Here is a 57671-nt window from a genome sequence, read left to right on the forward strand (position 1 = left end):
GGGCGATGGGTCCCGGCCATGGCCTCCCGCATTCCATCCGGTTTCGTAGACAAGGGACCGGCCGTGGAAGACCCACCTGTGATCATCGCGGGGGCCGGGATTGCCGGCCTGACCTGCGCGATCATCCTTGCCCGGGCGGGCCGGCAGGTAATCGTCCGGGAGTGGCACAATTCTGTCGGCCATCGCTTCCACGGGGACTTCCAGGGGCTCGAAAACTGGAGTCGCAGCGAGGACGCGATCGACTGGTTCGCGCAGACAGGGATTGAACGGAATTTCAGCACCCACGCTGTTCATGAAGGTGTAGCATTCGACGCCCAGGCAACGGCCTATCCCATTCGAAGCGCCCGCCCGCTTTACTATCTGGTTCGGCGCGGAAGCGAGCCGGGCTGTCTTGATCATGGACTGTTGCAACAGGCCCTGATGGCGGGTGTGGATGTCCGGTTTGGCGACCGGGTCACGGATGCCGGCGGCCAGGACGTGCTTGCGATCGGACCGCGGCGCGCCGATGTCATCGCTGCCGGCTATGTTTTCGAAACCGATTGCCCGGATGGCAACTATCTAGCGCTCAACAATTCCCTCGCACCCGGCGGATACGCCTATCTCCTGATACGTCAGGGTCGCGGCACGCTCGCCAGTTGCATGTTTAGCGGGTTCAAGCAGCAGGCTGAATATGTTGCGCGAACGGCAGCGTTCTTTGCCGAAGCCACCGGCCTTGATATGCGCAATGCCCGCCCGTTTGGCGGGTTCGGCAATATAAGGGTTCCGCGCACCGCGATGCAGGGCAAACGCCCCGTTATTGGCGAGCAAGCCGGATTCCAGGACGCGTTGGCCGGATTCGGCATGGGATATGCGCTTCGCTCCGGACAACTCGCCGCTCAAAGCATCCTCACCGGGGCTGCTTATCGGACGCTCTGGCGCCGCGACCTTCGGCCCATGCTGCGAACAGGTATCTCCAATCGCTGCCTGTACGAACTGGCAAACGAGCGCCTGCGCCGCTGGGCCCTGAACCGGCTCAGCAGGACAGACGCCGGGCGCAAACTCGGATCGCTCTACAGGCCCTCCCTCCTGACACAGCTTGTCTATCCCGTCGCAAGATGGCGGCTCGGCAAAGCGCTGAACGATCCGAGCTGCGATCACGAGAACTGCACTTGTGTCTGGTGCCAGCATGGGCTGGGTTAGCGTTCCGGCAGATTGCAGGCTGGCCAATTGAACGCACCGCCCGGCGGTCGGCGACGCGAGTACAGCGATCCCTGTCGCGATGACGCAGCAGACCAGGTTTCATTCAGCTCCCCCTGGGGGCTGACTTAATGTCTGCGCCGTAAAATGTGATCGTGCGCCTCGGCTGCGTTGAGCTCCCGCGTTGAATTACCCAGACGGACGAAATATTTCGATGTATCCGACAGAAGCAGGAAGACCGGCGTGTCCGAACGCTCAACCAGAACCCAGCAGATCGTCTTTCCGTCGATCGTCAGAAACCTGCTGCGCACGAGTGGACAGACAGCGCTGCCGAGATAGGTCCTGACGATCCCGATCAGGGCACGTTCGAATTCATCCGCCGTAGGGTTCCGAAGTGTATTCAGATCCGGATCAATCCCGAGAAGTTCGCCGTCATCCGCAACACCTATGAGCAAGCGTCCGCCTTCATGATTCATGAAGCCCGCAATGGTTTTGGCGATCACCTGCTCGAGGCTTCTGTTCGTTCGCGATTCCCGGATATCCCAGCGCAAGGTCGACTTGAATTCCGTCCGTTCGTTCTCGCCTCCGGCAATCACGCCGGGCAGAGCCATCTGAAGGTCTTCCAGCAAGGCTTCGGTCGTGCGCGCCTGCCGTGAAAGTGCAAGGGTCAGCACCGAAAATACGAGCCCCATAATTGCGCCCAGGGCAGCAAAAATGACATTCATGGCCATGAGGTGGAGCAAGGGCGCGGCGCTGACACGTTCCCAGGCGAACTGGCCGAACCCGGAATACCTGCCTGAAAACAGGGAAGCATACTCCATCCAGACCACGAGCGAGTTTACCGGATGCAGCACCAGAACACCGATGATCCCGCCAAGGGCGGCATAGATCACCAGGTGACGGATTTGCCGGGCTTTCTGGCTCATCCTCTCGTCCTTGAGTGATAGCGGTTCATGCGTCCTCCTTGCCGGAACAGGGATGAGGTTCCTGCAGCATGAAACTGCCGCCTGTGTGCTCCCGGAGCCGGGCGCACAACCGTCTCAATCGGAGCATGCGAGGATGGCAGGCTGGCTGTGTTTTCCATGTCCATCCCCGGCTTCCAGGTGAATGTCTGGCGCTGCCTGCTGATACGGCCCTGACCGCGCGCGCCCTCAATAGAAACTCCAAGCCGGTGAATTTCATGCAGGCGTGTAACGTCTCGGCATCATTCCCGTCTGTTGACCTGGCACGTACCGGGGCGACCAGGCCTGGCCTTGCCGAAAGGGTCATCGAGCAATGAGGGAACAGATGAACGAACGTCCGGATCGCACGCCCGCCCCCGCGCATAATACACCGGAAGGCCGCAAGGGGCCTCCCGCGCCCTTCTTCGGGATATTGTCCACAGTCGCCGCATTCGGGCTCGGCGTGGGTGTCGCCAGCTATCTCAGGGACATTGCGCTCCTGGTCGTCCTGCTCGCCCTGACCGCGACCGTCATCGCTCTGGCGAGAATCACTCGCAGGAGCTCTCCGCGGCCCTTGTGGATGGACGGGATCTACTGGACCAGCTGGCTCATACTGGCGGGCCTCGTCATTCTGATCGCAAGAAGTATCCTGACCTGATCCATTCGCGGCGCACTACCGGGCCAGCCGGTCGAGCCTCTGTCCCGGATTATCGATCACGACGGCCGGGTCGACCGCAGCGACGGTCTTGTCCGTCTCCGGACAGTCGATGGACCGGATAATATGTCCGAGGACGTTCAGCCTTGCTGCACGCTTGTCATCTGTACGGACCACATACCATGGCGCATGCTCGAAATCCGTCTTCAGGAACATCTCGTCGCGCGCGTTCGTATAATCATCCCATTTTTGCAGGGCCACTGCATCGATCGGACTCTTCTTCCATTGTTTGAGCGGGTCCCGGTCGCGGTCTTCCAGCCGGGTCTCCTGCTCGGTCCGGCTTATGTCGAGATAGTATTTGAGGATTTGCATCCCATCATGGACGAGCATCTGCTCGAACGCGCCGACCGTCTCCAGAAACGCAGCCACCTCGGCCTTCCGCGCGAATTTCATCACGCGTTCCACACCCGCTCTGTTGTACCAGGAGCGGTTGAACAAGGCGATCTCTCCATCGGCCGGCAGATGCGGCACATAGCGTTGGAAATACCAGCTCCTCGTGTCCCGGTCGGAGGGCTTGCCAAGGGCAACAACCCGCGTATCCCGCGGGCTGAGATGCTCTGAAATCCGCTTGATGACGCCATCCTTGCCGGCTGCATCGCGCCCTTCGAAAAGAATGAGGATACGATGCCCGTGCCGGATCGCCCGCCTCTGGATCTTGACCAGCTCTACTTGCAACGCCCGGAGATCATGCTTGTAGGCTTTTTTTGATACGCCCCTGGCGTCCTGTTCGTCATCGGACATTCTGGTGGCGCCTTTCCTCATTCAGGCAGGATTTCGTACGCTTTGAAACAGGTATCGGATCTGGCTGATACAGGTAATCCCGCGTCAGCGGAACCGCCTCCTGCCGCTTGCCGAGCTGGAGCTGGAACACATTGTGGACACCGTGCCGGAATGAAAGCTCGCTGCATACCAGGTAGAATTCCCACATCCGTACAAAGCGCGCATCGTGCAAGGCTTCGGCCTCAGCAGCGCGCGCCAGAAAGCGCGCCCGCCAGGCTTTCAGCGTTTCGGCATAGTGAAGGCGGAGGACTTCGATGTCGAGCACCGTCAGACCCGCTTGCTCGATTGCCGGCAGGATCTCCGACAGGGCCGGAATGTAACCGCCCGGAAAGATGTGCCTTGCGATCCAGGGATTGGTTGCACCCGGCCTGCCCGCTCGGCCGATCGTATGGACAAGGGCAACCCCGTCCGGGCTCAGGCGCGCTGCAATCTGTCTGAAATATTCCTGATAGTGGGGCACTCCGACATGCTCGAACATTCCCACCGAGACGATCTTGTCATACTCATCCGTAAGAGACCGGTAATCCTCGATCCGGAACGTGGCCTGGTCGCCGAGCCCTTGATCCGCTGCACGCTTGCGAGCTAACTCGTATTGCTCGCAGGAAAGCGTCACGCCTTCCACGCGAACGTCCTCCGACCGGCAAAGATGCAGGGCCAGGCCGCCCCAGCCGCAACCGATGTCCAGCACCCGGTCGCCAGGTCTGAGGCAAAGCTTGCGGGCGATATGTTCTTTCTTGAGTTCCTGGGCCTGCTCCAGCGTGACCTCAGCATCCGGGAAATAGGCGCAGGAATATTGCATGTCCTCATCCAGGAAGAGGCGATAGAGATCATTCCCGATGTCATAGTGATGAGCTACATTGCGCGCGGATCGCTCTTGCGGATTGAATTGCGCAATCAATCGGGCGCTCTTCCTGAACAGCGCCGGCAACCGTGCTGCCGGAAGTCCGTCTGCCAGGAAGTTCACCCAGAAGAGATCCAGCAGGTCGTAAAGGTCGCCGAATTCAATGGTCAGGCCGCCTGCCATGTAAGCCTCGCCGACCTGCAGTTCCGGATCCAGAAGGATCCGCCGAAGCCAGGCATTCGAGGCGATAGCGATCCGGACCGGCCGGACGCGATAGGATCCGTATCTCGCTGTTTTTCCATCCGGAAACCTGACCTCGAGGCATCCCTTGCGGATCGCCCGTTCCAGCCTGTTTCTTGCGATCGCGCCTATGAGTGCCATGCCAGATCTCCGTTGGAGTCCACCTGCCGGTCGCCAGGCGGAACTTATTGACTGATACGGAGAAGACGCCCCGCTCCCTCAACCGTTACAGTCGGGCGGGCGCCACGGACGCCCGATAAGGGGCATGCCGGCCGGATGCGTATGAATATGCAGACTGCCCGCCGATCCCGCGAAAGGAACCAAGGGATGACATCTGACAAGGCGCCATCAAGGCAGCGCAGGCGGGCCGTTGAAGCCGCTCTGACCGAGTCGCACCAGGACCTTTACCGCTTCCTGAAACGGAAGATCGGCAATGACGCGGATGCCAGGGACGTGTTGCAGGACTTCTACGTGAAAGCCCTGACGCGCTTTTCCGACCTGAAGGATGAAGACCGCTTGCGCGGCTGGCTCTCTCAGGTTCTGCGCTCGACAATCGCGGACCATTTCCGTGACAGGAAACGTACCAGCGATTTGCTGGCCAGCTATGCTGCCAATGCGGAGCTTCTCTTCGGCGAAGAGGAACTGGACTTCGTGATCTGTGCCTGTCTCTATAAGATGCTTCCGACGCTCAGTCCCGGCTATGCAGACCTAATCTGGCGGGCAGATCTCATCGGAGAAGAAAGATCCGCCATCGCTGAAGACCTCGGCCTCAGCGAAGCCGCCCTTCGGGTGAAGCTGCACCGGGCCCGCCGGGCTATGCGCGAACGCCTTGAACAGACCTGCCATACCTGCCTCGAACACGGATACTTCCAGTGCGCCTGTCAGGGATCCGGCAGCAAGGTGCACAGGTAGGGCCTCGACGCCTGGACCGATCATGCGCCTCCCGGTGCTGGCAACCGCCCACAAGTCCGGGCAATCGGCTTTTGAGGGGTCAGCATCGCCGACACGTATTTCTGAAAAGCAATCCGGCAACCGCCCTGCACGGGGAAACAAAGCGCATGCAGCGAAGGAAGACCATGATCATTGATCCTGAGATGTCCACACGCACCAAGCCAGGATGCAGGATTGCAACCCGCGCCTGCCGACCCTGTCCCATTACGGAAAAATAGTCAGAATCATGGACCACTCGACCCACACGCATCAGGCAGCCGCCTCTCCCGAAACGGCTAATCCTCACAGCCATCACGCTCACAATGGCGCAGGGCATGCCCATGAGGGTCACAATCACGAGGGCATGATCGCCGATTACCGCCGCAGGTTCTGGATCGTCCTGATCCTGACCGTGCCGATACTGGCTCTGGCTCCGATGATACAGACCTGGCTCGGTCTTCAGGACAGTTTACGCTTTTCCGGTGACCGGATCCTTCTCGCCGCGCTCTCAAGCCTTGTCTTCTTCATCGGCGGCTGGCCCTTCCTGAAAGGATTCTGGCAGGAAATAACCGGGCGCGGGATCGGAATGATGACCCTGATTTCGGTCGCGATCACCACCGCTTATGCCTATTCAGTCGGCATGGTCGCGATCGGCAGCGACGAGACCTTTTTCTGGGAACTTGCCACGCTGATCGCTGTCATGCTGCTGGGGCACTGGATCGAAATGAAATCGGTTCTCGGTGCCGGGCGCGCGCTCGAGAAGCTCGCCAGCCTCATGCCAGATGAAGCCCACCTCCTCGCCGACGACGGCTCTGTCAGGGACGTGTCCGTGTCGACACTGCGCGGCGGCGAACAGCTGCTGATCAAGCCTGGCGAAAAGGTTCCGGCGGACGGCATCATCGTTCATGGCGACTCTTCGCTGAACGAATCCATGCTGACGGGCGAATCGAAGCCTGTATCCAAGAGCATTGATGACCGGGTGATTGGCGGGTCCATCAATGGAGAAGGCTCGCTGACCATCCGGGTCGACAAGACCGGAGACGAGACATTCCTGTCGAGCGTGATCAAGCTCGTCAAGGAAGCCCAGGCCAGCAAGTCCCGGACACAGGACCTCGCCAACTCGGCAGCGAAATGGCTCACCTTCATCGCACTCGGCGGAGGCCTGTCGACCTTCCTGTTCTGGACATTTTTTACCGGACAGGGTTTCGGGTTCGCCATGGCCCGCGCTGTCACGGTCATGGTGATTGCCTGTCCGCACGCGCTCGGCCTTGCTGTGCCGCTGGTCGTTGCGCGCTCGACGGCCATCGCCGCAGGCAATGGGCTGCTCATCCGTGACCGGACGGCGTTCGAGGAGGCCCGCAACATAGATGCCATCATATTCGACAAGACAGGCACACTGACCCGGGGCGAGTTCGGAATCACCGATACGCTCGTCTTCGATACCACCCATTCCGAAGAAGAAATCGTCGCCTATGCCGCTTCGATCGAGGCGCATTCCGAGCACCCGATCGCCCAGGGGATTGTCCGCGACTCAAAACAGGCCTGGCCGGTCGAAAAATTCCGGGCGATCCCCGGCAAGGGGGCCTCCGGCGAGGTGAAAGGACACGAGGTAAAAGTCGTCAGTCCCGGCTACCTGCGTGACCAGGGCATCGGCATGGAAGACCCGCGCTTTGAGGAACTGAGCCGGCAGGGAAAGACCGTCGTCTTTGTCCTGATTGACGACCGGCTCGCCGGGGCCATCGCGCTGGCCGATATCGTTCGTGAGGAATCCCGCGAGGCCATCCGGCACCTTCGGGACATGGGCATCAGATGTATCATGCTGACAGGGGACAACCGGCAGGTGGCTGAATGGGTTGGCCGCGAGATCGGGCTGGACGAAGTCATTGCCGAAGTCCTGCCGGAAGAAAAAGCCGCAAAGGTCCGGGAAGTTCAGTCGCGTGGCCTGATCGTGGCCATGACGGGTGATGGGGTCAACGACGCCCCTGCCCTCGCTCAGGCAAATGTCGGCATTGCAATCGGCGCCGGAACAGACGTTGCCATCGAGACGGCAGACATCATTCTCGTGCGTTCAAGTCCTGCAGACGTCGTCGCCATCATCGAACTTGCACGGGCGACCTACAGGAAAATGATGCAGAACCTCGCCTGGGCAACCGGATACAATACGTTCGCCATTCCGGCAGCCGCAGGCCTTTTCTTCCCGTGGGGCGTGATCCTGACCCCGGCAATCGGCGCCGTGTTCATGTCCGCCAGCACGGTAATCTGCGCCGTCAATGCCCAGCTCCTCAAGCTGAACCGGCAGCGGGCAGGCACATGACCCAATTATTCCAGGCGATATCGCGTCGAACCGGCCGCACGCCGTCCAGTGCGCAGTCCTGATGGCAGAGGAGAAACGCCATGCAGAAGGATAATAGATCATTTCGGAACCATCACCCCCGGGGCGGACGCCTCTGGTTGCCGATTATCGCCTTTGGCGGCCTGATCGCCGTCTTCCTGCTCTATGAACACCGGGCGCACATCCCGGCCAACGCGGTCTTCTTTCTGGGGTTCCTGCTCTTCTGCGGCGTGATGCACATGTTCATGCATGGCGGACACGCCGGGCACGGAGCCGGCCATGGCCGGCATGAAGATCGTTTCCTGCCCCCATCAGACAACCAGGAAGGACCCGGCCAATGAACCCGTCCATGGCACAGTCCGAATACGGGCTCTGGTTTCTCGCCGTCCTGAACTCTTTGGTCTTCATTATCTTCGCTTTCAGTTTCGCCAAACCGTCGAGATCCAGGGACTGGACCTCTTTCGGCGCCTTCAGTGCATTCATCATCGCGCTGTTTACGGAAATGTACGGCTTCCCGCTTTCGATCTACTTTCTTGCGCCCTGGCTTGAATCGAAATTTCCCGACATCAACTGGTTCGCCCACGAGTCCGGACATTTCTGGGAAATGATATTTGGCTGGAAGAGCAATCCGCACTTCGGCCCATTCCACTGGGCGAGCCTCGGTCTCATATTTCTGGGCTTTAGCGTCCTGTCTGCCGCATGGCCTGTCCTGCACGGCGCGCTGCGCTCTGGCACACTCGCGCAAACAGGTATCTATGCCCGTATGCGGCACCCGCAATATGCAGGCTTCGTGCTGATCATGTTCGGTTTCCTCCTGCAGTGGCCAACCGTCCTGACCCTGATCATGTTCCCCATTCTCGTATTCATGTATGTCCGCCTGGCATTGAGGGAAGAACGCGATGCCGAAGCGCAATTCGGAGAAGCGTACCGCGCCTATGCGGCTGTTACACCCCGCTTCTGGCCACGCTGGGGACACCTGCAGGACATCGAGCGTGCCCGGCACGAATAAGTGTTGATCACGGCAGGCGCGAATTCATGCTTTTCGCGAAGGGACGGCGTATCAAATGGAAATCGTGACGATATTGCCGTTTTGATAGATATATTCCGGAACGGGAAGGTTGAGAGGCGCCGGTCCCTTCCGGATCCGGCCGGACGTATCATAATGTGACCCATGACAGGGACAATACCATCCGCCATAGTCTCCGACATTTCCCTGATTGGGACCAAGCGGAACGCAGCCAAGATGTGTGCAGACGCCAGAAGTTATCAGAATGGCGGGATTGAGGCCCCCATCCTGATTGGGACGCAGGCGCTCTTCGTCGGTCTCCGGGTCGCGAAGCCGCGAAATATTGACCGCACGGGCTTCGGCGATTTCAACTTCCGTCCTGTGCCGGACGAAAAATGGCTTGCCGCCGATCAGGACCCTCAGCTCGCTACCGACCCTTATCTTTGAAATATCGACATCCAGGGAACTGGAGGCTCGCGTATCCCCGGCGGGGTTCATCTGGTCGACCAGCGGCCAGGCCGCCATCGCGGCCCCACCAAACGCGACAGCGCCGGTCGTGACAAAAATGAAGTTCCGTCGCTCGTCGCTTGCAGGCATCTCGTCGATCATTCGGAGCACTCCCTTATCCGGCCCGCAGACCCCTCCGCGGTGGCAGGCTTCAGGTCTTCACGATCCCGATCATGGTTCTGCTGTGCCCCGGGGGGCGGTCCTGCAATGCGCCGGGATCGTGGGGGGGAAGGACGCACGGGAGCATTGCAGGACCTGACGGCAATGTGTGGGACCATTGCCGCTGTCTCTGTTTTTGCGCCAAACGGTGCCTCATCTCTTGAGGACGAGGTCCGGAGCGGACGCAAGATTGCGGTCTGTTGGCCGGGGCCTATTGAGCCTCGTCACCGGCCTCCTGATCCTCAGTCTTCGGACAGTGATCGGCGGGATCATGTCCCTTTGCTTCATGCTTGGCATCGCAATCACCGGCGCCCATCTGGTCCATCTTCATGCCATCCTGGCCCATCATCATGCCATCGCCGTCCATTTTCATGCCGTCATGGTCCATCATCATGCCGTCGCCCATTTTCATGCCGTCATGATCCATCATGTTGCCGCCCTGCGTCATCATCTGGCCCTCCATGCCGGCCTTGCAATCAGGCATGCCTTCTTTGCCCGCCATGCAGGAAGTTCCGCCAGCAGCGCCGGATTCGGCGGCGGGCTTGTCGCCATGATCGTGGGAATCGTGACCGCCCTGAGCCAGTGCCACGGGCGATAGGGCGAGCATTGCAGCCGCTATCCAGACAGGTTTCATGAGTAAACTCCTTTTCAAACCTCGGGAACGCAAGGGGATGTGCGCTCCTGGAACGTATTACGTCGCATGTGCGTGCGCCCCTCAGGCAGACAGCTTTGCGCACTGCAAATATGTTTCCTGACCGACCAAGGGGTTCCATGACCGGCCCGCACGCGCTTGCCATCCTCGTTATGCTCCTCTGGGCCGGTTGCTATCCGTTTATCGCAATGGGCCTGCCTGATGCGCCGCATCTGACCTTCGCCGCCTTGCGCGCCCTGCTTGCAGGGGGCGGCCTTCTTACGATTGCCGGTGCACGGAAATGCCGCCTTCCTTCCAGCGCGGCGGAATGGGGGTGGATCTGCCTGACGGGGCTCAGCATGACCAGTCTTGGCTATTTCGGCATGTTCCACGCCTCCGAATTCGTGTCTCCGGGGCTGGCCACCATGATCGAAAGCCTGCAGCCCATGATGACGGCTATACTCGCCTTCCTGTTTCTCGGGGAGCGCCCCCGCCTCGTGAACTGGACGGGCCTCGTTCTGGGGGCTGTCGGCGTTTCCCTGGTCGCTGCCCCGAAAATCCTTGCTGCAGGGGGTGACCAGGCCCTGAACGGCATGGGCTTCGTCATGATTGCCACAGGCGGTGTGGCGGCAGGCAATATCGCGATCAAGAATGTGTCCGCCAGCGTCGATGCATCCATGGCCATGGGATTGCAGCTCGTGATTGGCGCCGTGCCTCTGGCCCTGCTTGCAGCATTCGGCCCGGACCCGCTCGCCATCACCTGGTCCGCACGCTTTGCGCTCTCCCTGACAGTCCTGGCACTTCCCGGTACCGCACTGGCCTACTGGCTCTGGCACAAGGTCCTGCAATCGCTGGACGTCTCAGAAGCGGCCAGTTTCAGCTTCCTGGTACCGCTGATCGGCGTCAGCGCCGGCGCAGCCTTCTTCGGGGAAACCATCGGAGGAAATGTCGCGCTTGGTGCGATGCTGGCCGCGCTTGGACTATATCTCGCGTCCAGCCGGAATCCCCGGACGTCACCCTTACCTGGGCGGCGCGATCACTGATCGGCGGACTCGACCTGCGCCTGGAGGATTTTTCTTGCCCGGTAGACGCGCGTCTCGACGGTTTTGACCGATACGCCGAGAATATCTGCGACCTCGATCTGCGGCAGGTCCTGCAGGACCTGCAGCGTGAACGCCACCCTCAGCTTCTCCGGCAATTCGTCGATCATGGCGGACACGCGTCTCAGCTCATCGTGAATTTCAAAACCGCCCGGGATGTCCGCCCCGTGGTCCGCGATATCCGGACGGTCCGGAACGTCGAGCGGCGCGGCCTGGAAGAAGAAACTCCTTACCGCACGTTTCCTTCCGTGATCGCGCACCTTGTTGAGGGCGATATGATAGATCCATGTCGAAAACTTGCGTGACGGATCATAGCGGTCGATTGACCGCCAGGCGGCCGTGAATGCGTCCTGGAGCACGTCATACGCGTCCTCATCCCCGCGCATGGACCGGTGAATGTAGCGATAGAGCGGCTCCTTGTAGCGGCGCATAAGCTCGGTGAAGGCGCGCTCCTCGCCTCCCGCCGCCGCAACGGCAAGTTCCGCGTCTGTTCGCTCATTATGGGCCACGCGACTATGTCTATTGCTCCTTCAGTGCCCGAACGATTTCCTTGTCGAACGCCTTAGCCTGCTCCTCATCCAGTATCTCGCGCATCTCGAACACATGCTCGATGGTGAGCTTCTGCAGCTCCCCCATGGCCTCGTGAAAATCATCAATCGCCGCCTGGACAGCGGGGGAATTCGCCTTGTCGGTCTCGATCGCGTCGGCGAGCGCGAGATTGGCCGCTCGCAACCTTGTTTCAAGCGCCTTCTTGCGCGCCGCGAACTTGCGTTCAACGACTTCAAGGCGCTGCTCCTGTGCGTCGGAGAGCTCAAGGTCCTTGTGGATCAGGTCATGTAGCCCCGAAGCCCGCTGGACCTCCGGCGCCGGGGACCAGTTTCCGGCAAGAAAAACGCCGGTCATGCCTGCGCACAGCGCAACAAAGGCAACGATGATCCAGTGTTCAAGCCGCATAAGCTTTCCTAGCGCAATAATCCGGAAGGTCCGTACGACGCCTCAACCGAAAACACCGAAAGCTCGTTCGGTCCGGAAGTTCTGGGAACAGAGATGACCCCGACGAAGAGACCGACCGCAAGCGCAACGGCAATGCTGCGGGAGAGCACAGGCATGGCGGAAACCTGGCCATTGGTTGCAACGCCGAAAAGGCCTCCCCTTTGTGTTCCCGTGGCCCGTGCATCGACCCGGGCCCAGACTTCGGGCTCGATATGGCTGAGGTCGCGATCGGCCGGCAGGGCCTTGATCCCCGCGATGAGGGCGTCGAGATCCTTGTTCATGGCGCTCTCCTTTCAGATAGCAAGATTAGGGAGGATTACGTATTGCCCTGTACGCGGCAGTTTCAACACCCCCTCATGAATCTACTGCTAATAATTGGTATGCATCGACAAGCGTCCTTGCAATCAGCTGACTGCACGGGCTGTACCGAACCGCCAGATTGCCTGTTTGCAGGAATTTCGTCGCTTGGCGAGAGGGAGACATGACGCAAATGAGGAAAAAAATCACAGAACTCGACCCGGCCCGCAGGCCACTGCGATTTGCCCTCTCCTATGTCCTCGTCCTGACTGTCGTCAATCTCGTCTGGGAAATCGCGCAATTGCCGCTTTATACAATCTGGACCGAAGCCTCGTTGGCCGAAAAGACTTTCGCGATCCTTCATTGCACGATCGGGGACGGGCTGATCGGATCAGCAACGCTTGCCCTGGCTCGGCTTGCCTTCGGCGGGCGGCACTGGCCCGCGGAGTACTACTGGCGCGTTGCGCTAGCAGCGACGCTTCTGGGGATTGCCTATCTCATTTTCAGTGAGTGGCTGAATGTCAGCCTGCGCGGCAGCTGGGCCTATCGGGACTCTATGCCGACGGTCGGTCCCCTGGCCACAGGCCTTGCCCCGATCCTGCAATGGGTCATCCTGCCACCATTGGTTTTCCTGCTGACGCGCAAGGCGCGGCTTTTCTGAACGACTGACGGTCTGCACAAGCGGCTGTTGCCTGGGAATTGCCCTGTTTTGGTCCGGTACGGGCGGGATCTGGTCCGGAAACCTTTTGCTACCCGGCATGAGGGGAAGAGGGAGGCACGGCGTATGTGTGATTGTTGGCGGCGCATGAGGCGCACAAGGCAATTGGAACCCGGTAAATCATGACAGCACATTGGCAGGACGGATATGGCGTGATCGTCCACACGGAAGAAACCCGTCTGCGCCTTGAAGACATTCTGCATTCGGCCCGGCGCGGCGAGCTGGCCCTGACCGAGCCGCAGGCAGAAAGCGTGCTGGCAGCAACTGACCGCCTGGCAAATGCGGCGATGTGGCTCGTCGCGCACATGACTTACGCCTGCCGGGTCGATCTGTCCGGAACCCCTCTTTCTGCCGAGGACTTCAAGCCGTCTCCCGAAGGCCACACCGGCGGCTCCCTGAACATGGCGATCGCCTTTGCGGGCTACCTTGCAGCCAACGCCCTGAGCGGACACACACGTGCCTGGACACTTGGCCAGGGCCATTGCGTGGCCGCGATCGAAGCGGTCAACACACTCACGGGCGATGTATCCGCTTCGCAGCGCGGCCGGTATGACCGCAGCGAAGCCGGACTGACCCGGCTCGTCCGCGATTTTTACAGCTATGCCATGACGTCCGATGGAAAGCCGGCCGTTCCCCTTGGAAGCCACGTTAATCCAAATACGGCCGGCGGCCTCTCGGAAGGCGGGTACCTCGGCTTTGCAAGCCTGCAATATATCCATATGCCGTTGCCTGGGGAACGCCTGGTGGCCTTTCTGAGCGATGGCGCGTTCGAGGAGCAGCGCGGATCCGACTGGGCACCGAGATGGTGGCGCGCCTCCGACAGCGGCTTTGCCGTTCCGGCGATGGTCCTCAATGGGAGGCGGATCGAACAACGAACGGAAATCTCCCAGGAAGGCGGTCTCGACTGGCTGGTTCGCCACCTTGAACTGGGCGGGTTTGACCCGATCATCCTGGATGGTCACGATCCCCTGTCCTATGCCTGGGGCATCCTTGAAGCCGAAAAGCGGCTGGTCGGACTCTCAGAGGCTGACGGCCCCTATCCGGCAAGGCTCCCCTATCTCATTGCGCCGTGCTTAAAGGGCTACGGTTTCCCGGGCGCTGGGACCAACCGGGCCCATAACCTCCCTCTCGCCGGCAACCCCCATACCGACCCCGCAGCGCGAGCGGCCTTCAATGAAGGGGCAAGGGCACTCTTCACACCACATGACGTTCTGGATAACGCAATCCGTTCACTGAGCACCCACAAGGCGCAAGGGCGAGTGCTGGAAAGCCGGAACGCCTGCGCCGTTCGGAATGTACCGGGCCCGCACCTTCCTCCACACGCGGCGGCAGGGTCTGGAAGCGAGCCCCCGGCCTGCGCCATGGACGGCATCGACCGGTGTTTCGCCGGCATTGCGGGCGCCAATCCGCACCTGCGCATCCGGGTTGCGAACCCCGACGAGCTTCGCTCGAATCACATGCCGCTCACGCTGGAACTGCTGAAGCACCGGGTCAACGTCCCCGAACCCGGCACGCCGGAAGACATCAATGGCTCGATCATTACCGCGTTGAACGAAGAAGCCGTCATCTCGGCTGTGCTCGGCAACAAGGCCGGACTGAACCTGGCGGTCAGTTATGAAGCCTTCGCCATGAAAATGCTGGGCGCCCTGCGGCAGGAAATCATCTTTGCGCGCCGCCAGAAGGAACTCGGCCAGCCCCCCGGCTGGATCAGTGTCCCCCTGATCGCGACATCCCACACCTGGGAGAACGCCAAGAACGAGCAATCTCATCAGGATCCGACCCTGCCCGAAGCCCTGCTCGGCGAGATGTCCGATACGGCGCGTGTCATCTTTCCGGTCGACGCAAACAGCGCCGCGGAAGCCCTCCACAGTGTCTATCGCGGACGTGGCGAAATCGCCTGTCTTGTTATTCCCAAACGACAGGTCGGCGAGCTCCTAACCCAGGAAGAGGCCGCCGATGCGCTCAGGACCGGCGCCATCCGGATTGCCGGAGACCTCGAATCCGCACGCGTCCAGTTCGTCGCCATCGGAGCCTACCAGGCGGTCGAGGCGCTTGCGGCCCATGACCGGCTGGCCGGGCGCGGCGTGGCCTCCTGCGTCACCCTGGTTCTTGAACCCGGTCGGTTCCGTTCCGGCCGGGACCCGATCGAAACGGCCAGCACCGCACCGGATCATATTGTCCGCGCGCTTTTTCCGGCCGGCCTGCCCCGCATACTCCTGACCCATACCCGGCCGGAACCCATGACCGGCCTGCTCAGACGTATCGACGAAGGCCCCGGCCGGCTGCGGGCGCTCGGATATCTCTCACGAGGTGGTACACTGGATGTACCAGGAATGCTGTTTGCCAATCGCTGTACCTGGGCCCACGCGGTTGACGCGGCCATGACGATCGCCGGTCTCCGGCAGGCCGGCCTGCTCACGGAAGATGAGCGCCGCGCCATTGAAGGTACCGGCGACCCGTCCGTGCTGAAACAGGTTTTACCCATCCACCGAACGGAGACCGTGCAATGACTCTGACCCTGACGAGCCTTGGGGGAGCGGGAACCGTTACAGGTTCGCGCCACCTTCTCGAACATGACGGACAGCGCCTGCTGATCGATTGCGGCCTGTTCCAGGGATTCAAGGGCTTGCGGGAGCGCAACTGGGCGCCCTTCCCCGTCGACCCATCCTCGATCAACGCCATTGTCCTGACGCACGCCCATATCGACCATAGCGGCTATCTGCCAAAACTGGTCAGGGAAGGCTATCGTGGCCCGATCTACTGTTCCGGGGCGACGAAGGACCTTTGCGAAATTCTTCTGCGCGACAGCGCATACATATCCGAGCGGGACGCCGAGCGCGCAAACCGCTATCGCTACACTAAGCATGAGCCGGCAAAGCCGCTCTACACGGTAGCGGATGCCGAAGCCGCAATCGCGCAATTGGTGCCGGTTGCGTTCCATACAGATATCGCGCTCGACATCGGAGCCCGCGTCTACCTGCGGCGCGCAGGCCATATTCTCGGCGCCTCCACGCTCGAAGTGCATTGGGGCGGGAAGACGATTGTCTTTTCCGGGGACCTCGGACGATATGATGACCCGTTCATGTTCGATCCCGAACCCGTCCGCAAGGCCGACTATGTCGTTATCGAGTCCACCTATGGGGACCGGACCCACCCGAAGACCGACCCCATGGAGCAGCTTGGCGAGGTCATCGGCCGTACCGTCGGCCGCGGCGGGACGGTCGTCATTCCGGCTTTTGCCGTCGGACGCGCTCAGCTGCTTCTCTATCATATCTGGATGCTGAAGAAGGCAGGACGCTTTGCAAACGTCGCGATCTATCTCGACAGCCCAATGGCCATCAACGCGACCGAGCTTCTTTGCGCCCACCTCGATGATCACAGATTTACACCCGATGTGTGCATGGAGACCTGCAACATTGCCAGTTATGCTCGTGACGTCGAAGCCTCCAAGGCCATCACAAGCGACCGCATGCCAAAGGTGGTGATCGCAGCCAGCGGCATGATGACCGGCGGCCGGGTCCTGCATCATGTCGAAGCCTTTGGCGGGGACCGGAAGAACACGATCCTGTTCGCGGGCTACCAGGCGGCCGGGACGCGCGGCGCAAAGATCCTCGAAGGTGCCAGGTCAGTTCGCATGTTCGGCAAGGAAGTTGAAATCAGAGCGGAAATCGCCAGCCTCCCCGCCTTGTCAGCCCATGCCGATGCCGATGAACTGATGAAATGGCTGGATGGCTTTGCGGCCCCGCCAGCCAGGACATTTATCGTTCACGGGGAACCGGAAGCCTCCAGCCATTTCCATGACAGGATACAGGAGGACCTGGGCTGGCCCAGCGATGTTGTCCGCATAGATCATACCTACGATCTCGCAGGAGGCGCTTGATCGTGCCCGGCGATCATGATCCCGGCGGCCAACCCCTGAAGGCCCGGCGCCTGAAATGGCATACCCAGGACGATGCCATCATCCTCATGCGCACCGACTGTCCGGTCTGCCGCGCCGAGGGCCTGACATCACGCTCTAGGATCCTTGTCACCTGTGGCACAAGATCGGTGATCGCCACGCTGCACCAGATCGAGGACGACTGGCTACCCATTTCTGAGGCGGGGCTTTCGGAAGCCGCCTGGAAGCGGCTCGGCGCTGTCCCGGGTGCAGACCTCGGCATTGCCCACGCACCGACGCTCCCATCCCTGTCCGATGTCCGCCAGCGGATGACCGGAAGACGGCTTGGCGCGGACGCTTTCGACAGGATCATCTCGGATATCGCATCGGGGAAATATTCCGATGTGCACCTCGCCGCTTTCATATCCGCCTGCTCCACCCTGAAGCTCGATCTCGGGGAAATGAAAGCCCTGACACATGCCATGGTCGGGGCGGGCGAACGGCTGAGCTGGGATGCGAACCTGGTAATCGACAAGCATTGCATCGGAGGCCTGCCCGGCAATCGGACGACGCCGATCGTTGTGGCGATCCTTGCCAGTCAGGGCCTGACAATACCGAAGACCTCTTCGAGAGCCATCACGTCTCCAGCCGGAACCGCCGACACAATGGAAACTCTCACTCGCGTCGATCTGTCGATGTCCGAGATCCGCCGGGTTGTCGAAGAAGAGGGTGGATGCCTTGCCTGGGGCGGCGCCGTCCAGCTGAGCCCCGCCGACGACGTGCTTATCCGGATCGAGAGAGCTCTCGATATCGATGCCGAAGGCCAGCTGATCGCGTCCGTCCTGTCGAAGAAGATCGCTGCGGGCGCAACCCATGTCGTACTCGACCTGCCGGTTGGGCCGACCGCCAAATTGAGAAGCCGGCCGGATGCTGAAGCATTGATCGAACACATGACGGCGGTCGCCGGGGGGTTCGGCCTGCAGACCCGGTTTGTATTGAGCGACGGCAACCAGCCCGTCGGCCGCGGGATCGGTCCGGCCTTGGAAGCATGGGATGTCCTGCACGTCCTTCAGCGGCAACCGGCGGCGCCTCTCGACCTGCGGGCGCGCGCGATTACCCTTGCCGGAGCAGCGCTTGAACTTGCAGGCCGCGTGGCGGAAGGCCAGGGCGGAGACGTAGCCCGCGAGGCGCTTGATGACGGATCGGCCTGGTCGAAATTCCAGGCCATATGCGAAGCGCAGGGCGGGCTTCGGGTCCCCCCTGTCGCGGACCACTCAGCCCCTCTCCTCCCCCGCCTTGCTGGCAGGCTGACGCGCATCGACAACCGCAAGCTTGCAAGACTCGCAAAACTTGCTGGCGCTCCGGAACGTCCGGCCGCCGGCATCCTCCTGCACAAGCGTCTTGGAGACTGGCTGGCCCCGGATGAAGCCATCGCCTCCATCCATGCCGAGGCGCCGGGCGAGCTTGCCTATGCCAGGGATTATGCCCTCAGCCACACCGACATCTTTACCATCGAAAGCTCTCCTGAATGACGCTCTATATTCCTCTTCCTGGCAACACCGCCATGGCCAGCGAGCTCGCCCGGCTGACGGGGGGTGAACTGGGCACCCTTGCGGTCCGCCGGTTTCCCGATGAAGAAACCTATGTCCGCATTGAAACCGATGTCAGAGGAAAGCATGTCGATCTGGTCTGCACGCTTGCGCGCCCCGACCCTCAGTTGACTGGGCTCCTCTTTGCCGCCGCGACGGCCCGCGAGCTCGGCGCAGAATCCGTCGGACTGATTGCCCCCTATCTCGCTTACATGCGCCAGGACCGGCGATTTTCCGAAGGAGAGTCCGTGTCAGCACGGCATTTTGCCCGGATGCTGTCGAGCGTTTTCGACCGGCTGGTCACCGTGGATCCGCATTTGCACCGGATACATGATCTGGGAGAAATCTTCCCGATCGCCACACGGGTTGTCCATGCAGCACCTGCCCTTGCCGACTGGATCTGGCAGAATGTTGAAAACCCCCTCGTGATCGGACCCGATTCCGAAAGCGAGCAATGGGTATCCGATGTGGCCTCCCGGGCGGGCGCGCCTTACCTGGTCCTTTCCAAGACACGCAACGGAGACCGCGATGTCGAAATCGCGGCGCCTGGCCTCGCCGATTGGGCCGGACGGCAACCAGTCCTGATCGATGACATCGTCTCTTCCGGACGGACGATGATCGAGGCCGCACGGCATTTCCAGTCGGCCGGATTTCCGAAACCCGTCTGCGTCGTGGTGCATGCTATCTTTGCCGATCAATCTTATGCAACCCTTCAAACCGTCGCATCGCGGATCGTTTCCACCAATAGTGTCCGTCATCCGTCCGCCGAAATCTCCATCGCCCCCCTCCTGGTCGAGGCAAGGAGGGAAACCAGAGGTGCCTTCGGGTCACACTGATGATTGGAGGAAATTCCTGGCGCTTCGCCAAAGAAGCGAAGCCCTGTTCTTGCAGAGGCGCCGGTCCCGGCGGAGGCAGGCCGCCCGCTCGGACGGCAAGGTGTGTCGCGCCGGCGATCCGTGCTGGTCACACCCCAGAGGCCGGACTTTTTTCAGATCATAGGCTCCTCGCGCTTTGTTTGAGGGGGCAAGCCGGCAGGTGCGTAATGGAGGCAGATGACAACAACCTGTATCGAGGGGGTGAACCATGACCTGCGCCAAATACCGATCCATGGTCCCTACAACAGTGCCCCTGATCGGACTGCCCGCAATTGCCCAGGCAACACAGGAACACCCCCGCCCGATCCGCAGACAGCCGTGCCTCCGAAATCGGCTGTAGAGAAACCCGACAATCGGAGAAAACCGCCCCGTGAATTACAGACACCTGCTTGCGACGCTCCTTCTATGCGGTGCGTTTGGCTTGCCAATGGGTGGCCTTGCGCTTGCGCAAGCGCCCCTGACCCTGCCGGAAGCTGTCGATATAGCGCTCGGCGCTGATGATCCGAGCGTCGCAAGGCTGGAACAGGAAGCGCTTGCCTTTGACGACAAGGCGGTCGCCGAGAGCCAGTTGCCCGATCCGGTTGTCAGCGCCCAGATCGCCAATGTCCCGTTTCCCAGCCTCGACTATGACCGGGAACCGATGACGCAGCTGAAATTCGGCGTGCGCCAGGCGCTTCCAAAAGGTGAGACGCTTGCCCTCACGCGTGAAAAACAGACGGCTCAGGCACAAAGCGCACGGTTTCACAAATCCCTGCAGGAACAGCAAATTGCTCTTGAAGCGCGCCAGACTTGGCTTGAGCTCTCTTACTGGCGAGATGCCCGCAGACTCACGCTTGAAAGCCAGCGCAAGGTCAGTGAACTTGGCGGCGTTGCCCAGGCCGACTATGCCAGCGGGCGGTCTTCCCTGCAGAATGTCCTTCGCATTGATCTGGAAACCTCTTCGCTGGACGCGCGGCTTGTCGACATCCAGCGCAATGAGGACCGGGCCAGGGCAGACCTGATCCGGCTGATCGGCCCCCTGGAAGGGGCGAGGCCGCTTGCATCAGGCGCCCCCATTCTCCCCCCGGTCACCGGTGAAGATCTCATTCGGGAACGCCTTGCCAGCCATCCCTCGCTCCGGGCTCTTGACGCCAGCGTCACATCGAAGAGCCGGGACGTCGACATTGCTGCGGAACAATACAAGCCGGGTATCAGTTTCGATGCCCAATACGGCATCCGGGACTCGCGGTCGGACTTCGGATCCGTCGGGGTCGCCGTCTCGCTCCCCCTCTTTTCGAAAAAGAACAAGGATTATGCCCTGCGCGCGACAAAGCGGCTGCGCGAAGCGGAGAGACTGGCGCGGGACACACAGGCCCTGGAACTCGAACGTGCGCTGCGCCGGGACTGGGCGCAATATACGCGCCTGGGCGAACAGATAGAGGTCTATGAAACCGATGTCCTCGATCGTGCCCGGGACACCCGCGAAGCAGCCATGGCCGCCTACGGCAACAATCTTGCCGATTTTGCCGAACTCGTCCGCGCAGAACTCGCCGTTCTGGATACGGAACTGACTCTCAGCCGCCTGAGAGTCGACCGGCTGCAGGCGCAGGCCAACCTTTTGTTCCTGAGTGGAGACTAGCATGCGCACCACAAAGCTTATCCTGCTCGCGACCGCATTCGGTCTCGGGCTTGGCGCCGGGGCCGTGGTCATGAGCCTGGCCAGCGGCAGCGCCGGTCAGGCATCCGGGAAGCAGCCTTCAGCAGAAAGGAAGCCCCTCTACTGGGCCGCACCAATGGACAAGAGTTACCGCAGCGACTCTCCCGGCCTGTCGCCCATGGGGATGGAGCTTATTCCGGTTTATGCCGATGACGAGAGTGAGGGCGACGATCGCAACCTCGTCAGGATCAATCCGGCAGTCGAGAACAATATCGGGGTCAGGACAGCGATTGTCGCCACCAGCGAAGCGCTTCCCGCCGTCGAAACCGTCGGTACGGTCCAGATCGATGACGACAATACTTCCGTTGTGGACGTCCGGACTGAAGGCTGGATCGAAAACATGCCCGTCAAGGCGATCGGCGATGAGGTCAGAAAGGGACAATTGCTGTTCCAGATCTATTCGCGCCCCCTCGTCAGTGCGCAGGACGAGTATCTGCAGGCGACGCGCATGGGCAACCAGAACCTGATCACGGCCACAAAATCACGGCTGGTTTCCCTCGGCATGAGTAACCGCGCCATCGAGAGCCTGAAGGAGAGCGGCCAGTCCGAGCGCCTGCTGAATGTCTATTCTCCGAGAAGCGGCATCGTCACGCAGATGGGCGCTGGCGAAGGCGGGTTCGTCAAACCCGGCATGAACGTGCTCAAGATCGCCGACCTCAGAACGGTCTGGGCAATTGCCGATGTCTATGAAGACCAGGTCCACCAGGTCCGTCCCGGTCAGGAAGTCACCATGCGGATGAGTGGGATGCCCGGCCGCGAATGGAAAGGCCTCGTTGAATATATTTACCCGACCGTCAACGCCCGGGCGCGGACCGTTCAGGTCCGGATCAGCTTTGACAACAAGGACGGGCTGCTGAGACCGGACATGTTTGTGCGTCTCAGGATCGAAACCAGCTCCGACGTTCCGTCCGCAGACGCATCGGACAAGGTCGTCATTCCGCGCGAAGCGCTCATCCGGACCGGACGCACCGAACGCGTCATCCTGGCGCTGGGAGATGGCAGGTACCAACCGGCCCAGGTGGTGTCCGGCCGTGAAATCGGGGACGATATCGAAATCTTGTCCGGTCTGGCCGCCGGGGAAAGAATTGTCGTCTCATCGCAATTCCTGCTCGACTCCGAAGCAAGCCTGCGCGGAACCATGCTGAGGCTGACGGCCGGCCAGAACGAAGGTGCGTCCATGGATATGGGTTCGTCATCCGAAATGCGGCAGGAAGGCGCGCCAGAAACACAGCCCGCCGATACGGCGCAGACTCGCGGCATGGTCGTATCTGTCATGCAGGCGCATGGCATGGTGACCATCGAGCACGCCCCGGTCGAAGCCCTCGGCTGGCCATCCATGACCATGGCGTTTGTGACGGATCCGGCTCTGCTGAAAGACATCGGCAAGGGAGACAATGTCGACATTACAGTCAGGGCCGCGCCGGACGACAATGGAAATTACGTCCTCTCGGACATCCGCAAGATCTCGCCGGCCCGGGTGGACGCACAATGATTGCAAGTCTTGTCCGCTGGTCCATCGGGAACCGGGTCCTGATCCTCCTGCTCGCCGCACTCCTGGCCGTCTGGGGCGGCTACACCCTTAAAAAGACGCCCCTGGACGCCATTCCGGACCTCTCCGATGTTCAGGTCATCATCAAGACCACCTATCCGGGCCAGGCGCCCCAGGTCGTGGAAGACCAGGTGACCTATCCGCTGACGACGGCCATGCTGGCCGTGCCCGGCGCGGTCACGGTCCGCGGGTACTCGTTCTTCAATGACAGTTTCGTCTATGTCATCTTCGAGGACGGAACCGATCTCTACTGGGCCCGCTCGCGGGTTCTTGAATACCTCTCCCAGGTCGCACCGACATTGCCAGCGGCCTCCCGCTCCGCGCTGGGTCCGGACGCAACCGGGGTCGGCTGGGTCTATCAGTATGCCCTGGTCGACCGGACCGGCCGGCACGACCTCTCCCAGCTCCGCTCCATACAGGACTGGTTCCTGAAATACGAATTGCAGACGATCGACGGGGTATCCGAAGTCGCAACGATCGGGGGCATGGTCAAACAATACCAAGTCGTCGTTGACCCGGAAAAACTCCGCACGTACGGCATTCCGCTGGACAAGGTCCGTTCCGAGATCGTACGCGGCAACCAAGAAACGGGTGGCCGCGTCATCGAAATGGCCGAAGCCGAGTACATGGTTCGCGCGTCCGGCTACATCAAGGGCATCAAGGACCTCGAATCCATTCCTCTGGCGGTGACCGACAAGGGCACGCCGATCCTTCTGCGGGATGTTGCCCAGATCCGCCTCGGCCCGGAACTCAGGCGCGGGATCGGCGAACTCAATGGTGAGGGCGAAGCGGTCGGCGGCGTGATAATCATGCGCTACGGCGAAAACGCCATGCGCACGATCGACCTCGTGAAAAAGAAACTGGAAACCCTGAAGGAGAGCCTGCCTGAAGGTGTCGAGATCGTGACAACCTATGACCGGTCTTCCCTGATCGAGCGGGCCGTCGACACATTGAAGGAAAAGCTCGTCGAGGAATTTATCGTCGTGCTCCTGGTCTGCGCCCTGTTCCTGTTCCACGTTCGCAGCGCGGTTGTCATCCTGCTCAGCCTGCCGCTCGGAATACTGGCGGCGTTCATCGTGATGAACGCTCAGGGCATTAATGCCAACATCATGTCGCTCGGAGGGATCGCCATCGCCATCGGCGCCATGGTCGACGCCGCGATCGTCATGATCGAGAACATGCACAAGCACATTGAGCGAACGCCTCTGACGAATGAAAACCGCTGGGCGGTCGTGACCCAGGCGGCAATCGAGGTCGGCCCTGCGCTTTTCTTCTCCCTGCTGATCATTACATTCAGCTTTCTCCCGATCTTTGCACTGGAGGCCCAGGAAGGACGGCTATTCCATCCCCTGGCTTTCACAAAGACCTATGCGATGGCCGGCGCGGCGATCCTGTCCGTTACGCTTGTGCCGGTACTCATGGGGTACTTCATCCGGGGCCGGGTTCTGCCCGAACACAAGAACCCGGTGAACCGTCTGTTGATGGGGATCTACCAGCCCTTCATCAACATGGTTCTCAGAGCGCCGGTTCTGATGATCGTGATCGCATTCGCGGTAATGGCCAGCGCGATCATCCCCCTCAGCCGGATGGGGTCGGAGTTCATGCCGGATCTCGACGAAGGCGATCTGCTCTATATGCCGAGCGCATTCCCGGCGGTCTCGGCCGGGAAAATGTCCCAGATATTACAGCAAACCGACAAGCTGATCATGACTGTTCCGGAAGTCGAGACAGTCTACGCCAAGGCGGGACGGGCAGAGACGGCGACCGACCCTGCACCGCTCACCATGGTCGAGACCACGATCCGCCTGAAGCCAAAGGAAGACTGGCGTCCCGGCATGACAACCGCCAAGCTGAAAAAGGAGCTGGATTCGATCGTCCAGGTTCCCAGTCTCACCAATGTCTGGATCATGCCGATCAAGAACCGGATCGACATGCTTGCCACCGGCATCAAGACCCCGATCGGGATCAAGGTTGCCGGTCCTGATCTCCAGGTCATCGGCGATGTCGCCCAGCAGATTGAAACGGTGATCAAGGACGTTCCCGGAACATCTTCGGTTTATGCCGAACGGGTGACCGGCGGACGCTTCGTGGATGTTGATATCGAGCGTGAGGAAGCGGCCCGGTTCGGGCTGAATGTGGCAGATGTGCAGGACCTGGTGAAGACCGCCATCGGCGGCATGACCGTCACCCAGTCCGTCGAGGGACTGGAGCGCTATCCTGTGAATGTGCGCTATCCCCGGGAATATCGTGACTCTCTGGAACGGCTGGAAAACCTCCCGGTCGTGACGAAGACCGGAGCACAGATCCCCCTCTCGCGCCTTGCCGACATTTCCATTTCCGGCGGGCCGGGCGTCATCAGGAGCGAGAATGCCCGCCTGAACGGATGGATCTATGTGGACATATCCGATGTCGACATCGGAACCTATGTCAGGAATGCCAAGAAGGCGGTCGAACAAATCGACCTGCCCGCAGGTTATTCCCTGTCCTGGTCGGGCCAGTATGAATACATGCAGCGCGCCAAGCAGCGCCTCAGCCTCGTCGTTCCGCTGACCCTGGTCATTATCCTTCTGCTGCTCTTCCTCAATTTCAGGCGGCTTGTGCCAGTCTTCATCATCATGGGGACCCTGCCCCTGGCGCTCGTCGGCGGGCTCTGGTTCCTGGACATGCTGGGTTACAACATGTCGGTTGCAGTCGGTGTCGGATTCATTGCGCTCGCCGGGGTATCCGTCGAGATCGGCGTTCTGATGATGGTGTATCTGGAGCATGCTCTGGAGGCCAGAATCGAGCAGGCGCGGGCCGAAAAGCGCGATCTGACCAGGTCTGACCTTCGCGCGGCGGTCATTGAGGGAGCATTGCTTCGCGTCCGCCCCATCATGATGACGGTCGCGGTCGTGATTGCCGGCCTCCTCCCGATCATGCTGGGTTCCGGAACCGGCTCTGAAGTCATGCGCCGCATTGCCGCCCCGATGGTCGGCGGAATGACCAGCGCAACCGTACTGACATTGCTCGTCATCCCCGCCGCATTCCTGATCTGGCAGACACTTGCCCTTAAACTCCCGAAAGAGACATTGGGGACAGAATGAACCTGGGCCATCTGCCACATTGGCCGGTCAAAGGCCTGGAAGAGGTTCTGGGCGGCCACCTTGAGCTCCCGGCCCTCGCCGTCGGTCATATCGCCCTGCACCTGCGAGGGAGGCGCCAGCAGACATAATCTTCTCGCCCCTCCCGCCTCGCCGCGCATTCTCGCCGCTACTGCGCCCTCATGCGCAATATATTGCCATGACAAGCAGCGTTCCGGGTTTGTCCGTGCCCAGATGTATGGTCAGCCCGATACCTGGCCGTTCGTGGTCGTTTTGACCTTGAGCCATCCGGCCCTGAACGCCCTTCTGCGCTGAATTCTTGGGCAATTCGCACGGCGCAGCGCACCAGTTTTTGGCAGGGACAATTTCGAGACAAAAAAATCCAAATCCCGGACTTGCAAGCTGTATAGACAGGTCTATAGTTTTCGAACAAGGTCCAAGAAACGGGGAAAGGGAATAATCAATGTCTCCAGCAAAAAATCGCATTCTGATGGGTGCCGCCATCGCGCCGATCGTTTTGTGGCTCTATGCCCAGCCTGCCGCTGCACAGGAGTCCTCCGGCGAGGACGGCGCGAAAGTCGAAGAAACAGTCACAGTCACCGGCAGCCGCATCAAACGAAAAGACCTGACCAGCGTCGGCCCTGTCACGGTCCTCGACAGCGTCCAGATCGAACAGACCGGCATTTCGAACCTCGAAACGCTGCTTCAGCGTCTTCCGTCCTCTGCCGGATTTGGAGGTAACTCCAACAGCGCCTATTGGGTCTCCAATGGCTGGGGCACGCCCCAGATCAACCTGCGCGGCCTTGGCGTCAACAGGACCCTGGTCCTTCTGAATGGCCGCAGGCTTGTCTATGGCGGAACCGGGGCGAACAGCGCGGTGGATCTCTCCATGATACCCATGTCGCTCGTATCCCGCGTCGAAGTGCTGAAGGACGGCGCGTCGGCAACCTATGGCGCAGACGCCGTTGCCGGCGTGATCAACTTGATCACCAAGGAAGGGTATGACGGGTTCGAAGCATCGGCCAAGTATGGCATGACCGATGAAGGGGACGGCGAGGAAACCCTCCTGGAAATGAGCTGGGGCAACTCAACGCCCGCCGGCGACATCATGTTCAATGTCAGCTATCAGGACAATGGAGCCGCCCCTCTCTGGGACAAGAGCCGCGCGCCTTGCCCCGGTACGCCGACGCCAAACGGCTTTGTATGCGACGGGCTGAGCTCGTCGACGATCGGCGGCCGCGGTACAGTTCCGGCCGGATATGTCATGCCGGATGGCACGGTCCTGACCGGACCGACACGGATCAATTTCAACCAGGACCCGAATGGAGATGGCGACTCTTTCCATATCTATGACGGTGCGCTGGACGGGTTCAACTACAACCGCTACTTCAATGCGTCCAATCCGCTGGAACGCCTGAGCTTTGCGACCTTTGGCACCTATCACCTGACCGAGCATGCCGACCTGTTTGCCGAACTGCTCTATACGAAGCGCTGGTCAAGCCAGCCGGCCTCTCCGGCGACGCTGGTGAATGTTGCATTCGATGCCTCTCACCCGACCAATCCAACCGGGATCGATTTTGTTCTCGAACGCCGCCGTCTGCTCGAAAATGGCGCGCGGACGTTCGAGCAGGAAACCGATACGTTCCGTATCGTTACAGGTGTCAGGGGCTCGCTCGGTGGCTCCTGGAGCTATGAGGCCGCCCTGAACTGGGGCCGCAATACCGGTTCGGACTCCATTCTCAACAATATCAATACCGGCAGACTCGCCCAGACACTCGATCCCGCAACCTGCGGAACCGGGGGCATTCCGTGTGCTGACCTGTTCGGATACGGAGACGTCACCCAGGACGTGCTGGACTATATCGTGTTCACCCAAACTGGTCTTGGCGGAAATGAGCAAAAGGCAATCAGTGCGAGCATGAGCGGCGAGGCCTTCCAGCTTCCGGCCGGACCTGTCGGCGTCGCGTTCGGTGCTGACTGGCGGGAAGACAAGGGTTGGCGCAATCCCGACTCTCTCGCGGTTGCCGGCCTGGCGCTCGGAAATCAGGAGGACCCCATCTCCGGATCCACCAAGGCAACCGAGGTCTTCGCCGAAATCGACGTGCCCCTGTTGAAGGACAAACCCTTCATCGAGGCGCTCGATTTTGACGGTGCGATCCGCTACTCCGACTATGACCTGTTCGGAAGCGACACCAATTACAAGGCCGGATTGAACTGGCGGATCAATCCCGCGCTCAAGTTCCGCGGCACCTATACAACTGCCTTCCGCATCCCCAACATACCGGAACTCTTTGGCGGGGTTTCCGAAGGCAACCTGACGACGGTCGATCCGTGCTCGAACTGGTCATCCCTGTCTCCGTCAAGCAACATTTACCAGAACTGCCAGGCTGCCGGGGTACCGACCAATTATGTCCAGCTCGGCAATACGGTCCTGACAGATGCCGGCGGCAACCCGGATCTCCAGCCGGAGTCGGCAGAATCCTTCACCCTGGGGACGGTCTTCCAGCCAATCGAAGGTCTGTCTCTGACACTCGACTATTTTGACATCCAGATCGACAATGCGATCCGGACCACGCCAGGTTCCACCAAGCTCCTGTTGTGCTACGAATCCGTCAACCTGTCGCACGAGTTCTGTGGCCCGCAGCATCACACCCGCAACCCGCTCAATGGTGACGTCAATTATCTCTCCACGCAGAACGCCAATACCGGTAGCGAGACGATGAAGGGCCTGGACATTGGCGTCGTCTATTCTTTCGAGAAGTTTGGCCTCGACCACGCGCTTGATCTGAAAGCGACCTATCTCTCCGAATATGAGACGGTCGCGTTTGATGGCGACACACCGACGGTCATCGACGGCCATATCGGCGGCGGGAATGGCGGCTATCCGAACTGGCGCGCTGTCGGATCGTGGACGACCACGGCCCGGAAATGGAGCGGAACCTATTCCGTTCAGATGATCGGCGAAGGCGATGATTTCTATGCCACCTCCGGTCCGGGCTCCAGTATTCCCGCCCAGTTCTACCACAATGCACAGCTGTCATATGATCTCAGCGACGCGCTTCGCCTGAGTGTCGGGATTGACAATATCTTCCAGAATGACCCGCCCTTCGTGGCCAGCTGGACGGACGGCAATACCGATACGATGACCTATGACCTGCTCGGTCGGCGCGGTTATCTGCGTGTGACCTACAGACGATAGCGCAGGCTTTCAGGACCCCCATCGGCAGGCTGCCTACCGATGGGGGTCCGGTTTTCCCCTTCCCATACCGGATCAATGTGAGGTGCCGGCCATGGCCAGAGCAATCGCCTTCAATGTACGCCAGTGGCACAAGTGGGTTTCGCTGTTTGTCGGAATACAGGCCATGCTCTGGCTGGCATCCGGCCTCTACATGGTGATCATCAACCTGAACTTCATTCATGGTGATCATCTCGTCCGCAACATGTCCGATACGCTACCGCCGGGCTACACGCCGGGCTTCGGATTCGAAGAGGTCATGTCAAGCTATCCGCAAGCTGAACTGATTTCCCTCGAAACATGGCTCGGCAAGCCGTATTACCGTGTCCAGACGATTGATGGCCGGGTCCTTGTTGATGCGCAGACCGGAATCCAGCGGTCTCCTCTCGACCGGACCGACGCGATCGCCGTTGCCCAATACCACTATGCCCGCCCGGGCGAGGCAAAATCCGCGCAGTTGCTCGTGGATCAGGCCAATGCGCCAAGCGAAATACAGGGCCGAAAGCTGCCTCTGTGGAGAATCGATTTCGAGGACCCGGGCAGGACGTCCTTCTACGTCTCACCGGACGATGGGGCGCTTGTTACCCGGCGGCACGATTATTGGCGGATTTTCGATTTCGTATGGATGCTGCACATCATGGACTACAAGGACAGGGCCGATGTGAACAACACACTCCTGCGCGCATTTGCCGGTCTTGGACTCATCCTCTCGATTGCAGGTATCTGGTTGCTCTGGTTCAGCTTCAAACACCGCCGCGGAGTCCGTTGACCCATGACAATCATTCGGGAAGTTCATAAATGGATTGGCCTTCTGCTCGGACTGCAGTTGCTGCTGTGGATGTTCAGTGGTCTGGGCATGGCCATTCTGCCGCACGCGAAGGTCGCCGGCGACCATCACAGGGTGGATTCAGAACCAGGACTGCTTCTGGCGGAGGTTGCTGAGCAGATCGCTCCGCCACTATCCGGGAGTGCTTCGGATGTCCGCCGGGTCGAATTGCGCCTCCTCTCAGATCGAGCCGTCTTCCAGGTCGATACCGGAGGGGGGGCATACCTTTTGGACGCAGCAAGTGGATCCCCGATTGCGATCGATGAAAGCGGTGCCCGGCAAATTGCGGCGCGCGATTATTCCGGCGATGCAGGAATTTCGACCGTCAGACATCTCGAACATCCGACGCTGGAGATCAGGGACCATGCCGGCCCCGCCTGGCAGGTCAACTTCAGTGATCCGGAACGTACAAGCCTCTATGTGTCTGCCGAAACGGGCGACATACTTGAAAGGCGGAACAATTACTGGCGAACATTCGATACGCTCTGGATGCTCCACATCATGGACTATTCCAATAGGTCGAACTTCAACAATCCACTCGTCATCCTGTCGGCCCTTATCCTTTTCTGGCTCGGCCTGAGCGGCCTTGTGCTCTGGTGGGACAGCTTCCACCGGGAGGATTTCCGCGCCATCGTCTCCCGCTTGACCGGCAAGAAACCGGTCCTCCTGTCCGTGGCAAGCCCGAGCGGGGACCTGCTGAAGACTGTCCGAACCCCGGGACACCAGACCCTTTACGCCGCACTGGAGGCTGAAGGCTATGCACTTCCCTCTTCGTGTGGAGGGGGCGGGTCCTGCGGGCTCTGCAAGATCAAGACGAGTCCTGATTCGCCGGCAACAGCCGCCGATCGCAGGCAGATACCGGAAGCGGATCTTGACCGGGGTGTCCGGCTGGCCTGCCAGCATCGTCTGTCATCTGACGTGTCCGTCACGCTTCCCGACGGCCTGCTTGACGCGAGACGCCTTGACGGCGAAGTCGTCTCTTCCAGACGTCTCACGCCGGACATGTTTGAAATTCGCATCGCCCTTCCGGCGCCCCTGGGATTTCGCTCTGGCAGCTATATCGAAGTGGAAATTCCGCCCTACAGTACGGACCTGGACCAGATCAACCTTCCGGATCCGGTCAAATCGCTGTGGCGGACATCCGGAACGGGCGAGCGCATCCAGTCCGCTCGTCCGCTCGTTCGCACCTATTCCCTTGCCAATGCGCCAGGCGAGACCGGCAGCGAAGTGACGCTGAATGTCCGCCTCGTTCTGGCAGGTCCCGAACATGCCGGAGCGCCCGTCGGTCTCGGATCGGCCTATATGACCTCGCGCCGACCGGGCGATACCCTTTCCCTGAGGGGCCCGCTCGGAGATTTCCATGTGGGCGAGCACGAGGAAGAGCGTGTCTTTATCGGCGGCGGTGCCGGCATTGCCCCCCTGCGCTCGATGATCCGGGACCAGTTGCTCAACAAGGGTTCGACGTCCCGGATGTGGCTCTGGTACGGCGCAAGAACCCCGGAGGCGCTGGCATACCGGGAGGAATTCGAGCAATTGGCCACGGACTTCGACAATTTTTCATGGCAAGTCGCACTCTCGCATCTGGAGCCTCACCAGGAATGGGAAGGGCACAAGGGGTGGATCCACGAGATCTTCCGGAACAATTTTCTCGCCACACACCCGGACCCCGGGCGCTGCAGCTTCTACGTATGCGGACCGCCGCCTATGCTGGAGGCCGTTCTCAACCTGCTGCGAGGAGCGGGAATCAGGGAAGAAAAGATTGCATTTGATGATTTTGGCATCTGATCCGGCTCACTCTCCAGCCCGGGGCGGCAATATTTCGGCCCTGCAGCTCCCGCAGCCCGCAGCGCCGGATTAGCCCGGCCCGACAACACATGACAGATAGCCCTGGCCTCTTCCGCGCGTGCGATCATGGCGCCTTGTACCTGAAAGCACTTGAATCCTGACGCTCTTGGATGGAAAGGACACCTGCACTGGACACCGCGGAGGCTGTACTTGTCACATTCTTTGCTCCTGCCTGCCACCCGAAGTGTTCCCTGTTACCCGCACGCCGACGTCGATCAGCCGGCCCTTTTGAAGAACCTGGATAATACAGATGTCACCTGCCCCACTCTATGAACAGATCAAGCAGCATATCACTGATCTGATCGAAACCGGTGAACTGGGCCCGAATGACCGCCTGCCGTCCGAGACGGATCTGGCAGCGGAATTTCAGGTCGCCCGGATGACCGTTCACCGCGCCATCAAGGAACTCAAGGATTCAGGGGTCGTGACCCGAATCGCAGGTGTGGGCACATTTGTCGCTGAAACCCAGTCGAGCGGGCAATTGATTGCGGTCAACAACATTGCCGATGAGATCCGCTCACGGAACAGCGCCTACTCAGCCGTGATGGTTCAGAATGCAAGAGAGCGGGCCTCTAGAGCCGTTGCGCAACAACTGGAGATCGACCCGGGCTCACCGGTATTCCACTCGATCGTTGTCCACATGGAGAACGGGACTCCCCTTCAGCTGGAAGAGCGTTTCGTGCCGCAATGCCTGTTGCCAGGATATGGCGATGTGGATTTCAGCCGGACAACGCCAAACGAATATCTGATGAAACATGCCCCGCTCCAGAAATTCGAGCACAGGGTCAAATCCGTACTAGCCGAACCGGACGTGCGCAAACTTCTGAGGATCAACAAGGATGAACCCTGCCTAGTCCTGTTGCGCCGTACATGGAGCCGTCGGCGAGTCGTCTCCTTTGCCCGCATGACGTATCCAGGTTCGCGCTACGAATTTCTCGATCGTGTCGCCTCCGCCTGAAAGGGCTGAAGGCGATCCATCGCCGTCGTTGAGGGACCGAACCGGGCAGGCCTGCCGGGCCGGTTCAGCCCCTCCTTGCATGCCGCTTCCCGACCTGGCCGCCAAGAGTGATTGCCTACAGGATGCCAGGAAGGTCCAGCTCATACTCGCGCGCGCAGTCGAGGGCGGACTGGTAACCGGCATCGGCATGACGCATCACGCCGGTCGCCGGGTCGTTCCACAGGACGCGGGCAATCCGCCGGTCGGCGCTTTCCGTGCCGTCGCAACAGACCACCATGCCCGCATGTTGCGAAAAGCCCATGCCCACACCGCCGCCATGATGCAGCGAGACCCAGGTCGCCCCGGATGCGGTATTGAGGAGCGCATTCAGAAGCGGCCAGTCGGATACAGCATCCGATCCATCCCGCATGCCTTCCGTTTCCCGGTTCGGTGACGCGACAGAGCCGGAATCCAGATGGTCGCGGCCGATAACGATGGGGGCGGACAATTCTCCCTTTCGCACCATCTCGTTGAAGGCAAGACCTAGTCTGTGCCTGACCCCAAGCCCGACCCAGCAGATCCGCGCTGGCAGCCCCTGGAACGAAATGCGGCTTCGCGCCATGTCGAGCCAGTTGTGCAGGTGCGGATCATTGACAAGTTCCCGAACTTTCGCATCGGTCTTGTAGATATCTTCCGGATCCCCCGACAGGGCGCACCAGCGGAAGGGCCCGATGCCACGGCAGAAGAGAGGCCGGATATAGGCAGGTACAAATCCGGGGAAGTCGAATGCAGTGGAAAGCCCCTCTTCCTTTGCGACCTGCCGGATATTGTTGCCATAGTCGAACGTCGGGACACCGGCATCCCAGAAATTCACCATGGCCTCCACATGTGCCTTCATACTCGCACGTGCGGCAAGTTCGACGGCCTTCGGGTCGCTTTCCTGACGTTCACGCCACTCGGCAACACTCCATCCCTGCGGCAGATAGCCATGAACCGGATCATGCGCGCTGGTCTGATCGGTTACCATGTCCGGCCGGACACCGCGGTCGAATATTTCCTGGAATATGTCGGCGGCGTTACCAATCAGGCCGACCGACTTCGCTTCACCGGCCGCTGTCCATTTCGCAATCAGGTCGAGCGCCTCATCGAGCGAATGAGTCTTGTGGTCGACATACCCCGTTCTCAGGCGAAAATCGACACGCGTCTCATCGCATTCCACAGCCAGGCAAGAGGCGCCCGCCATGACCGCGGCCAGGGGTTGGGCGCCCCCCATGCCTCCAAGACCGCCCGTCAGGATCCAGCGCCCCGACAGCTCGCCGCCATAATGCTGGCGGCCCGCCTCCATGAAGGTTTCGTACGTACCCTGCACGATCCCCTGGGACCCGATATAGATCCACGAGCCAGCCGTCATCTGGCCGTACATGGCCAGCCCCTTCCGGTCCAGTTCGTTGAAATGATCCCAATTAGCCCAGTGGGGCACCAGGTTCGAATTCGCGATCAAGACGCGCGGTGCGTCCTCATGCGTCCGGAAAACGCCGACAGGCTTGCCGGACTGAACAAGGAGCGTTTCATTGTCTTCAAGACGCTGGAGCGTCTCGACAATGCGGTCAAAATCCTTCCATGTCCGGGCAGCCCGCCCAATCCCGCCATAGACGACAAGTTCGTGCGGGTTTTCTGCCACATCGGGATGAAGATTGTTCATCAGCATGCGCATTGGTGCTTCCGTCTGCCAGCTTCTTGCGGTGATCTCCTTTCCCGTGGGCGGAAATACATCGCGCTGATTGTGCCGGTTATTATTCATGGCTTTGTCCCATTTCGGTCGTTGCATCTTCAATGGCTCTGAGTATCCCTCTCAGATGACTGCGCAGGCGTTCCGCCTTCGCAGAGTCATATTCAAATGGCACACACTCGCTTGCGAGATAGTTTGCCTGGGCCAGTTCGATCTGGATCGCATGGACCCCTTTGCCGGGGCGGCCATAATGGCGGGTTGTCCACCCCCCCCGGAACCGCCCGTCGCGGACAAATGTGTAATCCCTCCCGTTCCGGCACGCGTTCACGGCGGCTTCCGCAATGCGCTCGTCGCACGAAGTTCCGAGATTGGTACCAAGATTGATGTCCGGAAGCACCCCATCGAACAGGAAAGGGATCCGGGATCGGATCGAGTGACAGTCCACCAGGACGGCGAGACCATGCTTGCGATGCACCCGCTCCAGTTCCCCGGCCAGCGCGGCATGATAGGGATGGTGCCAGGCTGCAAGACGGGCTTCGATATCTGTGCGCCCGGGCGCCTCCGCCCAGATTGCGTTCCCGTCAAAATCCGTCATCGGAACAAGGTCGGTCGTGTTCGCGCCGTCATAGAGCGGGCTTCCGTCCGGATCCCTGTTCGCGTCGATCAGGTATCTGTGAAAGTTTGCCCTGACGACAGTCGCATCCGGCAATAAATCAGCATACAGCCTGTCCGCATGCCAATCGGTATCGGCAAGGGAACGGGCCGGCGGCCGCAGGTTTGCGTAAATATCGGGCGGCAGGTATGTCCCGCTGTGCGGAACGCCAAGGACGATCGCGCCCTCTCCGGACTTGATATCGACGGGTCTCATGCAGCAACCCCGTCTACACTTTCGGGCAGTCCTGCTGCCCGCGACAGGGCTGCGTCCCGCACAAGGGTATTCATTTCTGCAAGATCCGGCGCCAGAAACCGGTCTTCGTCCAGTCTCGGAACCCTCGCCCGGATTGCAGCGAGAACATCCCTCAATGCGGGGCTGGTCCTCAGCGGTTCGCGAAACTCCACGCTTTGCGCCGCGCAAAGAAATTCCACCGACAGGATCATGCTGAGATTCCGGTTCATCCTGCCAAGCCGGCGCGCGCCATGGGCCGCCATGGACACGTGGTCCTCCTGGTTTGCGGAAGTGGGCGTGGAATCGGTCGAACACGGATTTGCGATGTGCTTGTTTTCGCTCATGAGAGCTGCTGACGTGACCTCGGCGATCATCATGCCGGAATTCAGCCCGGGAGCCCGGGTCAGGAATGGCGGCAAGTGGAAGGACAGGGCCGGGTCGACCATGACTGCGATCCGCCGCTGCGCGATGGCGCCGATTTCGGCGATCGCCAATGCGATCATGTCCGCCGCGAACGCGACCGGTTCGGCATGGAAGTTTCCGCCCGAAACGATTTCGTTCCGCTCGACCAGGACAAGCGGATTGTCGGATACGGCGTTGGCTTCGATCTCCAGCGTCCGTCCCACCATGTCGAGAAGGTCCAGCGCGGCGCCAGTCACCTGCGGCTGGCATCGGATGCAATAGGGATCCTGGACCCGTCCATCCCCTTCGCGATGGCTGTCCCGGATTTCCGACCCCTCAATGATGTCACGGATCGCCCGCGCAACGCGCTTTTGTCCGGGATGGCCCCGCAACTCGTGTATTTCCGCAAGGAATGGCGCTGTCGACCCCATGACCGCATCTGTCGAGAGCGCGGAGGAAACAAGGGATTGCAGCAGGTTCCGTTTGGCATCGAACAATCCCGCAAGCGCGCAGGCCGTTGAAAACTGCGTTCCATTGATCAGGCCCAGGCCTTCCTTGGCACCGAATTCCACGGGCGACAGGCCCGCTGCCTCCAGGCCCACCCTGGCCGGCATCCGGCGCCCCTGAAAGAAGACTTCCCCCTCTCCCATCATCGCCGCCGCCATATGCGCCAGCGGCGCCAGATCACCAGATGCCCCGACAGAGCCCTGCTCGGGTATGATGGGCAGGACGCCTTCGCTGACCATTCTCTCGATCAGCACCGCGACCTGCCAGGATACACCAGACGCACCGCGGCCGATCGACAGGAGTTTCAGCACCATCATGAGCCTCACGGTGGCAGGCTCCAGCGGGTCACCAACACCACAGCAATGGGACAGGACAAGGTTGCGCTGCAGCCTGGCCGTGTCGGCCGGTGCAATCTTGATGCTGGCAAGTTTTCCAAAGCCGGTGTTCACACCATAAATCGCCTGCTCGCCTTCAGCTGCCCGCGCGACCACGACTGCGGCCCGGTCGACATCCTTGCGGGCCCGCTCAGCCAGCCTGACAGGCACGTCCGAGCGCCAGATATTTTCCAGCGCCGCCAGACCCGTGGCGCCAGGTTCCAGGACAATCATGTGACCTCTCCGCAAAAAATACGCTTGTACAATGGATTGAAACCGATCCGGCAGGACAGTTCCGCAGGATGTTCCACATCCCAGACCGCGAGATCTGCAGACTGCCCTGCATGCATGCGCCCGACATCCTCCAGGCCAAGCGCCATCGCGCCATTCCGGGTGACGCCGCGCAGCGCTTCTTCAGGCGTCAGACGAAACAGGACGCAGGCCATGTTCATCGCGCTCAGAAGCGAGGTCATCGGTGAGGAACCGGGATTGCAGTCCGTCGCAATCGCCATGGGCACGTGATGCTCACGGAATGCCGCAACAGGCGGAAGCCGGGTTTCCTGGAGGAAGTAAAATGCGCCCGGAAGCAGGACCGCCACGCTCCCGCGGCGTCCCATCGCCTCAGCATCTTCCAGCGTTGCATATTCCAGATGGTCACACGAAATCGCGGAATATTCTGCGGCAAGGCGTGCCCCGCCTAGCCAGGACAATTGCTCGGCGTGCAGTTTTACGGGCAAGCCGAGAGATCGCGCCTTTTCGAACACTGTCCGGATGTTTTGCGGCGAAAAGGCAATGGTCTCGCAGAACCCGTCCACCGCATCGGCCAGACCCTCGGCCTTTGCGCCTTCCATTGCCGGAAGGCAGACATCCGAAAGGTAATCGTCCGGGCGCCCCGCATATTCGCGAGGCAGCGTATGGGCTCCCAAGAAGCTGGTTCGGACCCGCACCGGCCGCGCCCTTGCCACCTTCCGCGCCACTCGGAGCATCTTCAACTCGGTTTCGATGTCCAGCCCATAGCCGGACTTGATTTCGAGCGTCGTCAGCCCTTCCGCAATCAGGGCGTCCACACGCGTCAGGGCGGACCTCAGAAGATCCTCCTCGCTTGCAGCCCGGGTCGCCTCCACGGTCGAGACGATGCCGCCTCCGGACCGGGAAATTTCCTCATAGGATGCCCCGTTCAGACGCGCCTCGAATTCAGCGGAGCGATTCCCTGCATGCACAATATGGGTATGGCAATCCACAAGACCGGGCGTGACGAGGCGACCTTCAAGATCCAGGCGCTCATCGTTCCGGGCAGCTTCAGGAATATCCGCGCACGTTCCGACCCAACGCAACCGCCCGTCTTTCATCCAGACGGCCCCATCCGGAACGAGTCCGTACGGCTCATTTCCTTCAAGCGTCGCGAGCTTTGCGTGCGTCAGTAACATGATTTCCTGTTGCCTGAGGGTACGGTCTGCTGCATATGTATATACATAATATTAGACTAGGAAAGATGTAATGACGGTCATCTGGGCGAAAAAAGCGCTCCTGTCGGATGGGTGGTCCGATGCGGTCCGCGTGGAAACGAGCCCGGAGGGCACCATCCTGTCCGTGCGCTCAGGGCACCCCCCGGAAGGCACCCGGACCGGCCTGCTTCTCTCCTCCCCGGCCAACGTTCATTCGCATGCTTTCCAGCGTACCATGGCCGGACTTACCGAGGGTCGCGGACCTGATGGAAAGGACAATTTCTGGACGTGGCGCAAACTGATGTTCCGGTTCCTGGAACGCCTGGCACCTCGTCACATCGAAGACATCGCAGCATTTGTTCAGATGGAAATGCTCGAAGCTGGTTATGCAGCAAGTGTCGAATTCCACTATCTCCATCACCAACCTGACGGGACGCCATACGAAAACCTCGCGGAAACTTCCGAACGGATCGCGGCAGCGGCCACGACAAGTGGCATCGGCCTTACGCTGCTCCCTGTGCTCTACCAGTACGGAGGATGCGATAAGCGCCCCCTTGATCGGGGCCAGATCAGATTTGGCAACACTTTCGACCGGTTCGCGCGGCTTGTCGAAAAGGCACAGGGCGCCTTGGGAAGGCTTCCGGCGGATTGCAGGCTGGGCGTAGCCCCTCACAGCCTGCGGGCTGTTGCTGACAATGACATAGCACGGGTCGAACAGCTCCTGCCTTCCGGCCCGGTCCACATGCACCTGGCGGAGCAGCAGGAAGAAGTTGACGAAGTCCTGGAACGCTATGGTACCCGTCCGGTCACCTGGTTCCTGGACAATTGCAATGCCGGCCCCAGATGGTGCCTCATTCACTGCACCCGGATGGAGAAAACTGAAACCATCCGTCTGGCGGGCTCAGGGGCCGTCGCAGGCGTCTGCCCCTCTACCGAGGCCAATCTCGGAGATGGGATATTTCAGGCAGACACCTGGCTCGAACATGACGGGCCAATTGCAATCGGTTCGGATTCAAACATTCGCATCTCTCTGGCAGAAGAATTGAGGGCCCTGGAATACTCCCAGCGCCTGAGAGACCATGCCCGCGCCGTGTTGTCGCGGTCCGGCCATTCGACGGGGCGAACGCTCTTCGAAGCCATTTCGAAAGGCGGCGCAACGGCCGCCGGACGCAACAGCGGCCGGATAGAGGAAGGCGCTCTGGCAGACCTTTTCGCGCTTGACATTGACAGCATCTGCCTGGCTGGGCTTGAAGGTGACACGCTTCTGGATAGCTATGTTTTCGCCGGCGATGATGGTCTTGTTACGGATGTCTGGTCCGCCGGACGTCACCTTGTCAGAGAAGGTCGCCACGTCGGCCGAGACAAGATCTTGGAGAAATATCGCAGGACAATGAGTGAACTCAGGGACGCGCTATGACAGACACGCCGTTCAATAGCTGGCAGTCAGTCCAGGAGGAAGTGCTGGCCCGAATTCATTCGCGGCAATGGAAACCCGGCGACCTCATCCCGAACGAGGCGGATCTTGCCCAGGAATTCGGTTGCGCCCGGGCAACAGTGAACCGCGCCCTGCAGAACCTGGCGGATGAAGGCCTGCTGGACCGGCGCCGCAAGGCCGGCACCCGTGTTGCGACACACCCGGTCCGCAAGGCGACCATGTACATTCCCGTCATACGCCAGGAAATAGCAGATAAGGGACATGAATACGGCTATGAACTGATCTGCTCTGAACGAGTCCTTCCACCTACTGAAGTCTGCAATATCATGGAATTCGGCAGGCGCGCCCGCGCTCAACATATCGTCTGTATACATACCGCTGACGGCCGCCCCTATGTGATCGAAGATCGCTGGCTGAACCCGAAATGGGTTTCGGTGGAGGAAATATCGATCTTCAACGAAATCAGTCCGAATGAGTGGCTCGTCACACATGTCCCGTTTACGGAAGGTGAAATCATGTTTTCCGCCATGTCAGCCGGCAAGACAGAAGCGGGATTGCTTTCCTGCAAGGAAGGCGAGGCATTGTTTGTCATTAACCGCACGACCCGCAACAAGCAGGAGGCGATTACCTCCGTCCGGCTGATCTTTGCTCCGGGCTACCGGATCGAGACCGGCATCTGATCTTTCAAGGTTCGCCGGCTACCGAGGAAGCACTTTGAAAGAGATACGTCTCAGCCGGACCTGACCCAAGCAACGCCACTTCCGCAATGCTACGCTACGAATATGCGCGGCGCGGGCGCTGCCAGCATGGGAACACCTCCCGCGAAACCGCAGAATGCTCGCATTCCGGTCGTATGCACAATATCAGACAGGGCGATTGAGGTTGTCATAGGCTTCGGACAAGCAGAAGCTTGGCCAGGGTCTTGGCCAGACGATGGGATAGTCCGCCGAAATCAGCTTGTCGCCATCACGAAGATCATGCGCCACTCCAACTTGCGGTATCGCCCCGGGCCGGTCGAAATAACGGACTTCGTCCCCGCAATAACGGAACGACATCGCCCGCCGCCAGTGGTCAGACCGATTCCCTCCCGATCCGTGTAGCGTCATGACGTGATGGATGATGACGTCACCGGGTTCGACCTGAAATGAGACGATATCGTATGCTGCCTGCTCGCCTTCTATATCCAGACATTTCGGATGTGGCGACGACCGGATGGGCGTTTGCGAGACAAACACATTAGGCGCGTAGGTCTCACCCCATTTGTGGGACCCGCGAACATATTGCATTGTTCCGTTCTCGCGGTTCGCCGGATCGAGCGGAATCCAGACGATGACACACTGCTCGCCCTCGATCTGGAAATAGGCAAGATCCTGATGGAAGGCGGTCTTCTGCCGCGTGTGTGGCGCCTTCACGAAGGTCGTGTCTTCCCAGAAATTGAGATAGTTCGCTCCAAGCAGCTCTGCCGCGATCCCCGGCAGAACCGAGTCGAACGCAACTTTCCGTATGCCTTGGTCCCACCGCCAGGCCGCGACATCATAGAAGAAAAGCCCGCCTTCATTTGCTTCGGCCTCTTCCATGAGCGGCCGTGCGGTCGCATCGCCACGCACCAGATCTTTCACCGCCTGCATGTCGAAGCGGTTCGCTGCGCCGGCCTCTACTGGCCCTGACCTGTCCCAGATTTGCTGGGCGAGCGCTTCGAAATCATAACCCGTCGCCGACTCTCCCAGCTGGTCCATCTGCTTTTTTACAGCCATCCGGAGATGTTCGACTTCGTCCGGGGTTAGGACATTCCTCAAACAGACGACACCATCGCGTTCAAACGCCCGGGTATCATCGGCGGAAACCGCATCGGATCGATCATGTGTCATGCCGAGGCCCTGAACTTCGGTGCAAGGTACTCTGCAACAATTGTTTCTGCGTCCCGGTACCGGTCCATCTGGCGGTCGAGTGTTTCCTTGTCGATTTGGGATACGGCCGGGATCCAGGCCCAGTCATCCCCATCCCTTCGCGGAAGCCCGAGCGGCTCGGTCGACCAGACCCGCTGGACGAGATTGTAGAACTTCTGGTGTGTGAGCCAGCTGAGGCGCGAAACCCCGTGATCGAGGCACCAGACGGTGAGTCCCAGCCCCAGGCGGCACCTTGTCCGGAAATCCTCGACCGGGTCCCGCATTCGCTTGCGGTCCGTCACGAAGCGGGAACATTCCCAAATGTCTTCGCCGACCGGATAGGGCTGGAGGTCGCAATAATCGGCAAAGAGTTCGCTCATCATGTGTGGGCGGGTCGTCGGATTGATCCGGGACGATGCCAGAATGTCGCCATCGCTGGAAAGCACCAGGACGTAGACCGTCGCGTCGATATCGAACTGGTCCTTGTCATATCCCTTCCGGATACCGGGGATATGCCAACCCCATTCTTCAACGACGATCCGATAGCGCATCTCATGCATCGCATGGATGAGGTCGCGGTGCGCGTCGCGATTGTCTGGCGTGATGATCTTGAACATGGAGCCTCCTGCCGCACCTGATTGTGAGTGGAGGATGGGTCGGGACCGACTTGCCGTCATGTCCACATTCGGGGGCTTGTCAGGGAAAGATCTGGCCATGCGCGATGGCCGAGGAGACCAGGTGCGCGCGATTGACAGCGTCAAGTTTCCGGCAGGCCCGCTGCAGCGTTTTCTTCACGGTGTCTTCCCTGATCCCCAGAATATGCGCGATCTCCCAGTTTGACTTGCCCGCTGCTGCGAACTGAACGCATTCGGCTTCGCGTGGCGATAGTTCCGCCAGCTTCTGGTAGGGAAACGGCCCCATAAGCTCTTCCAGATGGTAATAGGCTGTCTGGCAGACGATCTCGAGTTCAGCGATGTGGGTTCGCGACAAATCCGGCATCTTGTCGCCGCCGAGCGAAACGCCGCCCGATATGCTGTCAAGCGCGTGCATCGGAAACATCATGCCATCCGTGATGCCATAATCATGCACCATGTCGACGACCATGCGCCCGATCCGTGATGCATGCGCATGCGCCTCAGCCCAGCTGAACGGACGTTTCGACTTGATCGCGCAAAGCGCGATCGGATCATGAAGGATGGCGAGACGGCTGAGCCGCCTCGCCTTCAATTCTTCGGGCCAGTTCGACAGGTATAGAATATCCTTGAGCGGAACATTGAGCGGATTGACAAGCTGACCGAGATAGACCCGACTGAATCCATACGGTTCACTGAACCTGGCAAGACGTTCGATCGCGTCCTTTCCAGTTGTCGTTGCCTGAATGGCACGGATGGCCTCCAGCACAGCTGCGCCATCATAATCACTCATGGCCTGCCGTCTCCAAATACTTCAGGTGCCGTCCTTGCAGGCACTCGCCTAGCGCTCTCACCCCACCCGGACGACCAATCCATTGCACGCGTCGCGCGACGTGTCCTTCTCCGCACCCTCTCGAAGCGCCGGAACGCTCCTACCACTTATTATTGTTTTTTGTTACCCCTTATGGTTTAATGTTTTCTTGTAGGGGTTGGCGCGAATTGCCGTCCCGTATCGTTGTCACACCTCATCCGTGAGACCTTGGTCATGCCTGAGTTCCATGACAGAGACATCGCCCGCGCTGACGCGCTTTTCAGGCGCGGTGAGACGGATGCAGCCTGTTCGGAATTTGAGTCAATTCTGGGAATTGATCCCTGCAATGTTGTGGCGTTGCACGGCCTTGGCCTCTGCCTGCACGCGCGCGGTGAGCGCGATTGTGCCCTTTCAACCTTCAGGCAGGCAGTCTCGCTCGATCCATCCGCCTGGACATCCTGGCAGTCGATCGCCGATCTGACGCCTAACGAGGCGGAAAGGCGCTGTGCCATTGATCAGGCAGCAGATATTCTCCTGTCTCTTTGCCAGGCCGGCATCCCGTCATCCAGGCGAATCCGGCAAACCGTCCGCGCGCTCGTTTGCGCCAGCCGAAGCCAGCAGGCACTGCAGCTGCTCCATGAGCACTTCTGCAACTTTGATGATCCGGCGCTAGCCCATATGCTGATCGCCGGCACTCACTATTCGCTCGGGCAGTTTGAAGCCGCCGCGCAGCATCACTATCTGGCCCTCCCGCAGGCGCCAGGCGCGCCGCGATCATCTGGCAATTCCGCCTTTGAACCGGAACGCGCGATGAACGTGCTTCTTAAACTCTGCTCCCTGCTTGAGACGGGCGGGTTCAGGCCTTTCCCGGTTGCCGGAACATTGCTTGGCCTCGTCCGGTCCGGCGGACTTCTGCCACATGATCGCGACGTGGATATTGGTCTCATGCGCGGCGAGAATGGCGGCAAGGACCCTGTCGATTTCATACGGGCCCATCCGGCACTACTTCTCCCCCATTCAGCCCGCCCCGGCGACCGCTATGTCGGCCTTGCCGTTGACGGGATCGCTGCCGACATTTTCGTATTCGACCGGACGCCAGCCGGCACGGTATGCGGCTTTTCCCACCTGTCAGGCGACATCCAGTGGCGGCATACCTCCTTCCTGCTCCGGAAAGAGCGGCTGGGCGGGTACACTTTCCATATCCCCGATCCCGCAGAGACATATCTCGCTGAATTTTATGGCCCGGACTGGCGCGTGCCGGATCTGGGATTTGCCTCCGGCCTCAGTTCCCCCGCGCTTGCCGGGACCAGCTTGCATGCGATCGCCTATCTGGCCCTGGCGCGGGTACGCAATTGCCAGCTTGCCGGAAACCCGGAAAAAGCGGAAGCGCTCCTGCAGCAATTACCACAGTTGGGGGCAGCCGGGGCAAGGTCCGTCACCTGCACGATTGGCCAGACCACACCTGCCATCAATCGGCAGGCCAGATAACCAGGGCATCGCTCTGGCAATCAAGCGACGCATCCCGCCTTCTTTATCCGGAAGAAGGCATCCACAATTTTTTGCTCAACACCTTGTTTCTATTTATTTTTTAATATTTCCCGCGTTGACTCAACCCTTTTTAGATTCAATATTCTATCTGCCGTTGTTTTTTGACGGCGTCCAGATGGAAAGGAAAAGACGATGACCCCAACGAATGAAAGAAATCAGCCTCAGGACGAATTCGAGCCGATCGAACTCGGTTCCGTTTCTTCGGAAACCAAGGGTGAGGTTGCTGGCCGGGCCGAGCTCTCCGGTTCGCAGAACTCCCGGCCGGAAATCGGCTGAAAGCCGCCCTTGAAAGAAGGATGAGGGCGCAGGTACGCGCCCTCATTTTTCCGCTTCGCTGTTATCTGCGGGCTTGATGGAGCAACTCCCCAATGTCAGCCTTTAGCCTCGCTCCGGACATCTATTTCTGTGCGTCCGACGGGGCGTACATCTTTCTCGATGCACGCGCGGATCGTTACTTTGCCTATACCGGTGATACCGCGCGGCTGTTCTCAGAGATCATTTCTACAGACCGGACCGAACAGCTCTCTCAGGACGCAGAACGATTTACGGACCATCTCCTGCGCAGTGGCGTACTCCTGCGCCCCGCTGCAAAAGCCCAGCCATTGAAGGCCTGTACCGCGGCCCGCCCCGAAACCTCCCGCTTCGAACAGGCCTGCCTGCTTGCCGCCGATGTGAAATATTCTGAATGGTCCAACATGTTGACGGCACTTGCCCGCAGCTGGTCTCTCAAACGAATGCATTCCCTGCGCGGTGTCATTTCAGGAGCGCGCCGCTGGAAGCAGAATATACCGTCAGGACACGAAAGAATGCTGGATGACGTCGCCGGATTGACGGCACAGTTTTTAGCACTTGCCCCCTTCCTGTTCACGACAAAGGATGCGTGCCTCTTCCGCAGTCTCTTCCTGATGCGGTTCCTGGCGGGCCACGGGATCGCTGCGACCTGGACGTTCGGCGTACGGCTCGCCCCTTTCGGAGCGCATTGCTGGATCGAATATAAAGGCGCAGTCCTCAACGACCATCTCGAAACGGTCGCAGGCTTCTCGCCTATCCTGGCGATCTGAGGAGAGAGAGGATGCCGGCTGCCTTCTTCGCGATGAGCTGGAACCCGGGAGATGCCGAGGCTGAACAGCAGGCAGCCAGGATCCTGACGCGCATGATGGAGGCCCCGGCGCCACCTATCCTCGTGGAGACATCTGGCTTCCTGGTCGCAGACCTGAGCCAACCTGTCACTGCCAACCCGCCCATTATCGAGATCCGGCGCACGGACGGCCAGTTTGGCGGGGCCATTTTCGGCACGCTTTTTCCGCGGAACGGGCATACTCGTTTGACCGAGATCCGCCACGCCGCGGCTACCGCGCTACTCGATACAGGTGGGCGCAATCTCTACGATGACTATTGGGGGAGCTACGTCGCTTTCTTCCGGAGAGGCGATGACGTGGCAGTCTATACCGATCCGGTCTCCTCCATCCCCTGCTTCTACTCTTCCAATAGCGGCGTCACTTGCTTCTATTCCAATCTCGAACTCTGCCCTTTCCTGGACAGAAACAAGTTCACGTTCAATCTCCGCTTCATCTCCACCCTGATGGCCTATGACAAGCTCCAGAATGGCGAGACCGGCCTCAATGAAGTGAAGGAGCTCTTCGGCGGCCAGTGCCTCATGGCCCGGACACCCGATGCCCCGCCTGAAACCCTGTGGGACCCTCGCGACATTGCGCGCGACGTGCTGGAACCGGATCCGGATTCTGCGGCTTGTCTCCTCCGGGAAGCGGTGCAGCAAGCGGTCAGCGCCTGGGCAACCTCTGTCCCCGCGCCTGCGGTCGACCTTTCAGGCGGGCTGGATTCCTCAATCGTCCTTTCCTGCCTCGCCGAGAGCGATGCACCTCTCCCACACCTTGCTGTCCACCATGTCGTGGAGTCCGGTGACCCGTCCGAAGCCCATTTCGCGAGAGCGGCAGCTGCCTTTCTCGGCGCTGACCTTGCGGAAATCCGGTTCAGTCCTTCCAGGCAATTGCCGGACGTCACGAGTCATCCTGCCTCGGCGCGACCCTACCGGCAATTCCTCTCCCGGGACTTCAACGCCCAGCTTTCGCAGGCCACCGGCGGGATGGAGCGGACCTACCTTACCGGCCAGGGCGGAGATCATCTCTTTCACGCAGCTGAAACAGCTCTCGGATTTTCGGACTATCTGCGCCAGCACGGAATGGGACCGCATCTGATTTCGGAGCTTGCCAACTCGGCGCGGCTCTCGAACTTGTCTGTCTGGCGGATACTGCGTGACACGCTCCCGGATATGATCGGGATCCCGCACACATCCTCGTTCCTTGGCGCCATCGCGGCACGGCGCACGCCCCTCAACTCCACTGCACTCGACCAGTTTGACCCGGTCTACGCCTTTCCAGATTGGGCCCGGGTGCCAAGAGGATTGCCGCCTGGAAAGTTCGACCAGGTGAGCGGGATTCTGCACATGATACAGGTGCAGGAGCGCCTCTTTCAGGATAATGCAAGGGAAGTCGTTCACCCGCTGATGTCCCAACCGCTTGTCGAACTCTGCCTGCGCCTGCCGGTCTATCTCCTGTCACTCGGCGGTATCAGCCGCGGGCTTGCCCGTCAGGCTTTCGAAGGGCGGCTCCCTGAGCTGGTCCGCCTGCGGATGACGAAAGGCGAAACGACGCGGTATTTTGTCGACCAGCTGCGCCTCAATCGCTCCCTGCTCCTTGATTGCCTCATGGATGGAGAGCTGGTTGCAAATAAGATCGTAGAGCGCCGGGATGTCGAGATGTTTCTCCGGGAAGACCAGTTCCTGCCCCCCCCGGCAGGACGGATGATCCTTGTTTATTATGCGATCGAGGCATGGCTCAGGACATGGAGAGCGATCCTGACGGCATCATGAAGGCTGCTCTTCGGTGAATGTCGGTGCGACTCCCAATTCCTCCAGGAAATCATCCAGCCGCTCCCACATGTCCCGGATATTGGCTGGACTGGAAGGTCCGTGCCCCTCCCCCCAATAGCGGACATAGCGGGCGTCTTTGCCTGCACGCAGCAGCGCAGAATACATCTCGTCGAACTGATCCATAGAAAAGCTGTCCATGTCGGAATGCATCAGGAGAACTGGCGCATTGATATCTGACGCGAGCAGGACGGGACTGTTGCGATAGAATATTTCCGGGTCTTCAAAGGGCGTCCGCCCGATGCCGAACTCGCTCCCTGCCTGGGCCTCGTAGCGGATGAACTCACTGCCGAAATAGTCCGGAGCCAGAATGGAATAGATCCCCGGTGGCCCAAAATAGTGACTTGTAAGATCCGCCCAGCCATTCCGGGCGATTATCGCTGCAAACCGGTCAGAATGGGCAGCGACATAGAGCGCCGATACCGCCCCCTGGCTGAACCCGCTGAGGACAATCTTGTTCGGATTTACATGTCCGGTCGCAAGGATCGCGTCGAGGCCTGCATCCACGGCTTCATCCATTCCCGCAATCGGGCCCTCCTCTGTACGGATCAATTCCCGCGGCAGGGCAATGCGCGCATAGGCATATCTCCTGCCCGCCCAGAGATAGGGAGAATTTGGATTGGGAAAGGAGAGGATCGGTGTGCGGGCCCCGCAACGTGGCACAATACCGGGATAAACCTCGACAATCAGGGGCAAAGGACCCTCGGCTGCGTCCGGTGGAAGCAGGAGGCAGGAGGCGACGTCTTCGGAGAGGCCCGCGTCTTCCGGATGTTCGAGTCGGTAGGAGACGCTTTTCCACGTCCCGAATGCGACGTCTTGCAGATGTCTGTTGACGCGCGCGAGTGACCGGGCCCCTTCGTCCTCGCCTGCCTGGACGAGAAGCAGTCACACGCGGCTCGAAAAGACCTATGTCCGGACGGTCAGTCAGGGTCAGATTGTCCCGGCTGGAATATTCATAAGTGCCGAGGAGGTTTCCGCCGTCCCAGGCGGAGCCCAGCGTCTGGCTGAACCGGTATTCTTCCATCCGGCCTTCGGTGACGGTGCCATAGCTGGCTGTGGTTTCGGCGCCTTCGAAATCATCGCGCAGGATGAAGTTGATGACGCCGGCCACAGCATCGCCGCCATAGATGGAAGAAGCTCCGTCGGTCAGGACTTCAACGCGCTCGATCGCCGCCATCGGGATCAGGGACAGGTCGACAAAATCCCCGATCTCCGAAGTCGGCGCCATGCGGTTGCCATTGATGAGGACGAGCGTTCCGCGCGAGCCGAGCCCGCGAAGATTTGCGCTCGCCCCGGACGTATTGTTCTGCCGGGAATTGCTGTCATTCGGCAGGCCGATTGTGGTGAACTCGGTCGAACCGCCCCCGAAATTCTGCGGCAGGGCGCGGATGAACTGGTCAAGCGAGGGCGCACCCGACCCGAGCACCTCGTCCCGCCCAAAGACCTGAAGGGGCGAGCTTTCCGGGGCAAGGCCGCGCAGGCTTGTCCCGGTAACGGTCACCTTGTCGGCGCGTAACACGCTGTCGGGACGTTCTTCTTCCGGCGGTTTGATCCGCAAGGGCGCGGCCTTCTCGCCCTGTTCCCTGATCAACTCAGGCTGCCGGCCGGAGCTCCCGGAGCTTGCAGGCACCTCGCGTATGATACGCGCACCTCCCGGCGCCGCGACCGCCTCCAGCCCACTGGCATTGAGAAGTTGCTTGAGTCCGGCATCCGGGCTGAACACACCCTCCAGGCCGGGCGCTGGCTTTCCGGAAACGACATCCTCGGAAAACAGGACCGGCGTTCCGGACTGCCTGCTGAACAGACGCAACGCATCTCCCATGCCCTGCGGGGGGATGGCGAACTGACTGACCTGTTCTTCGGATTGCGGATCCGCAAATGCTGTATACGGAGCCAGAACTGGCGCGAATGAAAGTGCCGCTGCGCTGAGTAGCGCGCGTTTGAAAGATTCCTTGATTTGCATGATCCCCTCTGGAATTGACCGTGAGTCCGGCCGCGACCGTGAAGTCCGCGCGGCTCAACAGGATCAACAAGTCAGTTGTCGGATCGGGTGGAAATTATCCGGAGATGCCCCGTAAACGAAGCCTGCCGACTTACATGGGCATCCCGATCCGGGTTGTGATGAGCCAGCTCTTGACCCTCCAGCAATGGGAAGGTTTAGAAGGAATGCGTCAGACCAGGAAAGGAGCCAGGCCATGAATATTGGCGAAGCCTCGAAAGCCACCGGCATTTCCGTCAAGATGCTGCGCTACTATGAAGAGATCGGCCTCGTCCAGCCCGCGCAACGGACAGAATCGGGCTACCGCATCTATTCAGACAAGAATATTGCAACGCTCCGCTTCGTGCGGCGCGCCCGCGATCTCGGTTTCCAGGTCAAACAGATCGGCGCGCTGCTCGATCTCTGGGAAAACGGCAGCCGGGCAAGCGCGGACGTGAAATCGCTGGCGCTTGCCCATGTCAGCGAACTCGAACAGCGCCGGCGTGAACTTGATGAGATGATCGCCACACTGAACCATCTGGCGCGGAACTGCCATGGGGATGACCGCCCGGACTGTCCGATCCTGACCAGCCTCGGCGCGGACAGCGATGCTCCGGCGCCCCGCACCCCGCGCAAAAAGCGGTCCCGGAAGGGATTTGCCTCAGCGAGGTAGGCCCGGCGGGCGCTCCCGGCAGCCGGGCACCGCGCTCACCCCGGCCAGAGTCCCATCTCCCGCAGCTTCGCTTCGATGCGAGGCTTCTGATCCTCGAACGTCCCATAGGCAAACCAGTCGCCGATCTCGGTGATGGGGGCGATGCGGACGCCGAAACGCCGGCGCGCGTCTTCCATGACCGCCTCATCAGTCAGGTCCCGTTCGGTATAGGCGATGCCCTCCCGCTTCAGCCATGACTTCAGGCTGCGGCAATCCGGGCAGGTCGGCGTCGAATAGATGGTGACCGCCGCTTTCATTTAAGCACTCCCTGGTCAGATGAAGAAAAGGGCCGGGAGGCCCGGCGTAGCCGGACCTGCGGCAGGGATCAGGTCACCGGACCGGCGCGCTCGGTCATTGGGGCCGCGAAGCGGCGCAGCCTCAGTGCATTGCCGAGCACGAAGACAGAGGAAAGCGCCATCGCGCCGGCCGCAAAGACTGGAGAGAGCAGAACCCCCGACACCGGCCAGAGCACACCGGCGGCAACCGGGATGAGGGCCGCATTGTAGGCAAAGGCCCAGAAGAGATTCTGGCGGATGTTCCGCATGGTGGCCCGGCTGAGCGCAATCGCGTTCGGCACCGCTTTCAGGTTGCCAGACATGAGGACCACATCCGCCGCCTCGATCGCCACGTCCGTGCCGGTGCCGATCGCCAGGCCGACATCCGCCTCCGCCAGCGCCGGCGCATCATTGATACCATCTCCGACAAAGGCGACCGGACCGATCTCCTTCAGGCTCCGGACCGCAGCCACCTTGCCGTCCGGCAACACTTCCGCAATCACCTCATCGATCCCCAGAGGCCGGGCAATCGCCTCGGCTGTGCGCCGGTTGTCTCCCGTGATCATCGCCACCTTCAGCCCCAGGCGATGCAGGGCGGCGATGGCCTCCGGCGTCGTCTCCTTGACCGGATCCGCCACGGCGATGATGGCAGCAAGCCTGCCACCGACGGCCGCATAGATCGGGGATTTTCCTTCACCGGCGAGACGTTCGGCCGTGCCGCTCAGGGCTTCCAGGTCATGGCCAAGCTGCGCCATGAACCGATCGGCCCCGATCTGAACAAGATCGCCGCCCGCCACCGCGCTCACGCCAAAGCCGGTGACGCTTCCGAAATCGCGAACCTCGGGCAGGACCAGGCCTTCAGCCTCAGCCGCCGCAACGATCGCGCGGGCGACCGGGTGTTCGGACTTCGCCTCGACAGCGGCGACCCGGGCAAGGACTTCGTCCCGTTCGTAACCGGGAACGGTCACCAGGTCGGTCAGGCGCGGCCGTCCTTCCGTCAGGGTGCCGGTCTTGTCCAGCGCAACGACGCGGGCATCCTGTAGGGCCTGGAGCGCATCGCCCTTGCGGAACAGGACGCCGAGTTCTGCGCCCCGTCCCGTTCCCACCATGATCGAGGTTGGCGTCGCGAGCCCCATCGCGCAGGGACAGGCGATGATCAGGACCGCCACGGCGTTGACCAGGCCGAATGTCAGGGCCGGGTCCGGCCCGAACAGGAACCACACTCCGAACGTCAGAGCGGCCAGTATCATCACGACCGGTACGAACCACATGGTGATCCGGTCCACGAGCCCCTGGATTGGCAGTTTCGATCCCTGCGCCTCCTCGACCATCCGGATGATCTGCGAGAGCATCGTATCGCTGCCGACCGCAGTGGCGCGGAAGGCAAAGGCGCCCGTCTGGTTGATCGTGCCGCCTGTGACGGTTGCGCCGATTGCTTTCGCGACCGGCAGCGGTTCGCCGGTGATCATGCTCTCATCGATCCAGCTTTCACCCTCGATGACCTCGCCATCCACCGGAATGCGCTCGCCCGGCCGGACCTCGACAATGTCGCCTTCAATGACATTCGCAACGTCGATCTCGGCAAGGGCGGCGCCGCGCCGCACACGGGCTGTCTTCGGCCGCAGGCCAATGAGACGCTGAATCGCCTCCGAGGTCCTGCCCTTGGCCCGGGCTTCGAGCACGCGTCCGAGAATGATCAGGGTAATGATGACAGCCGCCGCCTCGTAATAGACGTTGACAGCGCCCTCCGGCAGCAGGGCCGGGGCGAATGTCGCGACCAGGGAATAAGTATAGGCTGCAAGCGTGCCCACCGCGACAAGACTGTTCATGTCAGGCGCCCCGCGCAGGAGCGCGGGTATGCCCTTCCGGTAGAACCTTGCCCCGGGGATGACCAGAACCAGCGTTGTCAATACGAACTGGAGAAGCCAGCTCGCAGTCATGCCGATGGTCGATGCGATCAGCTCATGAAATCCCGGAATGAGATGGCTTCCCATTTCGAGTCCGAAAACCGGCAATGTAAGGCCGGCCGCCAGCAGCAGGTCGCGGACCAGGACGCGGCGTTCCTGTTCCTTGCGCAGATCGGCCCCGGCCGATGCATGACGGCCCGGATCTACCGCATGGGCCTGATAACCTGCCTCGCTGACAGCCGCGACCAGGTCCGCAATGTCGGCGCGGCCGGTTATGGTCGCGCGCTCGGTGGCAAGGTTGACAGACGCGCCGGTCACGCCCGGGACCGCTTTCAGAGCACGCTCCACGCGGCCGACACAGGACGCACAGCTCATACCCTCGATCGCGAGTTCGACAGCCGGCGACGAGACGGCATAGCCGGCATCCTCGATCGCGCGGATCGCTGCGGCCCGGACGTCGGGATCGGAAAGACGGATCTCGGCGCGCTCTGTCGCCAGGTTGACGCTGGCGTCGAGGACGCCGCGGACCTGCTTCAGCGCGCGTTCCACGCGCCCGACGCAGGAGGCGCAGCTCATCCCTTCGATCGGAAGCGAGAGGGTCAAAGGGATGGGTCCGGGGTGCGCAGTCATGGCAGGATTCCTTCGAATTCGGTCTGATGCGCCGGGATATGGGATCTCCCATGATGGGAGGGTCAAGCGCTGCTGTTCCGAAACATCAGTAAGGCTTTCTTCCCTTTTAGATACCTGCCGGCAAAGACCGGTAATTTCCGGTCGTTCAGATTGGCGCGCGGAAGATTTAATTTCTGGCACACTTGACCCTCCAACGCTGGGAGAGACCATCTCTCTGACTGCCACACATGAATAGGAGGGCAGAATGCAATTGCACATCGAAAACATGACCTGCTCCGGCTGCGTCCGGACCGTGACCCGGGCGATCCAATCGGTGGACCCCGGCGCGACGGTCAATGCCGACCCCGAGCACCACACGGTCGAAGTCGGGACGTCTGCGCCACGTGCAGAAATTGAGGCAGCGCTCGCAGCTGCCGGCTATCCTGCAGCTCGCGAAACCGCCTGACCCGCCAAGGTGTTGAGCCCCCGCTCTCCTCGTTCGCCGGAGCAGTGACCCCGGCGAATGAGGCCCCGGCAATCCCGGTTGCGTCCCGCTCCCGCCGAATGACACAGAGCGTTGCTCCGTGGCACATTCTGATGGCACATGCTGGCACATGAATTTCCAGCGAGCCCGGTGAATGTCACAGGGTGATCTTCAGGGAGCATGCTGTCTTGAACGGATCGCCGGTTCGGACCCTGGAACGCAGCCTCGGCACGGGATCGGCCGCCCTTCTGGGGCTCGGTTCGATCTTCGGTACAGGCGTCTTCGTGACGATCGGGCTCGGGGTCAATCTTGCAGGTTACTGGATCGTTCCTGCAATTGCCCTGGCGGGCCTTGTCGCCGCTTGTAACGCCCTGTCGAGCGCCGAACTTGCAGCCGCCTTTCCTGTCAGCGGCGGTACCTATGAATACGGCTACCGCCTGCTTCATCCCCTTGCGGGCTTTTCTGCAGGCTGGTTGTTCCTGCTTGCCAAATCCGCGTCGGCTGCCGGCGCGGCACTTGGTGCGGCCGCCTACGGCCTTCGTCTGTTCGGGCAGGACGATGCCCGGATCATCATCGCAACCGGGCTGGTGCTTGTCCTGGCTGTCACCTTGCTGGTCCTATCGGGCCTGCGCCGGTCGAACATGGCCAACACGCTGATCGTCGCCCTGACTCTGATTGCGCTGCTTGCCTTCGTGATCGCCGCGCTCCCCGATACCGGCACCCGGCTCCGGACGATTGCGGCCCGGGACCTCGGCGCCGATGCGCCGGGCTGGCCTGCCTTCGCTTATGCGACGGCGCTCATGTTTGTTGCCTATACAGGCTATGGCCGGATTGCGACCATGGGCGAGGAAGTGGTTGCGCCGGAATCCACAATACCGCGTGCCATCATCCTGACGCTTGCAGTCAGCCTCCTGGTCTACCTGTCGGTCGCGATCTGCATGGCGGCGCTGATGCCGGCAGGAACCGCCCGATCGCTCGCAGACGCGGCCACCCCGCTGGAATCCGCCGCACGGTCCCTCCCGCTGCCATGGTTGTCCCTGCTGGTGAGCGCCGGCGCCATCACGGCCATGCTCGGCGTCCTGCTGAACCTGGTTCTCGGCTTGTCGCGCGTGGTCCTCGCCATGGCCCGCCGCGGCGACCTGCCGGGGCTGCTTTCTAATCTGACCGGCCGGGGAAACCCGGCCCTTGCGATCCTGGCTGTTGGGGCTTCGATCTTGGCGCTTGTCCTGACCGGAAACATCGAGACCGTCTGGAGCTTCAGCGCCTTCACAGTGCTCATCTACTACGCCGTCACCAATATCGCTGCGCTCCGGCTCAACCCGGCACAGAGGCTCTACCCCCGCTGGATCAGTGCCGCAGGCCTGTTGGGTTGCCTTGCGCTGGCTGCCTTCATTCCCGTGTCTGTCTGGTTGGCCGGGGCCAGCCTGCTGGCGCTGGGGCTTGGCGTTCGCTATTTCGTGAACCGCCGGAAGGCGGCGCCAGACCGGTAGGCGCCGGTGCTCATCGGCTAGTCCGCGGATGGCACGATCAGGATGTCCTGCCCCTGCTCACGGACCTCCAAGGGGAGGTAGAGCCTCTGTGCCGGGCAGCGCCGGAAAATGCCAAATTGAAGTTCCTGCGCTCCTGGCGTCAGGCAGCCCGGCGGAAGACGCGGTCGGCACCCCAGCAACCGGGGTCAGCGAGACGGATCCAGATATCTTTGCCGCTCGAACCTGATTCCTCTGGCCGAAGGCCGTCAGAAAAAAAAACTGCCCCCTCTTGCGCCCGGTCCGTCAGGAAAGTGCGACATTCCAAAGTGGCCCGATCTATAGGAGTTGAGTTTGTACGCGCCGCTTTCATGCCTGAACGACCGGGCATCCCGACGCTCAGACATCTGCGGATCCGGTGATTGCCGGCACTAAAGCTCAAGGCAGGAGTTAGCTCCTTCGTCTGGGAATCCCCCCACTATTGTCTATATGATCCAGCCTGCGCCCCTTCCCTGGGCGCAGAGCGAGCAAGGCTCCTGATGCTGGCGAATTGATGTCCTGTCTCCCCCCCAATCTGGACTAGGCCGGTGTCAGGAGCTGGTCGCGGCATTGAGCACGCAAACCGGCCAAATCCGTCTGTTCGGGATTATGCTTCTGGAGGCGTCAAGTTCTGGAATAGCGCTGAAATACCCGGCGCCCCTCTGTTAAGTGTTCCCGAAACGGTGTATAAGGAAAAAGCTGCAAATCTCCTCCAACGACGCAGCATTGGCGGTTCTGGTGCCGTTCGTTTGCCTCCCGCACAGGGCTCCCTCTACTTCCCAGGGACCGCGGCACCGGAGCCACCTCACCCTTTTCGCCGCAGCTTTCTGAAAATTCCTGGTGTCGGTATACGGCGGTGTACCCGATTGGGACGAGCGGGTGCGGGCGGACAAAACTGCCAGGGGTGAACCGCAGAAGCTCCACCCTCCGAAGCTCGCTCAATCACACTCGATTATGCTGCACTTTGCTTCATGTCTTTGCGGGAAACCGGGATATCCCTCGCAGGCACCGGCACGCCGAAACGGTATCCCTGAAGCAAAGTACAACCACTCCTCGCCAGGTAGCGTGTCTGACCCGCTGTTTCGACGCCTTCTGCCACAATCGAAATTCCCAGATTGGTCCCGAGCCGGCATACGGCATCCACAATGGCGCACGCCTTCTTGCCTGCAGGCAGGTCCTGCACAAAAGACCGGTCGATCTTGATCGTATCGACTGGAAATTTGTGCAGATGGCTGATGGACGAATATCCCGTGCCAAAATCATCCAGCGCGATCTGCACGCCGAGCGATTTCAGCCTGACCAGGGCGTCCTCCGTCAAACGCGAATTCTGGACAAGGGCCGTTTCCGTCACTTCGATATGGAGACGCCCCGCCTCAAGACCCGTTGCTTCCAGCACATGAGCAACCCGCTCGACCAGATTCTGTTCGAGCAATTGCCTGGCCGAGACATTCACCGCCACGAACTGGTCTTCAGACCAGCCTGAAGCTTCCCTGCAGGCGGTCATCAGGACCCAGTCGCCAATTTCATTGATCAGGCCGGTATCCTCCGCAACAGGAAGGAACTCGTCCGGCCGGGTCAACATGTCTCCGCGCCTCCGCCACCTGAGAAGGGCTTCATACCCCCTCACCTGCATCGTCGAGGCCGATACTTCGGGCTGGTAAAGAAGCTCGAATTCACCCTTCTGGAGCGCTGATCTCAGCTCGGCCTCGAGTTTGCCCCGGGATTCATACTCCGCTTGCAGGCGGTCATCATAGAGCTGGTAGCTCCCACGGCCCGATTTCTTGGCGGCGTAGAGTGCCCGGTCCGCGTTCAGCAGCGTGATTTCTGTCGAGTTTCCGAGAGGGGCCAGACCAGGACTGCCGCCTGCATCCAGGGGAACGCCATCGATGTCGATTGTCTGGCAGATGGCCGCAATGATGTCCGATGCATGCGCTTCGATATCAGACACACACTCATATGGCCCGAGAAGAATGCCGAACTCGTCACCGGCTATCCTCGCCGCCATGTTCCGGTCCCCGACCTCGGCGCAGAGCGTGTTATAAGTCTCCTGCAGGACAATATCACCGGCTGCGTGACCGAATTTGTCGTTGATGTCCTTGAACCGGTCGAGGTCGAGAATACCGACCGCAACGATACCGCTTTCCTGACCGCTTCCGAGCTCTTCCAACCGGTGCAGGAAGGCCCTGCGATTGGGCGCGCCCGTCCCGGCATCTGTGTAGGCAAGGCGGAACATTTCCGCCTCGATCGCAACGGATTCCCGCAAGTCCCGAATGGCGAAAACTTCATAGTCGTCGCCATTGCCAATCCGCCTGTGGGAGACTTCCACGGGAATCGCCTCGCCTCCGAACGGAGCTAGACAGGCACGGCAGAACTGGCTGCGTTCACACGCTCGCGATGCCTGCAGAAAGCTCTCCGTCAGAACAGACCCCACCGGCTTCCTGAGAACCGACTGCCGGTCGATATCCAGAAGGTCACAGAGGGCGGCATTCACTTCCGTGATCAGCCCCTGGCGGACAACCAAAAGCCCCTCGACGGCAGCATCCGACAGGAGCGTCATGCGCACATGTTCCCGTCTGGCATAGTGTGAAACCTGCGAGAACACGATTTCCGTCGCGAGACCGAACAATGGGATAAGTCCTGCCGCGATCAGGACGATCTGGCCGAGCCGGGCGCGGCTGATCGGAACCATGGCCTCATTCACACCCGCAATCGGAATAATGAGGA

The 57671-nt window shown here is 60.6% G+C and carries 49 protein-coding genes (2 of these 49 cut by a window edge); 29 read left to right on the plus strand and 20 right to left on the minus strand.

Annotated elements, in window-relative coordinates:
- Together HY17_RS13280 and HY17_RS13285 are read left to right on the plus strand one after the other, a co-directional pair.
- A protein-coding gene (locus HY17_RS13280) for a DUF6629 family protein (RefSeq protein ID WP_051600089.1) crosses the window boundary here: on the plus strand, window positions 1-49 show its 3' portion. 641 nt of this gene lie to the left of the window's left edge; only the last 49 of its 690 coding nucleotides appear in the window; its start codon lies beyond the left edge, outside the window; it ends in the stop codon at window positions 47-49.
- Entirely contained in the window at window positions 19-1179 is a 1161-nt protein-coding gene (locus HY17_RS13285; protein ID WP_034767298.1) for an NAD(P)/FAD-dependent oxidoreductase, read from the plus strand. The genes HY17_RS13280 and HY17_RS13285 overlap by 31 nt, the downstream gene beginning before the upstream one ends.
- 125 nt (window positions 1180-1304) lie before the next feature.
- On the opposite strand, the gene HY17_RS13290 is transcribed toward HY17_RS13285, so the two are convergent.
- A complete protein-coding gene (locus tag HY17_RS13290) occupies window positions 1305-2102 on the minus strand; it encodes a helix-turn-helix domain-containing protein (RefSeq protein WP_034767300.1) in 798 nt (265 codons plus the stop codon).
- A 361-nt stretch (window positions 2103-2463) separates the two neighbouring features.
- On the opposite strand from HY17_RS13290, the gene HY17_RS13295 reads away from it, so the two are divergent.
- Window positions 2464-2775 carry a hypothetical protein gene (locus HY17_RS13295; protein ID WP_034767302.1) on the plus strand — a complete coding sequence of 104 codons (312 nt, stop codon included), beginning with the start codon at window positions 2464-2466 and terminating at the stop codon, window positions 2773-2775.
- Window positions 2776-2790: 15 nt separating this feature from the next.
- On the opposite strand, the gene ppk2 is transcribed toward HY17_RS13295, so the two are convergent.
- Together ppk2 and HY17_RS13305 are read right to left on the minus strand one after the other, a co-directional pair.
- The gene (ppk2, locus tag HY17_RS13300; RefSeq protein WP_051600090.1) at window positions 2791-3573 is read right to left on the minus strand and encodes a polyphosphate kinase 2; all 783 of its coding nucleotides are present in this window, start codon (window positions 3571-3573) and stop codon (window positions 2791-2793) included.
- A complete protein-coding gene (locus HY17_RS13305) occupies window positions 3563-4834 on the minus strand; it encodes a cyclopropane-fatty-acyl-phospholipid synthase family protein (RefSeq protein WP_051600091.1) in 1272 nt (423 codons plus the stop codon). Before HY17_RS13305 ends, ppk2 begins: the two co-directional genes overlap by 11 nt.
- 186 nt (window positions 4835-5020) lie before the next feature.
- Here HY17_RS13305 and HY17_RS13310 point away from each other — a divergent pair, with 186 nt between their 5' ends.
- The 4 genes from HY17_RS13310 (at window position 5021) to HY17_RS13325 (ending at window position 8964) form a co-directional block, all read left to right on the plus strand.
- Complete coding sequence (locus HY17_RS13310) at window positions 5021-5605, plus strand: sigma-70 family RNA polymerase sigma factor (protein ID WP_034767304.1); 585 nt, start codon at window positions 5021-5023, stop codon at window positions 5603-5605.
- Window positions 5606-5870: 265 nt separating this feature from the next.
- On the plus strand, window positions 5871-7937 hold the full coding sequence (locus HY17_RS13315; RefSeq protein ID WP_034767306.1) for a copper-translocating P-type ATPase: 2067 nt from the start codon (window positions 5871-5873) through the stop codon (window positions 7935-7937).
- 80 nt (window positions 7938-8017) lie between these two features.
- Window positions 8018-8296 (plus strand): DUF2933 domain-containing protein, encoded by a 279-nt coding sequence (locus HY17_RS20755; RefSeq protein WP_051600092.1) that lies wholly within the window; start codon window positions 8018-8020, stop codon window positions 8294-8296.
- Window positions 8297-8304: 8 nt separating this feature from the next.
- Window positions 8305-8964 (plus strand): isoprenylcysteine carboxylmethyltransferase family protein, encoded by a 660-nt coding sequence (locus HY17_RS13325; RefSeq protein WP_034767565.1) that lies wholly within the window; start codon window positions 8305-8307, stop codon window positions 8962-8964.
- Window positions 8965-9015: 51 nt separating this feature from the next.
- On the opposite strand, the gene petA is transcribed toward HY17_RS13325, so the two are convergent.
- Both petA and HY17_RS13335 read right to left on the minus strand, forming a co-directional pair.
- Window positions 9016-9570 carry a ubiquinol-cytochrome c reductase iron-sulfur subunit gene (gene petA / locus HY17_RS13330; protein ID WP_034767308.1) on the minus strand — a complete coding sequence of 185 codons (555 nt, stop codon included), beginning with the start codon at window positions 9568-9570 and terminating at the stop codon, window positions 9016-9018.
- Window positions 9571-9838: 268 nt separating this feature from the next.
- Window positions 9839-10261: a hypothetical protein gene (locus HY17_RS13335; protein WP_034767310.1), complete on the minus strand. Its 423-nt coding sequence runs from the start codon at window positions 10259-10261 to the stop codon at window positions 9839-9841.
- Between the two features lie 137 nt (window positions 10262-10398).
- Between HY17_RS13335 and HY17_RS13340 the strand changes: the two genes are divergently transcribed.
- Window positions 10399-11301, plus strand: a complete 903-nt coding sequence (locus tag HY17_RS13340; protein WP_034767312.1) for a DMT family transporter — start codon at window positions 10399-10401, stop codon at window positions 11299-11301.
- Here the strand turns inward: HY17_RS13340 and HY17_RS13345 are convergent.
- From HY17_RS13345 to HY17_RS13355, 3 genes are read right to left on the minus strand one after another with little or no spacing between them, the layout of a single operon-like run.
- A complete protein-coding gene (locus HY17_RS13345) occupies window positions 11295-11867 on the minus strand; it encodes an RNA polymerase sigma factor (RefSeq protein WP_034767315.1) in 573 nt (190 codons plus the stop codon). The two genes, HY17_RS13340 and HY17_RS13345, sit on opposite strands and share 7 nt — an antisense overlap.
- 10 nt (window positions 11868-11877) lie before the next feature.
- Window positions 11878-12312, minus strand: a complete 435-nt coding sequence (locus tag HY17_RS13350) for a Spy/CpxP family protein refolding chaperone (protein WP_034767318.1) — start codon at window positions 12310-12312, stop codon at window positions 11878-11880.
- A gap of 8 nt (window positions 12313-12320) precedes the next feature.
- Complete coding sequence (locus HY17_RS13355) at window positions 12321-12632, minus strand: hypothetical protein (protein WP_034767320.1); 312 nt, start codon at window positions 12630-12632, stop codon at window positions 12321-12323.
- A gap of 209 nt (window positions 12633-12841) precedes the next feature.
- Between HY17_RS13355 and HY17_RS13360 the strand changes: the two genes are divergently transcribed.
- From HY17_RS13360 to hutC, 12 genes are all read left to right on the plus strand, one after another.
- Complete coding sequence (locus HY17_RS13360) at window positions 12842-13309, plus strand: hypothetical protein (RefSeq protein ID WP_051600094.1); 468 nt, start codon at window positions 12842-12844, stop codon at window positions 13307-13309.
- 179 nt (window positions 13310-13488) lie between these two features.
- Window positions 13489-15876: a xylulose 5-phosphate 3-epimerase gene (locus HY17_RS13365; RefSeq protein ID WP_051600095.1), complete on the plus strand. Its 2388-nt coding sequence runs from the start codon at window positions 13489-13491 to the stop codon at window positions 15874-15876.
- A complete protein-coding gene (locus HY17_RS13370; RefSeq protein WP_034767322.1) occupies window positions 15873-17246 on the plus strand; it encodes an MBL fold metallo-hydrolase RNA specificity domain-containing protein in 1374 nt (457 codons plus the stop codon). The genes HY17_RS13365 and HY17_RS13370 overlap by 4 nt, the downstream gene beginning before the upstream one ends.
- A 2-nt stretch (window positions 17247-17248) precedes the next feature.
- Entirely contained in the window at window positions 17249-18775 is a 1527-nt protein-coding gene (locus HY17_RS13375) for a thymidine phosphorylase family protein (protein WP_034767572.1), read from the plus strand.
- A complete protein-coding gene (locus HY17_RS13380; protein ID WP_034767323.1) occupies window positions 18772-19668 on the plus strand; it encodes a ribose-phosphate pyrophosphokinase in 897 nt (298 codons plus the stop codon). Before HY17_RS13375 ends, HY17_RS13380 begins: the two co-directional genes overlap by 4 nt.
- Before the next feature lie 409 nt (window positions 19669-20077).
- Window positions 20078-21325 (plus strand): TolC family protein, encoded by a 1248-nt coding sequence (locus tag HY17_RS13385; protein WP_139068944.1) that lies wholly within the window; start codon window positions 20078-20080, stop codon window positions 21323-21325.
- Between the two features lies 1 nt (window position 21326).
- The gene (locus tag HY17_RS13390; protein WP_051600096.1) at window positions 21327-22895 is read left to right on the plus strand and encodes an efflux RND transporter periplasmic adaptor subunit; all 1569 of its coding nucleotides are present in this window, start codon (window positions 21327-21329) and stop codon (window positions 22893-22895) included.
- The gene (locus HY17_RS13395) at window positions 22892-26035 is read left to right on the plus strand and encodes an efflux RND transporter permease subunit (protein ID WP_034767328.1); all 3144 of its coding nucleotides are present in this window, start codon (window positions 22892-22894) and stop codon (window positions 26033-26035) included. Before HY17_RS13390 ends, HY17_RS13395 begins: the two co-directional genes overlap by 4 nt.
- 460 nt (window positions 26036-26495) lie before the next feature.
- A complete protein-coding gene (locus HY17_RS13400; protein ID WP_081813149.1) occupies window positions 26496-29231 on the plus strand; it encodes a TonB-dependent receptor in 2736 nt (911 codons plus the stop codon).
- Between the two features lie 91 nt (window positions 29232-29322).
- Complete coding sequence (locus tag HY17_RS13405) at window positions 29323-30036, plus strand: PepSY domain-containing protein (protein ID WP_034767330.1); 714 nt, start codon at window positions 29323-29325, stop codon at window positions 30034-30036.
- A gap of 3 nt (window positions 30037-30039) precedes the next feature.
- Window positions 30040-31878, plus strand: coding sequence for a PepSY domain-containing protein (locus HY17_RS13410; protein ID WP_034767332.1), 1839 nt, complete (start codon window positions 30040-30042; stop codon window positions 31876-31878).
- A gap of 310 nt (window positions 31879-32188) precedes the next feature.
- Window positions 32189-32896, plus strand: a complete 708-nt coding sequence (gene hutC, locus HY17_RS13415; protein ID WP_034767335.1) for a histidine utilization repressor — start codon at window positions 32189-32191, stop codon at window positions 32894-32896.
- 115 nt (window positions 32897-33011) lie between these two features.
- Here hutC and hutU read toward each other — a convergent pair whose 3' ends face one another.
- Genes hutU through hutI form a run of 4 tightly spaced genes read right to left on the minus strand, consistent with a single transcriptional unit; the run spans window position 33012 to window position 38200 of the window.
- Window positions 33012-34676: a urocanate hydratase gene (gene hutU / locus HY17_RS13420; RefSeq protein WP_034767338.1), complete on the minus strand. Its 1665-nt coding sequence runs from the start codon at window positions 34674-34676 to the stop codon at window positions 33012-33014.
- Window positions 34669-35472, minus strand: coding sequence for an N-formylglutamate deformylase (hutG, locus tag HY17_RS13425; RefSeq protein WP_034767341.1), 804 nt, complete (start codon window positions 35470-35472; stop codon window positions 34669-34671). The genes hutU and hutG overlap by 8 nt, the downstream gene beginning before the upstream one ends.
- Window positions 35469-37007, minus strand: coding sequence for a histidine ammonia-lyase (gene hutH / locus HY17_RS13430; RefSeq protein WP_034767343.1), 1539 nt, complete (start codon window positions 37005-37007; stop codon window positions 35469-35471). The genes hutG and hutH overlap by 4 nt, the downstream gene beginning before the upstream one ends.
- Window positions 37004-38200, minus strand: coding sequence for an imidazolonepropionase (hutI, locus tag HY17_RS13435; protein ID WP_034767345.1), 1197 nt, complete (start codon window positions 38198-38200; stop codon window positions 37004-37006). The genes hutH and hutI overlap by 4 nt, the downstream gene beginning before the upstream one ends.
- Window positions 38201-38270: 70 nt before the next feature.
- Here hutI and HY17_RS13440 point away from each other — a divergent pair, with 70 nt between their 5' ends.
- Both HY17_RS13440 and HY17_RS13445 read left to right on the plus strand, forming a co-directional pair.
- Complete coding sequence (locus HY17_RS13440) at window positions 38271-39635, plus strand: formimidoylglutamate deiminase (RefSeq protein ID WP_034767347.1); 1365 nt, start codon at window positions 38271-38273, stop codon at window positions 39633-39635.
- A complete protein-coding gene (locus tag HY17_RS13445) occupies window positions 39632-40333 on the plus strand; it encodes a GntR family transcriptional regulator (protein WP_034767350.1) in 702 nt (233 codons plus the stop codon). Before HY17_RS13440 ends, HY17_RS13445 begins: the two co-directional genes overlap by 4 nt.
- 183 nt (window positions 40334-40516) lie before the next feature.
- On the opposite strand, the gene HY17_RS13450 is transcribed toward HY17_RS13445, so the two are convergent.
- The 3 genes from HY17_RS13450 to HY17_RS13460 all read right to left on the minus strand — a co-directional run bounded on the left by HY17_RS13450 (window position 40517) and on the right by HY17_RS13460 (window position 42964).
- Window positions 40517-41521 carry a phytanoyl-CoA dioxygenase family protein gene (locus HY17_RS13450; RefSeq protein WP_034767353.1) on the minus strand — a complete coding sequence of 335 codons (1005 nt, stop codon included), beginning with the start codon at window positions 41519-41521 and terminating at the stop codon, window positions 40517-40519.
- Window positions 41518-42156 (minus strand): acyl-homoserine-lactone synthase, encoded by a 639-nt coding sequence (locus tag HY17_RS19530; RefSeq protein ID WP_051600097.1) that lies wholly within the window; start codon window positions 42154-42156, stop codon window positions 41518-41520. Before HY17_RS19530 ends, HY17_RS13450 begins: the two co-directional genes overlap by 4 nt.
- Before the next feature lie 79 nt (window positions 42157-42235).
- Entirely contained in the window at window positions 42236-42964 is a 729-nt protein-coding gene (locus HY17_RS13460) for a helix-turn-helix transcriptional regulator (protein ID WP_034767355.1), read from the minus strand.
- A 252-nt stretch (window positions 42965-43216) separates the two neighbouring features.
- Between HY17_RS13460 and HY17_RS13465 the strand changes: the two genes are divergently transcribed.
- The 4 genes from HY17_RS13465 to HY17_RS13475 all read left to right on the plus strand — a co-directional run bounded on the left by HY17_RS13465 (window position 43217) and on the right by HY17_RS13475 (window position 47420).
- Window positions 43217-44470: a M48 family metallopeptidase gene (locus HY17_RS13465; protein WP_034767357.1), complete on the plus strand. Its 1254-nt coding sequence runs from the start codon at window positions 43217-43219 to the stop codon at window positions 44468-44470.
- A 192-nt stretch (window positions 44471-44662) separates the two neighbouring features.
- Window positions 44663-44806, plus strand: coding sequence for a hypothetical protein (locus tag HY17_RS20280; RefSeq protein ID WP_155843629.1), 144 nt, complete (start codon window positions 44663-44665; stop codon window positions 44804-44806).
- Window positions 44807-44898: 92 nt separating this feature from the next.
- Entirely contained in the window at window positions 44899-45591 is a 693-nt protein-coding gene (locus tag HY17_RS13470; protein ID WP_034767359.1) for a lasso peptide biosynthesis B2 protein, read from the plus strand.
- Window positions 45592-45602: 11 nt separating this feature from the next.
- Window positions 45603-47420, plus strand: a complete 1818-nt coding sequence (locus tag HY17_RS13475) for an asparagine synthase C-terminal domain-containing protein (RefSeq protein ID WP_034767362.1) — start codon at window positions 45603-45605, stop codon at window positions 47418-47420.
- Here the strand turns inward: HY17_RS13475 and HY17_RS13480 are convergent.
- Both HY17_RS13480 and HY17_RS13485 read right to left on the minus strand, forming a co-directional pair.
- The gene (locus HY17_RS13480; RefSeq protein WP_034767364.1) at window positions 47415-47996 is read right to left on the minus strand and encodes a S9 family peptidase; all 582 of its coding nucleotides are present in this window, start codon (window positions 47994-47996) and stop codon (window positions 47415-47417) included. The genes HY17_RS13475 and HY17_RS13480 overlap by 6 nt on opposite strands.
- Window positions 47989-49440 (minus strand): STN domain-containing protein, encoded by a 1452-nt coding sequence (locus HY17_RS13485; protein WP_034767366.1) that lies wholly within the window; start codon window positions 49438-49440, stop codon window positions 47989-47991. Before HY17_RS13485 ends, HY17_RS13480 begins: the two co-directional genes overlap by 8 nt.
- Before the next feature lie 232 nt (window positions 49441-49672).
- On the opposite strand from HY17_RS13485, the gene cueR reads away from it, so the two are divergent.
- Window positions 49673-50128: a Cu(I)-responsive transcriptional regulator gene (cueR, locus tag HY17_RS13490; protein ID WP_034767368.1), complete on the plus strand. Its 456-nt coding sequence runs from the start codon at window positions 49673-49675 to the stop codon at window positions 50126-50128.
- Between the two features lie 35 nt (window positions 50129-50163).
- Here cueR and HY17_RS13495 read toward each other — a convergent pair whose 3' ends face one another.
- Window positions 50164-50424: a glutaredoxin gene (locus HY17_RS13495; protein WP_034767370.1), complete on the minus strand. Its 261-nt coding sequence runs from the start codon at window positions 50422-50424 to the stop codon at window positions 50164-50166.
- A 68-nt stretch (window positions 50425-50492) separates the two neighbouring features.
- Window positions 50493-52979, minus strand: coding sequence for a heavy metal translocating P-type ATPase (locus HY17_RS13500; protein WP_034767372.1), 2487 nt, complete (start codon window positions 52977-52979; stop codon window positions 50493-50495).
- 244 nt (window positions 52980-53223) lie between these two features.
- Between HY17_RS13500 and HY17_RS13505 the strand changes: the two genes are divergently transcribed.
- Entirely contained in the window at window positions 53224-53424 is a 201-nt protein-coding gene (locus tag HY17_RS13505; RefSeq protein WP_034767375.1) for a heavy-metal-associated domain-containing protein, read from the plus strand.
- A 206-nt stretch (window positions 53425-53630) separates the two neighbouring features.
- Entirely contained in the window at window positions 53631-54932 is a 1302-nt protein-coding gene (locus HY17_RS13510; RefSeq protein ID WP_034767377.1) for an APC family permease, read from the plus strand.
- Between the two features lie 967 nt (window positions 54933-55899).
- On the opposite strand, the gene HY17_RS13515 is transcribed toward HY17_RS13510, so the two are convergent.
- A protein-coding gene (locus HY17_RS13515; RefSeq protein WP_034767379.1) for an EAL domain-containing protein crosses the window boundary here: on the minus strand, window positions 55900-57671 show its 3' portion. Its footprint extends 592 nt past the window's final position; the window shows 1772 of its 2364 coding nt (coding positions 593-2364); its start codon lies beyond the right edge, outside the window; the stop codon is at window positions 55900-55902.

The sequence above is a fragment of the Hyphomonas sp. CY54-11-8 genome (assembly GCF_000682735.1).
Taxonomy (GTDB): Bacteria; Pseudomonadota; Alphaproteobacteria; order Caulobacterales; family Hyphomonadaceae; genus Hyphomonas.

Coding starts and splice junctions, on each gene's coding strand:
- HY17_RS13285 (WP_034767298.1), top strand. CDS start 19: ATGGCCTCCCGCATTCCATCCGGTTTCGTAGACAAGGGACCGGCCGTG.
- HY17_RS13290 (WP_034767300.1), bottom strand. CDS start 2,102: ATGAGCCAGAAAGCCCGGCAAATCCGTCACCTGGTGATCTATGCCGCC.
- HY17_RS13295 (WP_034767302.1), top strand. CDS start 2,464: ATGAACGAACGTCCGGATCGCACGCCCGCCCCCGCGCATAATACACCG.
- ppk2 (WP_051600090.1), bottom strand. CDS start 3,573: ATGTCCGATGACGAACAGGACGCCAGGGGCGTATCAAAAAAAGCCTAC.
- HY17_RS13305 (WP_051600091.1), bottom strand. CDS start 4,834: ATGGCACTCATAGGCGCGATCGCAAGAAACAGGCTGGAACGGGCGATC.
- HY17_RS13310 (WP_034767304.1), top strand. CDS start 5,021: ATGACATCTGACAAGGCGCCATCAAGGCAGCGCAGGCGGGCCGTTGAA.
- HY17_RS13315 (WP_034767306.1), top strand. CDS start 5,871: ATGGACCACTCGACCCACACGCATCAGGCAGCCGCCTCTCCCGAAACG.
- HY17_RS20755 (WP_051600092.1), top strand. CDS start 8,018: ATGCAGAAGGATAATAGATCATTTCGGAACCATCACCCCCGGGGCGGA.
- HY17_RS13325 (WP_034767565.1), top strand. CDS start 8,305: ATGGCACAGTCCGAATACGGGCTCTGGTTTCTCGCCGTCCTGAACTCT.
- petA (WP_034767308.1), bottom strand. CDS start 9,570: ATGATCGACGAGATGCCTGCAAGCGACGAGCGACGGAACTTCATTTTT.
- HY17_RS13335 (WP_034767310.1), bottom strand. CDS start 10,261: ATGAAACCTGTCTGGATAGCGGCTGCAATGCTCGCCCTATCGCCCGTG.
- HY17_RS13340 (WP_034767312.1), top strand. CDS start 10,399: ATGACCGGCCCGCACGCGCTTGCCATCCTCGTTATGCTCCTCTGGGCC.
- HY17_RS13350 (WP_034767318.1), bottom strand. CDS start 12,312: ATGCGGCTTGAACACTGGATCATCGTTGCCTTTGTTGCGCTGTGCGCA.
- HY17_RS13355 (WP_034767320.1), bottom strand. CDS start 12,632: ATGAACAAGGATCTCGACGCCCTCATCGCGGGGATCAAGGCCCTGCCG.
- HY17_RS13360 (WP_051600094.1), top strand. CDS start 12,842: ATGAGGAAAAAAATCACAGAACTCGACCCGGCCCGCAGGCCACTGCGA.
- HY17_RS13365 (WP_051600095.1), top strand. CDS start 13,489: ATGACAGCACATTGGCAGGACGGATATGGCGTGATCGTCCACACGGAA.
- HY17_RS13370 (WP_034767322.1), top strand. CDS start 15,873: ATGACTCTGACCCTGACGAGCCTTGGGGGAGCGGGAACCGTTACAGGT.
- HY17_RS13380 (WP_034767323.1), top strand. CDS start 18,772: ATGACGCTCTATATTCCTCTTCCTGGCAACACCGCCATGGCCAGCGAG.
- HY17_RS13390 (WP_051600096.1), top strand. CDS start 21,327: ATGCGCACCACAAAGCTTATCCTGCTCGCGACCGCATTCGGTCTCGGG.
- HY17_RS13395 (WP_034767328.1), top strand. CDS start 22,892: ATGATTGCAAGTCTTGTCCGCTGGTCCATCGGGAACCGGGTCCTGATC.
- HY17_RS13400 (WP_081813149.1), top strand. CDS start 26,496: ATGTCTCCAGCAAAAAATCGCATTCTGATGGGTGCCGCCATCGCGCCG.
- HY17_RS13405 (WP_034767330.1), top strand. CDS start 29,323: ATGGCCAGAGCAATCGCCTTCAATGTACGCCAGTGGCACAAGTGGGTT.
- HY17_RS13410 (WP_034767332.1), top strand. CDS start 30,040: ATGACAATCATTCGGGAAGTTCATAAATGGATTGGCCTTCTGCTCGGA.
- hutC (WP_034767335.1), top strand. CDS start 32,189: ATGTCACCTGCCCCACTCTATGAACAGATCAAGCAGCATATCACTGAT.
- hutU (WP_034767338.1), bottom strand. CDS start 34,676: ATGAATAATAACCGGCACAATCAGCGCGATGTATTTCCGCCCACGGGA.
- hutG (WP_034767341.1), bottom strand. CDS start 35,472: ATGAGACCCGTCGATATCAAGTCCGGAGAGGGCGCGATCGTCCTTGGC.
- hutH (WP_034767343.1), bottom strand. CDS start 37,007: ATGATTGTCCTGGAACCTGGCGCCACGGGTCTGGCGGCGCTGGAAAAT.
- hutI (WP_034767345.1), bottom strand. CDS start 38,200: ATGTTACTGACGCACGCAAAGCTCGCGACGCTTGAAGGAAATGAGCCG.
- HY17_RS13440 (WP_034767347.1), top strand. CDS start 38,271: ATGACGGTCATCTGGGCGAAAAAAGCGCTCCTGTCGGATGGGTGGTCC.
- HY17_RS13445 (WP_034767350.1), top strand. CDS start 39,632: ATGACAGACACGCCGTTCAATAGCTGGCAGTCAGTCCAGGAGGAAGTG.
- HY17_RS13450 (WP_034767353.1), bottom strand. CDS start 41,521: ATGACACATGATCGATCCGATGCGGTTTCCGCCGATGATACCCGGGCG.
- HY17_RS19530 (WP_051600097.1), bottom strand. CDS start 42,156: ATGTTCAAGATCATCACGCCAGACAATCGCGACGCGCACCGCGACCTC.
- HY17_RS13460 (WP_034767355.1), bottom strand. CDS start 42,964: ATGAGTGATTATGATGGCGCAGCTGTGCTGGAGGCCATCCGTGCCATT.
- HY17_RS13465 (WP_034767357.1), top strand. CDS start 43,217: ATGCCTGAGTTCCATGACAGAGACATCGCCCGCGCTGACGCGCTTTTC.
- HY17_RS20280 (WP_155843629.1), top strand. CDS start 44,663: ATGACCCCAACGAATGAAAGAAATCAGCCTCAGGACGAATTCGAGCCG.
- HY17_RS13470 (WP_034767359.1), top strand. CDS start 44,899: ATGTCAGCCTTTAGCCTCGCTCCGGACATCTATTTCTGTGCGTCCGAC.
- HY17_RS13475 (WP_034767362.1), top strand. CDS start 45,603: ATGCCGGCTGCCTTCTTCGCGATGAGCTGGAACCCGGGAGATGCCGAG.
- HY17_RS13480 (WP_034767364.1), bottom strand. CDS start 47,996: ATGGATGAAGCCGTGGATGCAGGCCTCGACGCGATCCTTGCGACCGGA.
- HY17_RS13485 (WP_034767366.1), bottom strand. CDS start 49,440: ATGCAAATCAAGGAATCTTTCAAACGCGCGCTACTCAGCGCAGCGGCA.
- cueR (WP_034767368.1), top strand. CDS start 49,673: ATGAATATTGGCGAAGCCTCGAAAGCCACCGGCATTTCCGTCAAGATG.
- HY17_RS13495 (WP_034767370.1), bottom strand. CDS start 50,424: ATGAAAGCGGCGGTCACCATCTATTCGACGCCGACCTGCCCGGATTGC.
- HY17_RS13500 (WP_034767372.1), bottom strand. CDS start 52,979: ATGACTGCGCACCCCGGACCCATCCCTTTGACCCTCTCGCTTCCGATC.
- HY17_RS13505 (WP_034767375.1), top strand. CDS start 53,224: ATGCAATTGCACATCGAAAACATGACCTGCTCCGGCTGCGTCCGGACC.